Raw genomic sequence first — 57,019 nt, forward strand, 5'->3', positions numbered from 1 at the left:
GGTGCCTGGCCCGGCGCCCTACGTGGACAGCACGCCGGAGCAGTTCCAGGCCTATCGCGAGCAGGCGCTACGGCTTCTGTGCCTGGCCGGCCTATCGGGTTTTCCGCAAATCACCTTGCCCGTCGGCTCGGTCGCCGGCGCGCCGTTCGGCCTGTCGCTGCTTGGCCCTTCCGGCAGCGACATTGCCCTGATACGGCTCGGCCGGAAACTTCTCGACGCCGCACGAAAGGCCTGACCATGGACACACTGACCCGCATGCGTGCCTTCATCGATGTGGTCGAGGCCGAGGGCTTTTCGGCGGCGGCGCGCAAGATCGGCCGTTCCAAGGCATTGCTGTCGAAATATGTGCGCGAGCTGGAGGACGAGCTCGGCGCGCTGCTGCTCAACCGCACCACAAGGCAGTTCTCGATGACCGAGGCCGGCCACACCTATTACCGGCGCGCCTCCGAGATCGTCCGCGAGGTCGACAGCCTGGCCGATGCAGTGCGCGAATCCTCCGGCGACGTGCGTGGCCGGATCAAGCTGTCAGCGCCGCGCACCTTCGCCGATGCGCCGATCGGCCAGTCGCTAATTGACTTCGCCAAGCAATATCCCGACATCGTGCTCGACATCCAGCTCGACGACCGTTTCGTCGACCTTGTCGAGGAAGGCTTCGATCTCGCGGTGCGCATCTCGCGGCTGGAGAACTCGTCGCTGATCGCCAGGCGGCTGGCGCCGTTTTCGATAAGGCTGTGCGCCTCTCCCGAACTGATCGCCAAGCACGGTATGCCGACCCGGCCGCAGGATCTTGGCCGCATGCCCTGCATCGTCGACACCAATGGCCGTGGACTGAACAACTGGCCGTTCAAGGGCGAGAATGGCGATCCGGTGAGCGTCGCGGTGTCGGGTCCGATCGAGGTCAACAGCCCGATGACGGCGCGGGCCGCGGCCCTGGCGGGGCTCGGATTTTCCGTCCTGCCGGATTTCATCGCCGCGCCCGATCTCGAAAGCGGGCGGCTGGTGACGGTGCTCGATGACCGCATCCTGTCGGGCGGCGGTATTTTCGCCGTCTACCCGCACCGCCGCTACCTGCCGGCCAAGGTCCGCGTTTTCGTCGACTTTTTGGTGCAGTGGTTCAGGACGCGTGAGGCTGCCTGACCGTTCCAAGCCGCTGCCCGCCTTTGGGCGACACCCACCAGCGGTCCCAATTTCGCCCCCTTTCTGGTAACTTCTCGACATCTCTCCGAGGCCGATGGAATCGCGACCGAGAATGCACCTGAAACGGCACGCAATCATGCTGGCTTCGGCCTTGGCGGCGATCTTTGCCGCCACCGGACCGGCTTATGTGCATCCCCATGTCTTCGCCGAGGCTCGCCTTGACGTGATCCTCTCCCCGGATCACCAAAGTGTGAAGGCGCTGCGCCATCTCTGGCGCTTCGATGATCTGTTTTCCTCGACGGTGATGATGGAGTTCGACAAGAACTCCGACCTGAAGCTCGACGACAAGGAGCTGAAGGAGGTTGCCGACACCGTCCACGCCTCGCTGGCCGAGTTCAACTACTTCCAGCTCGTCACTGTCGACGGCAAGGACGTGGCGATGACGCCGCCGCCGCATCTGATGGMCAATTTCGACAATGACCAGCTGATCATCCTGTTCGAGTCCGAGCCGAAGGAGCCGATCAAGCTCAACGGCAAGATCGACATCGGCGTCTACGATCCGACCTTCTACACGGCGATCGATTTCACCGAGGACCGCAACATCACCGTTGAAGGCCTGCCGTCGAATTGCACCAGCAAGGTTATCCGTCCCGATCCGGACGAGGCGATCGCCGAAAACCAGAAGACCCTGACCGATGCCTTCTTCAACGATCCGACAGGCACCGACATGAGCAAGATCTTCGCCACCAAGCTCGAACTGAACTGTCAGCCAGAAGGATGAAGCCGGTGACGAAACCGTCCCTGCGTTTGGCATTCGGCCTGTTGGCCATCACCTTTGTCATGATGCATTTCGCCAATTCCGCCCATGCCCAGAGTTCGCTCGGCATCGGCGTCAATGACGGCATGGCGCCCACCACCGGCCCGTTCGCCCACATCCTGATGTGGATCAATCTGAGGCAGCAGGAATTTTACCGCGCGCTGGCGACGGCGATGAAGGCGATGCGCCAGGACGGCAGCAAGCTGTGGGTGCTTATCGGCCTGTCCTTCGCCTACGGCATTTTCCACGCCGCCGGCCCCGGTCACGGCAAGGCGGTGATCTCGTCCTACATGGTGGCCAATGAAGTGGCGCTGCGGCGCGGCATCCTGTTGTCCTTCGTCTCGGCACTGCTGCAGGGCCTGACCGCGGTCGCGGTGATGGCGGTCGCCTATTTCGTCCTGCGCGGCACCGCCGTCTCGATGACCGATGCGGCCTGGTTCATGGAAATCATGAGCTTTGTTTTCGTTACCCTGTTCGGTGCCTGGCTGCTGTGGCGCAAGCTCGGCCCCTCCGTCCTGCGCCTTTTTGGCAGAGGCCCCGCCTATAGCCTGTCGGCGGCTCACGCCGGTCATTCCCATGCGGGTCATTCGCACGCCGGCCATTCGCATGCCGGCCACTCGCATGGTGGTCATTCGCATGCAGTGCATTCGCATGCTGACCATGACCATTCGGCGCATGCCCATTCGCACGCGCTGCACGTGCGTGACGATCACGACCATGCGCATGGCCATTCGCACGATCATCACGAGCACGGTGCGCACGATCATGTCGCACACGACCATGCTCATCACGCGGCCGGCGAGGTCTGCGACACCTGCGGCCATTCGCATGCGCCCGATCCGGCGCTGCTGTCTGGCGACCGCTTCGACTGGCGCACGGCCTGGTCGGCAGTAGCGGCTGTCGGCATCCGCCCCTGCTCAGGCGCGCTGATCGTCCTGAGCTTTGCACTTCTCAACGGGCTCTGGCTCGGTGGCCTGCTGTCGGTGCTGGCCATGTCGCTGGGAACCGCCATCACCGTTTCGGCCCTGGCGACGCTGGCAGTGACCGCCAAGAACTGGGCGGTGTATTTCGCCGGCGACGGCCGTATGGGCAACCGCATCCACTCGATCGTCGAGATCGGTGGCGCCGCGTTCGTGTTCCTGTTCGGACTGCTGCTGCTGTCGGCGAGTCTGGCGACGGGTGGATGATGTTGCGGTTGGCGACGCTCCGGGTTTAACCCGCGATCTTGCTGCCCAGCTCATCCTCGATATGCGCGCGGATGATCTCGTCAAAGCTCTTCTCGGCGCTGAAGCCGAGCTCCCTTGACCGCCGCGCCTCGAACCGCGTCGGCCAGCCCTTGACGATCGCCCAGATCGTCTCGTCCGGCTCCTCGCGGATCAGCTTCACCGCCTTCGATCCGGCGATGCGGTCGAGTGCCTCGATCTGCTCGCCGACTGTGACCGCGACGCCGGGCATCGTCAAATTGCGGCGCGGCCCGACAGCGTTGCCGTCGATCTCCGCCGCATGGATCAGGAAATTGACCGCCGAGCGCGGGCTGGCATGGGTGTGCATGACCGAGCGCGGCACTGGCAGGATTGCCTCATGGCCGCTCAACGGCTCGCGGATGATGCCGGAGAAGAAGCTGGAGGCTGCCTTGTTCGGCTTGCCTGGCCGCACGCAGATGGTCGGCAGCCGGATGCCGATGCCGTCGAAGAAGCCACGCCTGGAATAATCGGCGAGCAGCGCTTCGCTCATCTGTTTCTGGGTGCCGTAGGAGGTCAGCGGCGTCGGATGGAATTCATCCGGGATGACATCCGGAAACGGCGCGCCGAACACCGCGATCGACGAGGTGAAGACGACGCGCGGTGCAAAGCCCGCCAGGCGGATGGCATCGAACAGCGCTCGCGTACCGTCGAGATTGACGCGGTAGCCGAGATCGAAATTCGCCTCCGCCTCGCCCGACACGATGCCGGCGAGATGGAAGACGACATCGGGGCGCGACGCGACCAGGCGCTCTGCGGCACCCGCCTCGGCGAGGTCGCCGGTGTGGATGGTGACGCTGACGCCGTCCATGGCCGGCGCCTGCGGCGGCACGATGTCGTGCAGGTCGAGTGCCGCGATCTTGCGGCCGCGCAGCGTGCCGTCCTTGGCCAGCCGGGCAATGAGCTTGCGACCGACCATGCCTGCGGCGCCAGTGATCAGAATACGCATGTCGAAATCCCTTATTTGCCCTGGTTTTTGCGCTGGTTGCGGGCCCGCAGCCAGAACACCGAGAAAAACGCCAGCACGAAGATGATGCCAAAGGCACCGGCCAGCACGGTCGAGAAACTGCCAAGCGCCAGCATCACCGTCGGCAGATAGAAGGCGGCGATACCGAACAGAAGCATGATCCACGCTGCCGCGATGGCCGCATTCCTGGTGTCGCGGTCCATTATGCTGCACCCGGGCAGCGGGTCTTCATCAAGCTAGTTTTCAAGGCTTTGGGACTCCTGGGGCAGGACCAATCGATATCAATCGATCAGGCCTGGTGATGATGGTCGTGAAGCGCGGCCGCACCATGCTCGTGATCATGATCGTGGTCGTCGCCATCGTCGGCGCACTGTCCGAATTCCGGTTCCACGGTGGCATGGCTGATGCCGTGCTTGCTGGCAAGCCGCTTCTTGATGGTGCTCACCGCCTGATAGGCATCGACGCCTTCAGTAAGGCAGGCATGCAGTGTCGCCATGTTGCTCGTTCCGTCGAGCGACCAGACATGCATGTGGTGCACTTCACGCACTCCCTGGACCGTCGCCTCGATATCCCTGGCGATCAGGTCGCGGTCGAGGCTCGGCGGCACGCCCTCGAGCAGGACATGGGCGGCGGCGCGCATCAGCGACCATGCCGTTGACAGGATCAGCAGCGAGACCAGGACCGACAGGATCGGGTCGATCGGCGTCCAGCCGGTCGCCAGGATCACCAGCGCTGCAACGATCGCCGCTGCCGAGCCGAGCAGGTCGCCGAGCACATGTAGGATGGCGCCCCGCATGTTCAGGCTCTCGCGGTCGCCGCCATGCAGCACGAGGAAGGAACCGATATTGACCAGCAGGCCGAGCACCGCCACGACCAGCATCGGTCCGCCGAGCACCGGTGTCGGCGCCAGCAGGCGGCCCCACGCCTCGTAGACGATCCACAGCGCAATGACGAAGATTGCGATGCCGTTGGTGTAGGCGACCAGAGTCTTGACCCGGCCGAAGCCATAGGTGAGACGGCCGGTTGCCGGCCGGCCGGCAAGATGAAATGCATACCAGGCAAGGCCGAGCGCGATCGCATCGGCGAGCATGTGGCCAGCATCGGCCAGCAGTGCCAGCGACCCGGTAAGAAGGCCGCCGAGCGCCTCGGCGACCATGAAGCCGCCGGTCAGGCAGGCGGCGATCAGGACGCGTTTTTTGTCGGTCGAGCCATGCACATGGCCGGCGCCGTGATCGTGTCCGCTGTGGTCGTCGGAATGGGTATGTGCCAATGGCAACTCCCGTTGCGCGCCGAATTCAGTTCACGCGCCAAACTCGGCGCGAAAATCCTCAAGCCGTCGCTTCTGCTGGCCGTCGCCATCGAAATTGGCCGGGTCGAGCCACGCTTCATAGGCTTGACGCAGGGCCGGCCACTCCTTGTCGATGATCGAATACCATGCCGTATCGCGGTTTTCACCCTTGACGATGAGATGCTGGCGGAAAATGCCCTCGAACTTGAAGCCGAACCGTTCGGCCGCCCGCTTCGATGGCTCGTTGCGGTTGTTGCACTTCCATTCGTAGCGACGATAGCCGAGCTCGTCGAAGATGTATTTCATGAACAGGAACTGCGCTTCGGTCGCTCCGGGCTTGCGCGAGATGAGCGGTCCCCAATAGATGTTGCCGATCTCGATGACGCCATAGGCAGGATCGATACGCATCAGCGTCTGGCGTCCGGCGACCTTGCCGCTGGCCTTGTCGATGACTGTGAAGAACAGCGGATCTTCGCTGGCCTCCACCTTGTCCAGCCATGGCTGGAAGGCGGCACGTGTCTCCGGCGGATAATCGGGCAGCCAGGCGAAGCGACCATCGACGTCGGACACGGAAGACGCTTCATACAGACCGTCGCCATGTTTTGCGGCGCTCAGCGGTTCGAGCCGGACGGTGCGGCCGTCGATGGCCTTGCGCTCGGGCCGCGGACGCGGTTGCCAATCTTTGAGATTTTCCGACACCTAATGCTCCAATCCGTTTGACTTTTGCCGGCCAAGGCTCACAAAAACGCACGCCAACAGTAAGAACCACACGGACGGGAAAAATGCTCCACACGATTTCGGCCTTCGACCGTCTGGGCGAGGAAAACGCCTTCGCCGTGCTCGCGCGAGCGACAGCACTTGCGAGCCAAGGCCGCGACATCGTCAACCTCGGCATCGGCCAGCCCGACTTCAAGACGCCGCAGCACATCGTCGAGGCGGCGATCAAGGCGCTGCGTGACGGCCACCACGGCTACACGCCGGCCAATGGCCTGCTGGCGACGCGCGAGGCGGTGGTGCGGCGCACGCTGACCACCACCGGCGTCGAGATATCGCCTGAAACGGTGATGATCCTGCCCGGCGGCAAGCCGACCATGTTCGCCGCGATCCTGATGTTCGGCGAGCCCGGCGCCGAGATCCTCTATCCCGATCCCGGTTTTCCCATCTACCGCTCGATGATCGAATTCACCGGCGCGGCACCGATCCCGGTGCCGATGCGCGAGGAGAACGGCTTTGCCTTCTCCGCCGACGAGACGCTGGCGCTGATCACCTCGAAGACCAGGCTCTTGATCCTCAACTCGCCGGCCAACCCGACCGGCGGTGTCACGCCGCGCGCCGAGATCGAGAAACTGGTCAAGGGGCTGGAGAAGCACCCCGACGTCGCAATCCTCTCCGACGAGATCTACGACGTCATGACCTATGACGGCGAGACGCATTGCTCGCTGCTTGGCTTTCCCGAGATCCGCGACCGGCTGATCGTCCTCAACGGCTGGTCGAAGACCTGGGCGATGACCGGCTGGCGCATGGGCTGGTCGATCTGGCCGAATGGCGACAAGGGCGCCCATCTCTACGACAAGGTGCGCAAGCTGGCGGTCAATTGCTGGTCCTGCGTCAACGCGCCGAGCCAGTTCGCCGGCATTGCCGCCATCGACGGCCCGCAGGACGATGTCGACAAGATGATGCGCGCCTTCGACCGTCGCCGGAAGATCGTGGTCGAGGGGCTGAATGGCTTGCCCAACATCTCCTGCATCACGCCCAAGGGTGCCTTCTATGCCTTCCCCAACGTGTCGAAGACCGGCTGGAAGGCAAAAAAGCTCGCCTCGGCACTGCTCGACGAGGCCGGCGTGGCGCTGATCGGCGGTCCCGATTTCGGCATACTCGGCGAGGGCTACATCAGGCTCTCCTACGCCAACTCCGAGGAGAACATCTTGCGGGCGCTGGAGCGGATCGGAACGTTCCTGGCGAAGTGAGGTTCGGCCCGCGCTGTCCATCGATATCCCCGACCGGAGAAAGTGACATCGGATGTTCTACGCAATCCTCGCCTATCACGTGGAAGATGCGATCAAGGCGTTGACGCCGCGGGAAGATGCGGCGCTGATGGCCGACCTGCTGAAGATCAACACCCGGCTTCACGAGGAAGGCACGCTAGGACCGTCCGCGCGTCTGGGAGCGACGCAGGATGCCTTCACCCTGCGCGGCCCGGGTGACGGCGTGGTCATCGACGGCCCTTTCGCTGAGACCAAGGAACAATTGCTCGGGCTATATGTCGTCGACTGCGCCACGCGGGACGAGGCCATCGCGATCGCCCGCGACCTTCGCCGTGTCAATCCGACCGCCGTCTACGAGATCAGGCCCATTCTGCTTTTCAAGCCCGGCGCGCCGCTGGCGGGCAAATGAGCCGGCGGCCGGAGGCCTGCCAGCGTCCGCTGCTCACCCACGCCCCACAAACGGCATCTTGGTGGCCATCACCGTCATGAACAGCACATTGGCGTCGAGCGGCAGGCTGGCCATGTGAACGACGGCGTCGGCGACGCGCTGGACGTCCATCACCGCTTCGGCGGCGATCGAGCCGTTGGCCTGCGGCACGCCGACCGTCATCGGCTGTGCCATGTCGGTCAGCGCGTTGCCGATGTCGATCTGGCCGCAGGCGATGTCATAGGGCCGGCCGTCGAGCGCCAGCGTCTTGGTCAGGCCGGTGATGGCATGCTTGGTCGCTGTGTAGGGCACCGAGCCCGGGCGCGGCGCGTAGGCCGACACCGAGCCGTTGTTGATGATGCGGCCACCCATCGGCCGCTGCTTGCGCATGGCGCCGAAGGCGGCGCGGGCGCACAGGAACGAACCGGTGAGATTGACGCCGACGATGTCATTCCACACCTCGACCGGGATCTCGTCGATCGGCGTTGATTTGTAGCCCATGCCGGCATTGTTGAAGAGCAGGTCGACGCGGCCGAAGGCCTCCGCCACCGTCTCGAACAGATCATCGACCTCGCCGGCCTTGCTGATGTCGCAGGCAACCGCCAATGCCTTGGCCTCGGTCGGCCCGGCCTCGGCGACGGCGGCATCCAGCACGGATTTGCGGCGTCCGCAGAACACCGTGTTCCAGCCGGCCTTGAGCAGCGCCGTGGCGACGCTCTTGCCGATGCCCGTGCCGGCACCGGTGACGATAGCGGTTCTTTGCTCGGTCATGGCTGTTGTCCTCCAGCGGCGCTGCGTGTGCACGACTGATTTTCGGGGTTTGTCCTCAGGAGAGAAGGCATCGCAAATGACGGCAGCGATGGCAAGCCGAACCACCAGGGCCGGTCTCGAAAAATGGAATCCGGTTTTCGGAGAAGATCTGCTCAAACGAACGGACAGGGCCCGACAAAAAGGGCGGTCATTGGCGACCGCCCTGATCTGAACCGGGCTTGGGAGGAGGAGAAGCCGGTCCGACTGTGTAGAATCATGCGCTTCCTGAGTTAATGGAGGGTTAACCCCGGAAAGGCGATCTGTGCCGATTTGGGCTACCAGCGCGGATTGGGCGAAGTCCCTGCCTTGGCCGGCACCTTGGCTGCCGAAACCGTCGCCTCGACGTGATCGACCAGCGCATCCGGCAGGCCAAGCCGGCCGGCAAGCAGATCGAGATACCCGCGCTCGGCGCGGGTGTCGGGATCGATGGTAAGGCGCGACGCGGTGTAGAGTTCGAGCTTCTGCGCATCGGTCTTAGCGCCGGCTACCAGCATGTCGAGGTCAAGCGGGCTCTCCAGCTCCTTCATCAGGAATTTCTCGGCATCGGAGCCTATGCCGGCTAGGCTGAGCTTGCCGGCGATCTTCTGGCGTTCGTCGCCGTCGATATGACCGTCGGCCTTGGCCGCCGAGATCATCGCCCGAACCAGGGTCAGCGTGAATTCGTCCTCGCCTTGCGGCGCCTGCGACGGGTGGAAGGCGGTGTCCTTGGGCGGCGGCAGCAATTCCGGTTCGCCGGTCGCGGGGCCTTCCGCCGGCGCGTTGCCGGCCTTGTAGTTCTGGTAGGCCTTGTAGGCGAGGCCGCCGATCGCGGCCAGTCCGCCTAGCTTCACGGCAGCGCCCGTCACCTCGCGGCCGGCACCGGTCCCGAGCAGCACGGCAGCGAGCGCGCCAGCGGCCAGCGGGTTGTCCTTGGCCATCTGCACGGCCTGGCCCGCCTTGTCACGGACGGTGCCGCTGGTGCCGGGGATTTGCGAGCCGAGCAGATCGTCAAGAAGCTTCTTGGGATCGAACATTCAATGCCTCCAGGATTTGCCCGGCCGAACGGGCAGGTTTCGAACGCCGAAGAGGTAGGCCCCGCACTTTGACATTACAATGACGGATCCTTCGGGACAGATCCTCGCGGCGGGTGGCCGAAGCCCGGATCAGGATCCGATATGCCGGCCCCTGCCCCGTACTTGCGCAAGTTCGACCTGGCGCTGACGCTCGGCGTAACGCTGGCGGTCCTCGTCGGAACGCGCATCGAAACAATGCGGACATGATACGCCGGTGGCAAACTTCGGTGACGTCAGGTCGCCCGGCGTCAGCGGATGGCGGCAGGCGCGGCAGAGTTCGGCGTCGCCCTCGGCAAGGCCGTGCGACACCGAAACGCGTTCGTCGAACACGAAGCACTCGCCTTGCCACAGGCTCTGTTCGGCCGGAACCTCCTCCAGGTATTTGAGGATGCCGCCCTTGAGGTGGAAGACATCCTCGAAGCCGAGCGACTTGACGTAGGCGGTCGCCTTTTCGCAGCGTATGCCGCCGGTGCAGAACATCGCCACCTTGCGGCCCTCGAGTTCCGTCCTGTGTGCTTCCACCCAGGCCGGGAACTCGCGAAAGCTTGCCGTTGCCGGATCGACCGCGCCCTTGAAGGTGCCGATCGACACCTCATAGGCGTTGCGCGTGTCGATGACGATTGTCTCCGGCTCGGAAATCAGCGCGTTCCAGTCACCCGGCGCGACATAGGTGCCCGCACTCGTCGCCGGGTCGATGTCGCCGACACCCATGGTGACGATCTCGCGCTTCAGCCGCACCTTCATGCGGTGAAACGGCGTTTCCGCTGCGCTGCTGTATTTGACCTCGAGGCCGGCGAGCCCTTCGATGGCTTCGAGATGATCGATCAGTTCGGCGATCGCCGCCTCGCTGCCGGCGACGGTGCCGTTGATGCCCTCATGCGCCAGAAGCAAGGTACCCTTGATGCCGCGCCCGCAACAAAAAGCGGCGAGCGGCGCGCGCAATTCGTCGAAGGCATCGAGCCGGGCAAACCGGTAGAGCGCGGCGACACGGATGGGGTCAGTCGGCGTGGACAATGTCATTGCCAAGCCAACTAGACGCTCATGGCAGCCGATTCAAGGCGCACCGGCTTCATCAGCCCGTCATCGTTTTGATGGCAATGGCCGGTATCGTCGCCCCACGGCGCGTGACATCGCGACACGCTTCGTTTCATGGACAGAAAAACACCCGTCTGCTAATCGGTTGAATTGTCCCACGATACGGAGAGACAGATGCCCAGCAAGACCGAAAAACTCCTGTCGCTCCTCAACGGCCAGCCGGTCATCCCGGTGCTGAAGATCGCCAATGTCGATGATGCCGTGCCGCTGGCCCGCGCTCTGGCGCGCGGCGGCCTGCCGGCGATCGAGATCACGCTCAGGACCGCCGACGCGCTGGAAGCGATCCGGCGGGTGGCGGCTGAGGTCGAGGACGCCATTGTCGGCGCCGGCACCATTCTCGATGCGCGTCAATTCGAAGAGGCGGCGGCAGCGGGCTCGCGCTTCATCGTCAGCCCCGGCATCACACGCGAGCTTCTGGCGGCAGCGGCCGACAGCAACGTTCCGCTGCTGCCCGGCGCAATCACCCCTGGCGAGATCATGGCCGCTCGCGAAGCCGGCCTGCGTTTCCTCAAATTCTTCCCGGCCGAGCAGTCGGGCGGTATCGCATCGCTGAAGGCCTTCGCCTCGCCGCTCGCCGATGTGAAATTCTGCCCGACCGGCGGCATCACCGGCAAGAACGCGGCCGAGTATCTCAGCCTGCCCAACGTCGTCTGCGTCGGCGGTTCCTGGGTGGCGCCTGACGACATGGTCAAGGCCGGTAAGTGGGACGAGATCGAGGCTCTCGCACGCGCGGCGAGCAAGTTGGCAAAATAGGGCTTACGGCGAGGCATCAAAAAACCGGCCGACTTGCGTCGACCGGTTCTGCCGATTGAGTTTCGTGCCGATCAGTTGCAGACCCTGATCTCTTCCACGACCTTGCGGTGGTGAGCCCAATGCGTGACCACCTTGGTCCGGCAGTGCTTCCTCATCATGTGCATATGGTCGTGGGTCTTGACGACAACGGTCGCTGCCTGCGTGGGAGCGATGGCCGCTGAAGCAGTTGCCAAAGCAATGACCGATGCCAGTAGAATGTTCTTCATGGATATCCCCGGGTTTGAACGAACAGGGGAGAAACCCTTGAAGGACTGAGCAAGTTCCACGCTCACGGCAAAGTCAGACCGGCGTGACCGCGGCCAATGGCGGCGGCGCCATTGGCCCCCGCTACGCAACAAAAAAGCCGCGCAGGTTGCCCGACGCGGCTTTGTCGATCGACTGGTCGCTTACTTGGTCTGGAAGCGGGCGACCGACAGGAACTTGACGGCGTTGCCGGTGAAGCGGTTGGCATCGGCCATCTGGTCGCCCGACTGGAAGCCAGCCGTGTAGACCTCGCTCGGCGGCGTATGCACGATGCTGTAGGCGTAGCCCGGTGCTGTCGTGGCGCTTGAAACGGTGGCGACATGTTCGCCGCTGGTCAGCGCCCAGCGGGCGGCCTGCGGCGCGGCGGCAACCACCATGGCCTTGGGACCAGGCTTCAGGTCGCGGGCGGTGGCTCTCGATTCCTTGCGGGTCGTCTTGACGCCAGCGCCGATCGCGGCGGCCGGATCGGTGCCGGCCGGGCGGGCAACGACAGCCTCACGCGGCGATGCGGCATCGGCGCCCGACGGATCGTTGAAGGCCGAACGCGCTTCGGACAAGGACAAGGAAGCGACCTGGTACGCGTCGGCCGCAGCACCGGCCCGGGCATTGGCCTCGTCGAGCACGGCCTTCACTTCGTCCGGCCTGGCTATGTCGGGCCGCGCGCTGGGCAGCGCCGAGAGGGCGTCGGTCGCGGCGCTGCCGCGCTCAGCCGTATCCGCCAGCGCCATCAGCACGTCCTTGCTGGGCGGCGGCGCCAGAGCGGCCGGCAGCGAATCGTCGGGGCGCCATGTCGGCAACGGTACGTTGTTGACGGCGACCTGTGCGGGGGCCGGGGCCGGAGCGGCCGACGGATCGGCCATGCCGAAAGGCACGTTCGCCGGCGCATGTGCTGTCGCCACGGCCTGCTCGGTGGTGGTTGCCGCATCCGCGGTCGCTGTCGCATCCGCCATGGCGAAAGGAACGTTCTCAGGCGACTGGGCACCGACATCGGCCTTCGGCCGCGGTGCAAAATCAGGCAGCGGAATGCTGCGGGCCGGCAGCGCCGCGATGATCGTCTCCGGCGTATCCTTTTCCGGCTCCGGAGCCTGCTCCTCGGCCACCTGCGGAATCTCCGCGCGCTTGGCATTCTCCGGCGCCACGATGGCGATGCCCGGGAGGTTGCTGGTCTTGGCTGTCGCGGCCGGCTGCAGGTTTCTAGCCTTGGGCGGAGGTGCCGCCGAAGCGGTCTCGACATCGGCGCTGTCGTCGGCCTCGTCGTCGCCGCCGCCGCCAAAGAAAGCCGACAGGAACCCACCTGATTTCTTGCTGCTGCCGCCGGCGCTGGCCAGTTCGATGGCCGGCGCGCCCGCACCCTTGCGCGCCTTGTAGGAGGCGAGCGCCTGCTCAAAGCCGGGCAGCGGCCTGCCGTCGCTCGGCACATGCAGCGTCTTGCCATTGGGGAACAGGCTGACCAGTTCCTGGCGGCTGATGCCGGGCCAGTGGCGCACATTGCCGACATCCATATGGACGAACGGCGAACCGGATGTCGGATAGTAGCCAACGCCGCCACCCTGCATCTTGAGGCCGATGTTGCGCAGTTTCTTCAGCGGCACGCCGGGAATGTAGAAATCCATCGCCTTGCCGAGCATGTGCTGGCTTTTCTCTGCGACGCCCCTGCTGCGGCTGCGCAGCATCGAGTTCGTCGACGGCGAGCGATAGCCGCAGACGACCTGGATGTAGTCCGTGGCACCGCTTTCCCGATAGGCTTCCCAGACCAGATCCAGCAGGCGCGGATCCATCTTGGTCGGCTCGTTGCGGCGCCAGTCGCGCAGGATGATGTTGATCTTCCTCAGACCCTCCGGAACGTAGCGGCCATTGCGCTTGTAGACGATCTCGGCCTTCTCGTGCGTATGGAGGTGATAGAGCTTCAGCGAACGTGTTTCGGCGCTGGCGCCAGTTGCAGCCGCGGCAACAAAACCAAATGCGACAATCAACGCCGCCAGCCATTTCGGCCAGACGCTCACGTGATGGTGCCGCCCGTTTGTGTGTCGTTCGATTCTGTTCAAATCAAAAGGCCCTGCAGGCTGCCGTTTGTCCCCGGATTTGTCCAAACGGATGTGTCGTTATCACATCCGAATATCGATCCTAATGGTTAATCATCGCTTATTGAAGCCAAAATGCGGTAACACCGTGGCGATATCCCGTCAAAAATTGTTCACCGGTTTTCTTGGTAAACCGCTGGTTTAGATCATGTTTCCGCCTTTGCCCGAAACACGATCTGTTACCGTCAGCCTTAATGCGTGAACAGGTCTGTCCATAGGCCTGCCACATTCCCGCCGAAACCCGATATAGGGCGGATTCTGGCATTGCAAGCTGGCTCCGGCCTTGCGTCCGAGGCATGAATCCCGAACCGAAGCTCGGCAAGGCGAAGGTGGAAACTGGTTTTCGGGAGAGATTATGCGCTCCAGGGGGTGTCGAGATTGAGGTCAGGCTGGCATCACCTGATTCTCAACACACCTAGGAAGCGAGCCGGTCGACGCGGCCGGTCTCCGGGTTGATGCCGTATTCCTTGAGCTTCCGGTAAAGCGTCGAGCGGCCGATGCCGAGGCGGCGGGCGACTTCGCTCATCTGGCCGTTATAGTGGTCGATGGCGAGCTTGATCATCTCGAGTTCGACATCAGCCAGCGCGCGCACATTGCCGCGTTCGTCGAGCGCCCGCAACGTGCCGAAGCGAGGCTGCAGCCTGGCCAGCGGATCGGGCTCAATCGCCAAGACAGCCTCGCCTGACGAGACTTCCTCCTCGCCCGGCTCCGTGTCCAGCGGCAAGGACGCAGACGGCGAAACGCCGTCGGCGTCGAGATTGACCGTGCCTTCCACCTGCGCCCGGATCTGCGGGAAGTCCTCGGTGGTCAGCACATCGCCTTCGCAAAGCACCGAGGCCCGGAAGACGGCATTTTCGAGCTGCCGGATGTTTCCAGGCCAGTCATAGGCCTGCAGCACGGCAAGGGCCGCGGCCGAAATGCCTTGCAGGCGATGACGCGGGTCGGCTGGCGCCACCTTCTCCATGAAATGCGTGACCAGATAGGGGATGTCGTCGCGGCGGTCGCGCAGCGGCGGCACGAAGATCGGGTAGACGTTCAGCCGATAGAACAAATCCTCGCGGAACTTGCCGTCCTTGACCTGCTGCAAGAGGTTGCGGTGCGTCGCCGAAATCAGCCTGATGTCGACCCTGACGGTCGAGCGTCCGCCGACCGGGTCGACCTCGCCGTCCTGCACGGCGCGCAGCAGCTTGACCTGCACGTCGAGCGGCAGGTCGCCGATCTCGTCGAGAAACAGCGTTCCCGAATGCGCCTCGACGAACTTGCCCGTGTGCTTCTCGGTGGCGCCGGTGAACGAGCCCTTCTCATGGCCGAACAGGATGGATTCGACCAGATTGTCGGGAATGGCGCCGCAATTGACGGTGACGAAGGGTTTCGAGCGGCGGTCGCCGCTGCCCTGTATAGCGCGCGCCACCAGTTCCTTGCCGACGCCGGACTCGCCCTCGATCAGGATCGGGATGTTGGATGCCGCCGCCTTCTGGCCGAGGCGGATCACCCTGTCCATGGCCGGGCTGTGCGTGACCATGTCCTTGAAGGTCAAAAGCCCGCCACGCCGGCGCGACGTGCGCTTTACCTCGCCCTCGACCGCCTCGACCTTGAGCGCATTGGCGATCGACGCCTGCAGCCTGTCGGGAGAGGCCGGCTTGACGACGAAATCGAAGGCGCCGTGACGCATTGCCGAAACCACGGTCTCGATGCCGCCCTGGGCGGTCTGCACGATGGTCGGGACATTTATGTCGCGCTCGCGCATCGCCTTCAGCACGCCGATGCCGTCCAGACCGGGCATGACCAGATCGAGGATGACCACCGAAACTTGGCGGGCGCCGGGCCCGTCGAGGACATCGAGTGCGGCCGCGCCGCCGTCGACGACGGTCGCCGCATGGCCGAACCGCGTCACGGCTGCTTCGAGCAGCCGGCGCTGCACGGGATCGTCATCGACTATGAGTATGGAACCTGTCATGACTGGTACGACTATGCCCGCCCGAGGAATTCTGCCCTGTGGACCATCTTGGCACAGGGTTCTAAATAAGGTTTCAAAAAACCCGGTGAATGAATTCCTTAGGATTTGACCGGCTTCTCGTTTCCCCTTTGAACCTCGGCCACGGAAGGTATCGGCGATGCACATGGTTTCTGGGCACATTATTTCTGCTCGGCGGCTAACCGCGCCGGCCTCCGGTCAGGGCGCCGCCGAGCTTGGCGACCTGCCGGAATGGAACCTTGCCGATCTCTATGCCGGCATGGAGGCGCCGGAACTGAAGCGCGACATCGCCAAGGCCGCGGCCGACGCGATCAGCTTCGAGACCCGCTGGAAGGGTACGCTGGCCGCCGAGGCCGAGCGTGGCAGCGCCGGCAGGCTGGGCGAGGCGCTTGTCGCCTACGAGGCCCTGGAGGAACTAATTGGCCGCATCGTCTCCTATGCCGGGCTGGTCTATGCCGGAAACACCGCCGACCCTCAGCGCGCCAAGCTCTATGGCGACATCCAGGAGAAGATGACCGACGCCAGCGCGCACCTTCTGTTCTTCGCGCTCGAACTCAACCTGATCGATGACGGCGCGATCGAAGGCGCCCTTGCTGGCGATCCCGCGTTCGGCCACTACCGGCCCTGGGTGCTTGATCTGCGCAAGGACAAGCCCTACCAGCTCGAGGACCGCGTCGAGCAGCTTTTCCACGAAAAATCGATCACCGGACGCGGTGCCTGGAACCGGTTGTTCGATGAGACGATGACCGACCTTCGCTTCGATATAGACGGCGAGGAATTGACGCTCGAGCCGGCGCTGAACCGCTTGCAGGATGCCGACAGCGACGTGCGGCGGCAGGCGTCCGAGGCGCTGGCAGCGACCTTCCGCAAGAATTTGCGCACCTTCACGCTGATCACCAACACGCTGACCAAGGACAAGGAGATTTCCGACCGCTGGCGCGGCTTCGAGGACATCGCCGATTCACGCCATCTCGCCAACCGCGTCGAGCGCGGCGTGGTCGACGCCCTGGCATCCGCCGTTCGCGACGCCTATCCGCGCCTGTCGCACCGCTATTACCAGATGAAGGCGCGCTGGCTGGGCATGGAGGTGATGAACCACTGGGACCGCAATGCACCGTTGCCGGATACGCCGCAGGCGATCATCGGCTGGGACGAGGCCAGGAACACCGTGCTCTCCGCCTATCAGCGCTTTTCGCCCGACATGGCGGAAATCGCGCGAACCTTCTTCGACCGCAACTGGATCGACGCGCCGGTGCGTCCGGGCAAGTCGCCCGGCGCCTTCGCGCATCCGACCGTGCCGTCGGCGCATCCCTATGTCCTGCTCAACTACATGGGCAAGCCGCGCGATGTGATGACGCTTGCGCATGAGCTTGGCCACGGCGTGCATCAGGTGCTGGCCAGCGGCCAGGGTGCGCTGATGGCCTCGACGCCGCTGACGCTGGCCGAGACGGCATCCGTCTTCGGCGAGATGCTGACCTTCCGCTCGCTGCTCGACCAGACCACCGACAGGCGCGAGCGCAAGGCCATGCTCGCCCAGAAGGTCGAGGACATGATCAACACGGTCGTGCGCCAGATCGCCTTCTACGAATTCGAGCGCAAGGTGCATGCCGAGCGCAGGAATGGCGAACTGACCTCCGACAGGCTCGGCCAGTTCTGGCTGGAAGTGCAGGCCGAAAGCCTCGGGCCGGCGATCAAGTTGCGCGAAGGCTACGAGGTGTTCTGGACCTACATCCCGCACTTCATCCATTCGCCCTTCTACGTCTATGCCTATGCTTTCGGTGACTGCCTGGTGAACTCGCTCTACGCGGTCTACCAGAATGCCGAGCGCGGCTTCCAGGACAAGTATTTCGAAATGCTGCGCGCCGGCGGCACCAAGCATCATTCCGAACTCCTGGCGCCCTTCGGCCTTGATGCCACCGATCCCGCCTTCTGGCAGATCGGGCTTGGCGTCATCAGTGGCCTGATCGACGAGCTGGAAACACTCGACGCTTGAACGCGCCCGTAGGTCTCATCTGCTCGCAAAACAGTCTAGCCAGGACGCATACTGGGACGGCCTATTCTTGGCCCAAATATCCGTTCTTGAAGTACTCTCCATGGAAGTTTTCCGATAGCTTTCCACAAGCCCTATGATAGCCTTCCTTCCAAGCTCAGCCGGAGCGCATGCCGATCGGCGAGGGAAAGTCTCAGCCGGCCGCGGCGCCTTGGCGAACGCGACAACGGCCGTTGGCCATGGCAGGCAAAGCCGATCGCCGACAGCTCCAACCGAAGCCGGCTGTTCTGCGAACCGCGGAACCACCATCGACTAGTCCTTTCGCCGAAGGTCATGAACCCATGCCACGGCAGACGGACCTGATTGGAGAGAGACAATGGGCACTTTTTTCTACATGCTCCTGGCGTTCCTGGTAGGCGTGTTGGTGGGCTGGTTCCTCTGGGGACGCCTGCGCGGTGAACTCGACAGCTTGCGCGGCGACCTCGACCGCACGCGTAGCGAGCGCGACAGGTTGCGCGCCGACAACGACCGCCTGACCGGTGAACTCGATGCATGCGGCAAGACCCGCACCGACCTTGAGCGCCGGCTGCGCGAAGCGCCGGCGACGCCAGCCGCAGGAACCGGCGCGGCAAAGGCCGTGAGCCAGGCGCCGGCTGCCCTGATGTCGACGCCAGCCGCGGCCAAATCGGTACCGACAGCGGCCAAACCGGCGCCAAAGAAGCCGGCGGCGGCCAAGGCAGCGCCCGGCGCCGCCAAGTCCAGCGCACCGAAGTCCAGCGCCCCCAAGGCCAGCGCTTCAAAGGCGAGCGCCGCGCCAAAAGCGGCAGCACCGGCGAAAGCCACGGCGGCCCAGCCAGCAGCCAAGCCAGCAGCGGGCAAGCCCGACAATCTGCGCCGGCTGATCGGCATCGGCCCGGTCAACGAGAAGCTACTCAAGGCACAAGGTGTCACCAGCTTCGCCCAGATCGCCGCCTGGACAGCCGCCGATATCAAGCGGATCGAGGATGTCATGAACTTCGACGGCCGCATCGCGCGCGAACGCTGGATCGAGCAGGCCAAGCTGCTTGCCGCCGGTAACGAGACGGAATTTGCCAAGCAGTTTCCGACTGCGGGAACCGCCAGCAACACCTGATTGGCGGAAGCAGGATTATGACAAACGGCGGTGCCCAAGGCGCCGCCGTTTGTTTTTGGCCGCAATATCGACCCGGAGGTTGGCCCCGGAGGTCGGCCCAGAAGGTCGGCTTTTAGTGGCGGCGTGCCGTTCCCTCGATTGCGCGCGAGCGGCCCCCCATATAGAGCGGTCGACGGCTTCATCGAGCGCAGCATCCGAGTCCCATGTCCCAGCCCGCCGCAATTTTCCGCAACGACGAAAGCGCGCGCCAGCTCGTCTTCGACCGGCCGGCCGACATTATCGTGGCGGATGAGGCAAAGGACTTCCTCCCGGCGCTGGCGGCGGCGCAGGCGGCGCACGACGCCGGCAAATGGTTGGCCGGCTATTTTTCCTATGAAGCGGGTTATCTGCTCGAACCGAAGCTGGTTCCCTTGCTGCCGAAAGGGCGCCGCGCACCACTCGTTTGCCTTGGGGTTTTCGATGCGCCGGTCGAAGAGGCGGTGCCGCTCCGCAACGCAGCGGCGACCAATGGCCCGATCTTCGACGCGCGGGCGACATGGTCGCTCGAGGATTACGAGCAGCGGTTCTCGCGGCTGCACCAGCACATCAGGCAAGGCGACTGCTACCAGGGCAACCTGACCTTTCCCATTCATGCGCAATGGTCGGGCGACCCGCTGGCCGCCTTCGACGCGCTGACCGAACGCCAGCCGGTGAAATATGGCGCGCTGGTCTCGCTCGGTGATCCCATCGTGCTGTCGCGTTCGCCCGAACTGTTCTTCGAGATCGACGCCTCGGGCACGATCGAGACGCATCCCATGAAGGGCACCGCACCGCGCGGTGCCACCAAGGCCGAGGACGAGCGGCAGAAGATTTTCCTGCGCAACGACGAGAAGAACCAGGCCGAAAACCGGATGATCGTCGATCTCCTGCGCAACGATATCTCGCTGATCAGCGAGGTCGGCACGCTGGACGTGCCGGCGTTGTTCCGCATCGAGACCTATCCGACAGTTCACCAGATGGTGAGCGACGTCAGGGCAAAGCTGCTGCCGGGTCTCAGCATCCGCCAGGTGTTCGCGGCGCTGTTTCCGTGCGGCTCGATCACCGGCGCGCCAAAAATCCGTGCCATGGAAATCCTGCACGATCTGGAAGGCACGCCGCGCGACGCCTATTGCGGCGCCATCGGCTGGATCGCGCCCGGCGGCACGATGCGCTTTTCCGTGGCGATCCGCACCATCTCGCTCTTTTCCGGCGGCGAGGCCGTCTACAGTGTCGGCGGCGGCGTCGTCTTCGATTCGACGGCTGAGGAGGAGTATCAGGAGTGTCTGCTGAAAGCGCGCTTCGCGACGGGAACACCGCCGACTTCCAGCTGATCGAGACCATGCGCTGGGAACCCGGCTCGGGCTTCCTGCGCTTCGATCGCCACCTTTTCCGCCTCTACGGCTCGGCAGCGGAACTCGGCTTTGCCTGCGACCCGCAAAGGGTCGGCGACGTGCTGGGCAATGCGGTCAGCGGATCCGGCATCGCGTTGCGCACACGCCTGGCTTTGTCGCGCGACGGCGAAGCGACCGCCTCGGCACAGCCCTATGAACCGCTCGCCGCCGATAAGGCGTGGACGCTGCGGCTGGCGCGCACAAGGCTCGATTCGCACGACACGCTGCTGCGCCACAAGACCAGCCGGCGGCAGCTCTACACGCATGCCCGCTCGGAATATCTCATTACCCAGGCCGACGAGGCGCTGCTGGCCAATGAGCGGGGCGAGATCTGCGAAGGCACCATCACCAACCTATTCGCCGATCTAGGCGATGGCATGCTGGCGACGCCGCGGCTCGACTGCGGCTTGCTGCCTGGCGTACTGCGCGCCGAGCTTCTGGACGAAGGCCGAGCCCGCGAAGCGATCTACAGCTACGGCGATCTGCAGTCGGCCAAGGCGATCTTTGTCGGCAATTCGCTGCGCGGCTTGATTCCCGCAAAGCTAGCATGACCAGGAGAATGCTATGTTCGTCGTTTCGCTGAACTACAAGGTGCCGCTGACCGAGATCGACCGCTTGCAGGCGGCCCATATCGAATGGCTGAAGACCTGCTATGCGGACGGCATCTTCGTCGCCTCCGGCCCGAAGAAACCGAGAACCGGCGGCATCATCATCGCGCAATGCCCGCGCGAAGTGCTCGACGCCAGGCTGGCAGCGGATCCCTTCGCCATGGCAAACGCAGCCGACTATGATGTCACCGAATTCCTGGCGAGGCTGACCACCGCCGGCCTGGACGATTTCAGGGAAGCATGAGCTTTGGCCGAGGCGCTGCCCACCCATACGCCCTATGACGGCTCGTCGAAACTCTTCAGCATCGGCCTGAAGCCGCTCGATCCGGCAGACTGGATCGAGGTCGACGACCTTCTGCTGCCGTATCTCGCCGAGAAGCGCCGGCTCTATGCGGAGATCCACGAGCGGGTTTTCGTCGAGGAGGACGGCACGCGGGACGCCCAGCAGGAAGTGCTCGAATTGCTCGGCACGCATCTGCCGGACAGATTTCCCGACACCTATCGGCGCACCGACACAGGCGTCGAGGTCGTGGGCGCGGCGAGCCATTTCACCATCCCTTCCGGTCTCGACGGCGCACCGCTCGTTGCCGCCTCGCTGTTGGTCCAGGAAGACCTGATCCTGATGCGCCGTAGCGACAACGGCTGGCGGCTCGTCGCCGGTTCGTTGTGCTTTCCCTCATCCTGGCTGCTGGTCGAGAAGTTCGGCCGGCCGCTGCAGAACATCCACGCGCCGGTGCCGGGCTTCGGTCCGGGTACCCGCCCAGCCGAGCTGATCAACCGCATGTTCGACGGCCTCCAGGGCCAGGCAGTCGAGCGCTTCAACTGGTCGATCCAGGCCGACAATGCGCTCTATCATCCGCTGTCCAATGTCGAGCGCATCGACCGCGCCACCAACCGGCCGACACGCTTCCCCGATGGTGACGTCAGGGCGCACGCCTTCATCCGCGTGGAGCGTCAGACGTTGCGCAAGCTGCCGTCCTCGCGCGACATCCTGTTCACCATCCGCATCCACCTCGACCCGCTCGCCGTGCTGGATCGGCACCCGGACCGGGCGACGCTCGCACTGTCCTTTGCCGCCCAGCTCGAAGCGCTCGATCTCGACCAGCTCGACTACAAGGGCCTGACATCGGACCGCGACCGGCTGATCGAACGATTGAAGACAATAGCCGGCTGAAGCCGGCTACAGGCTGCACGCCAGGAAATCAACGAATGTCCTTGCCCTGACACTGGCCTTGCGTCCGGCCGGAAACAGCGCCCACAATTCAACAGGCGGCAGCGCCCAGTCGACCAGGATCGGCCGAACCGCACCGCTGCGTAGTTCCGCGTCGAACATCCATTCGGAGCCGACCGTGAAGCCGATGCCGGCAAGTACTGCCTCACGTATCCCTTCGGCGGAAGTCACGCGCAGCCGACCTTGGCCGGCAAGCGAAACCTCTTCGGCGCCTCGCCTGAATGTCCAGCGATTGGAAGTGCCTGCTCGGACGAAAAGGATCGCCTCGTGCCGCGACAGCTCATCGGGCGCGATGGGTTCGCCCTCGCGTGCCAGGTAGGAGGGTGCCGCCACCACGAGACGACGACAGGTGGCGATCTTGCGCCCGATATGAGCGGGGGCGAAGCTTTCACCCAGACGCAGCATGACATCCACCCCTTCCTCGACGAGGTCGACGTTCCTGTCGTCCATCGCCACCTCGACGTCGAGCCTCGGGTGAGCGTCCAGGAAGGCTTTCAGCCTCGGAACGACATGCAGGCGGCCGAAGGTTACCGACGTACCGATGCGCAGCAACCCGGTGAGCGCCGCCGCAGTGCCACGCGCCGCGTTCTCTGCTTCATCGGCCTCGTCGACCGCGCGCTTGGCGCCTTCATAGAAGCTGAGGCCGGCATCGGTCGGCGAGAGACCTCGGGTGGTGCGCGACAGCAGGCGAACGCCGAGCCGTTCCTCGAGCTGCGCGATGGCCTTCGAGACGGCAGGCTGCCCGACGCGCAAATGCCGCGCGGCCGCCGAGAACGAGCCGGTTTCGATGACCCTTATGAAGGTGCTCATCACCATGAGCCTGTCCATCTATTCCACCTTGGAATTAGTTATATGGCATTACTCACTCTACCTGACCCATCCAGGAATGGCCAATTGGGCGAGTGTCAAAACCATCCATCCATTCGGAGAACCAAAATGGGCAAGCTCAACAACAAGGTCGCCATCGTCACCGGTGCCGCGCGAGGCATCGGTGCGGGCATCGCCAAACGGCTGGCGGCGGAAGGCGCCGCCGTCGTCGTTAACTACGCCTCCAGCCGTGAGGCTGCAGAACGCACGGTCAAGGAGATCGTCGCCGCCGGTGGCAAGGCGGCTGCGGTTCGGGGTGACGTGGCCGAGGCTGCCGAAGTCGAGAAGATGTTCGAGGCCGCCGAGATCGCATTTGGCAAGCCAAGCATTCTGATCAACAACGCCGCGACCGCCAGCTTCGGCACTTTCGAGGAAGCCAGTGAGGCGGATTATCGGCGGCTCTTCGACACCAACGTCCTGGGTACGATCCTGACCACAAAGGCTGCCATGCGCCACTTCCCCGAGACCGGCGGCAGCATCGTCAACATCGGCACGATCTCGAGCTGGAACCCGGTGCCAAACACCAGCCTCTATTCGGCCAGCAAAGCGGCGATCGATACGCTGACGCTTAGCCTGTCGAGAGAACTCGGAGCCCGCAACATCCGTGTCAACATCGTGGCGCCTGGCTATACCCATACCGAAATGACCGAAGGTATGGTTGGCACCGATTTCGGCAATATGCTGATCGCTGGCGTGCCCCTTGGCCAGCGCTTCGGTAAGCCGGACGACATCGCCCCGACCGTGGCCTTCCTCGCCTCGGACGAGGCGGCGTGGCTGACCGGCGAACGCATCAACGCGTCCGGCGGCGCTCGCTGATACGACGCCGGCTTAACATCCGCCATCGGGCGGCCATGGCCTCCCGGTGGCATCGCCGAGCACTTCCACAGCTGCGTTCCCGGGCGTTTCGCTGCTTTTCCCTTTATTGTGACAATGATCTATGGTTTGTCGCGCCGCGGCCAAGCGGCTGTTCCGGAGTGTTTTTTGAGGAGTGCTCGATAAAATGGCGAATGAAAACTGGCCCGTTTATGGTGAGATCACCGGCCCCGTGGTGATGATCGGCTTCGGCTCGATCGGACGGGGGACGCTGCCGCTCATCGAACGCCATTTCACGTTCGACAAGTCGCGCATGACGGTCCTCGACCCACGCGACACCGACCGCAAGCTGCTCGACGAGCGCGGCATCGCTTTCGTCCAGGACGCGGTGACCGAGAAGAACTACAAGAAGCTTTTGACGCCGCTCCTGACCAATGGCGGTGGCCAGGGCTTTTGCATCAACCTGTCGGTCGATACCGGCTCGGTGGACCTGATGCGGCTCTGCCGCAAGCTCGGCGTGCTCTACATCGACACCGTCGTCGAGCCATGGCTCGGCTTCTATTTCGATGCCCAGGCCGACAATGCCAGCCGCACCAACTATGCGCTGCGCGAAGCGATGATCAAGGAAAAGCACGACGAGCCCGGCGGCGCGACGGCGGTCTCCACCTGCGGCGCCAATCCCGGCATGGTCTCGTGGTTCGTCAAGCAGGCGCTGGTCAACCTCGCCACCGATCTTGGCCTGGAGTTTTCAGAGCCCACGCAGGATGACCGCGAGGGCTGGGCCAAGCTGATGAAGAAGGCCGGCGTCAAGGGCATCCACATCGCCGAGCGCGACACCCAGCGCGCCAAGAAGCCGAAGCCGATGGCTGTGTTCTGGAACACATGGTCGGTCGAGGGCTTCATTTCCGAGGGCCTGCAGCCTGCCGAGCTCGGCTGGGGCACGCATGAGACGTGGATGCCGAAGAACGCCAAGAAGCACAAGCACGGTTCGAAGGCTGCCATCTACCTGGAGCAGCCCGGCGCCAACACGCGCGTGCGTTCATGGTGCCCGACACCAGGGCCGCAATACGGCCTCCTTGTCACGCACAACGAGGCGATCTCGATCGCCGATTTCTTCACTGTGCGCTCCAGGAAGGGCAAGGTTCAATACCGCCCGACCTGCCACTATGCCTATCATCCCTGCAATGACGCGATGCTGTCGCTGGACGAGATGTTCGGCGCCGCCGGCAAGCCTCAGCCGGTGCACCACGTGCTCGACGAGAACGAATTGGTCGATGGTGTCGACGAACTCGGCGTGCTGCTCTACGGCCACGACAAGAATGCCTACTGGTACGGCTCACATCTTTCGCTGGCCGACGCGCGCAAGCTGGCGCCCTATCAGAACGCCACCGGTATGCAGGTCACCTCGGCGGTTCTCGCCGGCATGGTCTGGGCTCTGGAAAACCCCGAAGCCGGCATCGTCGAGGCCGACGAGATGGACTACAAGCGCTGCCTGGAAGTGCAGTCGCAATATCTGGGACCGGTCGAAGGCCACTACACAGACTGGACGCCGCTCGATAACCGACCCGGCCTGTTCCCGGAAGACCTCGACCGCAGCGACCCGTGGCAATTCCRCAACATCCTCGTCCGATAGCAGCCCCGTCAGCATGCCTCGTTGCCTTGCAATCGCCCGGAAATCAGGCGATTGAAGGGATGCGGACTGAGGAGAGGATTTTTTAAGATGAACATTGCGCGCAAGATTGTTTGGATGAGCGTTGCGGCAGCCACTGTAGTGGGGCTTGCTGGCTGTGCGACCAGCGGCCCGGATGGACCGCCGATGGCGGCTTCGCCGAAAGGCGTCGAAGGCTCCTGGATCGACGCCAAGGGTACCGGCCTTTCGACCTTCGCCAGCGGCACCTTCACGACCGTCGCCACCGACACCGGCCAGAAGCTTGCCGATGGCAGCTACACCATGACCGGCGCCACGTCGGTGCAGATCAATGGCACGTCGCTGATCCGCCAGACCGCGGTCAGCTTCAACTGCCTGATGGTGTCGACAAGCCAGCTCAACTGCACCAGCTCCAGCGGCCAGAACTTCGTGCTGACACGGCGCACCTGAGCCAGCGAGTATTCGCTTCCCCAAGGGGACGGCGGCCATCGGCCGCCGTCCCTTTTTTATGCCGGCAAAAGTCCCCGGATTTCCGCTTGCGTCATCTGGAACGCGATGGGAACATGGTTCCAAACGCCGACTGTTATGTTCCAGTCAAGCAAGAGCGTTAAACGCCTTTGATCAGCCTTCCGGGAGACGAAGATGAAGAAATTTGCTGCCATTGCCGCCCTCTCCGCCTCGACGCTCGCCCTGTCGTCCGGCGCATCCTTTGCCGACTACACGTTGAACATCCTGCACATCAACGACTGGCACAGCCGCATCGAAGGCAACAACAAATATGAATCGACCTGCTCGGCCGATGAGGAGACCAAGGGCGAGTGCATTGGCGGCGCGGGCCGGCTGATCACCGCGATCGCCCAGGAACGCAAGAAGCTGGAAGGCCAGAACGTGCTGCTGCTCAGCGCCGGCGACAATTTCCAGGGATCGCTGTTCTACACGACCTACAAAGGCAAGGTCGAAGGCGAATTCCTCAACGAGATGAAGTTCGACGCCATGGCGCTCGGCAACCATGAATTCGACGATGGCGAGACGGCGTTGGCGCCGTTCCTCGACATGATCAAGTTCCCGGTGCTCGGCGCCAATGTGAAGGCCAACGCGCAATCCAAGCTCGGCGACCGCGTCAAGCCGTCGATTGTCGTCGAGGTCGGTGGCCAGAAGATCGGCATCATCGGCGCGGTGACCAATGACACCCCGGAACTCGCTTCCCCCGGCCCCAACATCACCATCGAGGACGACGTCAAGTCGATTACCGCCGAGGTCGAGAAGCTGAAGGGCGAAGGCGTCAACAAGATCATCGCCGTGACCCATATCGGCTACAAGCGCGAGCGCGACGTCATCGCCAAGATCCCGGGCATCGACGTGGTCGTCGGCGGCCACAGCCACTCGCTGCTGTCGAACACCGACCCGAAGGCGGAGGGCCCCTACCCGACGATGGTCGACAATCCCGACGGCTACAAGGTGCCGGTCGTGCAGGCGGCGTCCTATTCCAAATATCTCGGCGAATTCAAGGTGGTGTTCGACGACAACGGCGTCGTCAAATCGGCCAGCGGCGACCCGATCTTTCTCGACAAGTCGGTCACTCCCGACCCGGCTGTGCTCGCCCGCATCAAGGAGCTTGGCGCGCCGATCGAGGCGTTGAAAAACAAGGAAGTGGCCGAGACCACCGACGTCATCGACGGCAGCCGCGAAAACTGCCGTACCCGTGAATGCGCGATGGGCAACCTCGTCTCCGACGCCATCCTCGACCGCGTCAAGGGACAGGGCGTCGAGATCGTCATCTCCAATGGCGGCGGCCTGCGTGCCTCGATCGACAAAGGCACCGTCACCATGGGCGAGGTGCTGACCGTGCTGCCGTTCCAGAACACGCTGGCAACCTTCCAGATTTCCGGCAAGGACCTGGTGGCCGGCCTCGAGAACGGCCTCAGCCAGATCGAGGACGGCGCCGGCCGCTTCCCGCAGGTCGCCGGCCTGAAATATTCCTTTGACAAGTCGGTTGCGCCCAATGCCGGTCGCGTCAAATCGGTCGAAGTCATGGAAGGCGGCGCCTGGACGCCGATCAATCCGGACAAGGACTATCTGGTCGCCACCAACAACTATGTCCGCCAGGGTGGCGACGGCTACAAGATCTTCGCCGACAAGGCCAAGAACGCCTATGACTACGGTCCGGGCCTCGAACAGGTGGTTGCCGACTATCTCGGCGCGCACCGGCCCTACACGCCAAAGCTCGATGGCCGCATCACGGAGATCGCCGCGACCGTCGCGGCGGCGCCGGCGGCCGAGCCGGCCAAGCCTGCCGAAGCAGCAAAGCCCGCTGAGGCCGCACCGGCCGCGGAACCGGCCAAGCCTGCGGAAGCGGCACCGGCGCCCGCCCCCGCCGAACCGGCAAAGCCGGCAGAGGCCGCGCCGGCCGAAAGCAGCCATGTCATCGTTGCCGGCGACACCTATTGGGATCTGGCAAAGAAGGCCTACGGCGACGCGACCAAATGGAACCTGATCTATGAGGCCAACAAGGGCCAAAGGCCTCATCGGCTTGCGCTTGGCGCAACCCTGACCATCCCGCCAAAGTAAGGTCGCTGCGCCTCTTTCAACGACGCGCCCGCCCGGGAAGCCGGGCGGGCTTTTTCGTTGCCTGCTAAGGTGCGGCCAGACGCTGCATTGAAAACTGGCGTGGCATCGCTAGTTTCGCGCCGTATCCGGAGACCATGTATGACCCTATCCAACCCTGCCGATCCCAAAGCCGCGAAGGCCGGCGGCCCGTTGCCCGCCGGGCATCCGTCGGTCAAGGCTGGCAAGATCGGTGTCATGCTGGTAAATCTCGGCACGCCGGACGGCACCGATTTCAAGCCGATGTGGCGCTATCTGCGGGAATTCCTGTCCGATCCACGCGTCATCGAGCTCAACAAGGCGATCTGGTACCCGATCCTCTACGGGCTGGTGCTCACCAGGCGGCCGAAGGCGTCGGGCGCCAACTACGCCCGTATCTGGAACCGGGAGAGGAACGAGTCGCCCTTGCGCACCTACACCCGTGCCCAGGGCGAAAAGCTGGCCGAGGCGTTGCGCGACCTGCCTGATGTCGTCGTCGACTGGGCGATGCGCTACGGCAACCCTTCGACCGCGAGCGTCGCCCAGGGGCTGGTCGAAAAGGGCTGCGACCGCATTCTTTCATTCCCGCTCTATCCGCAGTATTCGGCGACCACCACCGCCACCGCCAACGACCAGCTGTTTCGTGCCCTGATGAAGATGCGCCGCGCACCGGCCATCCGCAGCGTGCCGCCGTACTACGATGAACCGGTCTATATCGAAGCGCTGGCGCGTTCGATCGAGCGGCATCTGGCCACGGTGGATTTCGAACCGGAGGTTGTCATTGCCTCCTTTCACGGCATCCCAAAACCCTATTTCGAGAAAGGCGACCCTTATCATTGCCACTGCCAGAAGACGACGCGGCTGTTGCGCGAACGGCTCGGCTGGGATGACAACAAACTGATCATCACCTTCCAGTCGCGCTTCGGCGCGCAGGAATGGCTGCAGCCCTATACCGACAAGACCGTGAAGAAACTGGCCAGGGACGGGGTGAAGTCAATCGCCATCGTCAATCCGGGCTTTTCGGTCGACTGCATCGAGACGCTGGACGAGATCGGCCGCGAGGCGGCCGAGACCTTCCATCACGCCGGCGGCAAGAACTTCGCCCACATTCCTTGCCTCAACGACAGCGCCGAGGGGATGGCGGTGATCGAGGCGATGGTGCGGCGCGAATTGTCCGGCTGGGTCTGACACCGGAACAACACAAGCTCCGGGGCGTTGAGCAGAACCTCCGGAGAATTTGATGCCTCGCAAACTTGACCTCAGAAGCGGCCGGCCCGTCTGGTCCGCCTACCGGGCGCCTGCTATCCCGACGGCCGCGCTGACCCGTGACGCCAAGGCTGACGTGCTGATCGTCGGCATGGGCATCAGCGGCGCCATGACGGCCGAGGCGCTGACGGCGCACGGCCATGCGGTAATCTGCATCGACCGGCGCGGCCCGCTGAAAGGCTCGACGTCCGCGACCACGGCTCTCGTACAGTTCGAAATCGACCAGCCGCTTTCGATGCTGTCGAAGATGATCGGCAAGACCTCGGCGGAGCAGGCCTGGCGGCGCTCGCGGCTCGCCGTTTCCAACCTCGCTGCCCGCATTGCCGAACTCGACATCAACTGCAGCCCGGGCCGCAACCCGTCGCTCTATCTGGCGGGCACTCTACTCGGCCCGTCGGAACTCCGGGACGAGGCGGAGGCACGAAGACAGGCAGGCATCGCCGCGACCTATCTCACGGCGGCACCGCTGGAGGAGAAATTCGGCATCGACCGCGAAGCCGCCATCCTCAGCCACGGCAACATCGCGCTTGATCCGCGCAAGCTGACAGCCGGGCTGCTGCTGAAGGCCTCGCAGCGCAAGGCGCGCTTCTATGCTCCCGTCGAAGCGACGGCGATCGAGGACAGTGCCGACGAGGTGGTCGTGGCAACCAGGGATGGGCCCACCATCACGGCACGGCATGTTGTTCTGGCCACCGGCTACGAACTCGTCGACATCGTGCCGGCGGCGGCCCACCGGATCATCTCGACATGGGCGATCGCGACACGCCCGCAACCGCGAAAGATCTGGCCGCGCGCAGCGTTCATCTGGGAGGCGTCGGACCCGTACCTTTACATGCGCGCGACGGCCGATGGCAGGGTCGTCTGCGGCGGCGAGGACGAGGATTTCGTCGATGAGACGCGGCGCGACGAGTTGATCGCCGACAAGAGTGCAAGCATCGCCGAAAAACTTGGCCGCCTGTTCCCGCATCTCGACGTCAGGCCGGAATTCGCTTGGACCGGTTCGTTCGGCACCACGACCACCGGCCTGCCCTATATCGGCGCCATTCCCAGGCACCCTCGCATCCACGCCGTCATGGGTTACGGCGGCAACGGCATCACCTTCTCGCAGATCGCTTCCGAGATAGTCTCGGCTTCGATCAACGGGCAGAGCGACACGGATGCAGAGTTGTTTGCCTTCAACCGTCGATAGCAGACCCACAAACAATCCATCATCACCTGATTGTAACGCTCCTGAAACACACTTAAGTCTTTGGTGAAGCCGGCTGCGCGAGAATGGCTTTCGCGGCCTGCCTCTGAGGGAGAGCCAAATGGATTTCAGTGGTTTCGATATTGCGGTCATTGTTCTGGTCGCGCTTGTCGTGCTGGTGCTGTTCAAAGGCATCAAGACAATTCCGCAAGGCTATAACTATACGGTCGAACGTTTTGGCCGTTACACCAAGACACTGAGTCCAGGCCTCAATCTCATTACGCCTTTCGTCGACCGCATCGGCGCCAAGATGAACATGATGGAGCAGGTGCTCGACGTTCCGAGCCAGGAAATCATCACCCGCGACAACGCCATCGTCGGGGTCGACGGCATCGCCTTCTACCAAATCCTCAATGCGGCGCAGGCCGCCTACCAGGTTGCCGGACTGCAGAACGCCATCCTCAACCTGACAATGACCAACATCCGTACCGTGATGGGTTCGATGGACCTTGACGAGCTGCTGTCGAACCGCGACGCCATCAACGAGCGCTTGCTGCGCGTCGTCGACGAAGCCGCGCATCCGTGGGGCATCAAGATCACCCGCGTCGAGATCAAGGACATCAACCCGCCGGCCAATCTTATCGAATCGATGGGCCGCCAGATGACGGCCGAGCGCAACAAGCGCGCGCAGATCCTCGCCGCCGAAGGCCTCAAGCAGTCGCAGATACTCGAGGCCGAGGGCCGCAAGGAAGCCGCCTTCCGCGACGCCGAGGCGCGCGAGCGCTCAGCCGAAGCCGAAGCGCGCGCCACGCAAGTGGTGTCGGAAGCAATCTCGAAGGGCGACGTGCAGGCGCTGAACTACTTCGTGGCGCTGAAATACACCGAAGCGCTTGGCAAGATCGGCACGGCCACCAACAGCAAGATCGTGCTGATGCCGATGGAAGCCTCGTCGCTGATCGGCACGCTTGGCGGTATCGGCGAGATCGCCAAGGAAGTCTTCCGCAGCGATGGCACGGCCGGCGCGCAAAGGCAGGCCGCACGCCCGCCGGTGGTTCGCCCAAGCGAGAACTGAGGGGCATACTCCCATGTTGGACCGCATCATTTCCGAACTCGGCCCGTGGAACTGGATGGTTCTGGGCTTCGTCCTGCTGGTGATGGAAATCATCGCGCCAGGCATCTTCATGCTGTGGATCGGCATCGCCGCCCTGATCATCGGCGCGGTATCGCTGTTGATCTGGGATGCCGGTTTCTGGACCTGGCAAGTCCAGGTCCTCGCCTTCCTGGCGCTGTCGCTGGTCTCGGCCTATGTCGGCAAGAAGCTGGTCGGTGGTCACGATGATCCGACCGACCAGCCGCTGCTCAACCGGCGCGGCGCGCAGATGGTCGGCAAGATGGCAACGCTTGCCGAACCGATCCGGGACGGGCGTGGCCGCATCAAGCTGGGCGATACGCTGTGGCGTGTCTCCGGCCCGGACCTGCCGGCAGGCACGCAGGTGCGGGTGACGGCTGCGGCCGACACGGATCTGGAACTGACCGTCGAGCGGGTCTGAACGCTTAGGCTGCGCCGATACGCAGGAGATCGTGCAAGTGGATGAGGCCCACCGGCCGTCTGCCTTCCACTACCATCAGACTGGTGATGGAAGAATTGTTGATCGTCTGCAGCGCAGTTGCCACCAACGTGTCCGGCGACGCCGTCTTCGGTCCTTTTGTCATCACCTCATCCACCGTCATCGCCAGCAGATTGCTGCCGATGTGACGCCTTATGTCACCGTCGGTGATGATGCCGGCCAGCGCGCCGTCGGCGTCGGTGATCGCCACGCAGCCAAATCCCTTGCGCGACAGTTCCAGGATCGCGTCCTGCATGCCGGTGCCCGTGACCACCAGCGGCAGCCTGTCGCCGACATGCATGATCTCGCGGATCTGCGTCAGGTTGGCGCCGAGCTGGCCACCAGGATGGAAAGTACGGAAATGGTCCGGCGTGAAGCCGCGTGCTTCGAGCAGGGCGATCGCCAGCGCATCGCCCATCACCAGTTGCAGCAGCGTCGAGGTCGTCGGTGCCAGGCCGTGTGGACAGGCCTCAGGCGCGCGGGGCAGCAGCAGCACGACGTCCGCGGCCCGCGCGAGCGCCGATGTCTCTCCGGCGGTGATGGCGATAAGCGGAATGGAGAAGCGCCTGGAATAGGCGACAATGCCCATCAGTTCCCTGCTTTCACCCGACCACGACATGGCGATGATGGCATCGTCCCTGGCAATCATACCGAGATCGCCGTGATTGGCTTCGGCGGGATGGACGAAAAAGGCCGGTGTGCCGGTCGAGGCCAGCGTCGCCGCGATCTTCGAACCGATATGGCCGCTTTTGCCGACGCCGGTGACGATCAGCCGACCCTCGATCTTCGAGATCATCTCGACGGCCTGGGCGAAAGGCCCAGCCAGTCCGTTCTCGAGTGCCTCGGCAAGGGCCGCGACACCAGCCTGCTCCGTTGCCACCGTTCTCAGTGCCGAAGCGATCGAGGCTTGCCTGTCCAAAGGCTTCTTATTCAGGGATCCCGCATGCATGGCTGATGCGATTAGCGCGTTGCCGCCTGCCTGTCCAACAGAAATGACCCCACGATGGCTAGGGACAGTGACAAGCACGCAAGCAAAAGGCTTAACGCACGCCGCGTGAAACCCTTTGGAAATCGGTACTTGAGGCCGCTGACGACCTCCAGCCTCAACCCTCCGTTAACCATCCCCATTTACGGTTCGGTAAGTATGGCGCGCGTGCGCCGCGCAAGCAGTGGTGACGATGTCCGGGGGCCAGCCAGAAAAATCAGGAGGACGAAAGGGCAAGGCTGCCTGCGCCTTGCTGCTGGCGACCAGCATGCTTGCCTTGCCGCGCCCGACGGCGCTCCATGCCCAGGAAACGGAGCTGCGCGGCGAGGTTTCCGAAACGGCGATCCTGTCCGACCAGCAGCGCAAGGCGAGACAGCTGGCTCTGGCAGCCCAAGGCCAGCAGGCGCCGGTCAACGCGGCGCAGGACAATGCGCCGGCACGAACCTACCTGCCGGCCAGCGCCGGCGCGGTGCCTGATGACACGGACGCCGGCGCCGCGACCGCGACCGGCAGCGTGTTCGATCCGCCTTCGGCCACCGACGATACCTCCGCCGATGCCGCGGCACCGCCAAAGCCTCGCCGCCGACCATCAACCGCCAGCCAAAATGCAGCGGATCCGGCCAAGGACAAGGCGACCGGCAAGTCGAGGAAGAAAAAGTCGACGACCGCGGCCACGGACGCCACGACCACGGGCGCCACCACCTCTACGACGGACGACGACACCACCGAAACGGATCAGGAGGCGGCCAACCGCCGCGCCGTCACCATCGACAGCGTCGACAGGCAAGAGCTTGACCGCGGCGCCGAACGCACCGCCTCCATCGAAGGCCAGGACAAGAAGGCCGAGGACGATCCGTTTGCCGCCACCGGCGTCAAATGGGGCTCTTTCGTCATTCGGCCGACGATCGAACAGGGCCTGACCGCCACCTCGAACGGCGATGCGAGCAGTGCCGGCACGTCGGCGCTGCTGTCCGAGACGGCGCTGCGCTTTTCCGCCGCCTCCGACTGGCGCGAGAACTCGGCGACGATCGACGGCTACGGCCTTTTCCGCGAGACCGTGTCGGGCTATTCGGTTCATGATGAGCAGGGCCGCATAGAAGGCCAGCTCAACGTCGACCTCGACAACGAGCTGCGCGCCATCGCCAAGCTCGGCTACGAGGCTGTGCCAGAATCGGCCTCCTCGCCGGACGCCATTGCTGGCGTCAACACGCAGCCGCTGCGGCAGACCGTGGACGGCAGCCTCGGCATCGAGAAGGACGTTGGCAAGATGCGCTATGCGTTGACCGGTGCGGTGACGCACGATTTCTATGGCGACGCCGAGCTTTCGGACGGCACCTCGTTGTCGCAGAAGGACCGCGACTCCACGCTCTATACGGCAACCCTGCGCACCGGCTACGAGATTTCTCCGGCACTCACCCCCTTCACCGAAATCGAGGTCGGTCGCCGGACCTATGATCAACGCATCGACACCGATGGCTTCGAGCGCTCCTCGACGGGCCTCGGAGGCCGCGCCGGCCTTGAGCTCGACATGGGCGAGAAGCTGTCGGGCGAATTCTCGGCCGGCTGGCTGCGGGAGGCGATCGACGACGATCGGCTCGAAGCGATTTCGGGGGCGACCGTCAACGCCGACCTCAAATGGTCGCCGGAACGCGGCACCACGATCGGCCTGACCGGCGTGACCACCGTCGAGCCCACGACCATCGCCGGGCAAAGCGGCGATATCCTTTATTCAGGCCGCTTGACGGGCGAGCGGCAGATCCGCGCCAACCTCACCGGAAATGCGGCTCTGGGCCTTGATTGGCGCGATTATATCGGCGTCGACGGCCATGACAGGACCCTGAGCGCCGAGGCCGGCCTGACATGGTGGCTGAACCGCTATGCCGGCCTCACCACCCGGGTGAGGACCGAAAAGCTGACCAGCAACATGCCGGGCCGCGACTACACCGCAAACAGCATATTCCTCGGCGTGAAAGTGCAGCGCTGAGCACCGCGCCAAGAAGGGTATGTCGAGATTCAGGTCAGGCCGAGTCGAGAGCGATAGACTCCGAGAACCGGAGCGGAGCGTACGTTGGGTACGTCAGCACCGGAAGCGCAGGAAACCGTCGCTCGCAGGCCGGCCTCACCTGAATATCGACATAACCTTAGAAGGCGGCGCCGCGACGCTCTGATGGCTTCAGCTCGTCGAGAAGCGTGCGGATGACGCCGGCCATGTTCTCGTTCATGTCGCTGCGCCACAGCGCGAAGGCGACGTTGGCCTCGACGAAGCCTTCCGGCGATCCGCAATCAAAGGTACGGCCCTGATAGTGGTAGCCATAGAAGGGCTGCTGCTTTTCCAGCTTCAGCATCGCGTCGGTGAGTTGGATCTCGTTGCCGGCGCCCTTTTCCTGGCCTTCGAGAATCGTGAAGATCTCGGGTTGCAGGATATAGCGGCCGTTGATGTAGAGATTGGACGGCGCCGTGCCGGTCTTCGGCTTTTCCACCATCTCGGTGATGCGGAAGCCGTGATGCGTGTCCTCGCCACGGCCGACGATGCCGTATTTGTGGGCTTGGGCCGGGTCGCATTCCTGCACCGCGATGATGTTGTTGCCGGTTTCCTGGTAGAGCTCGACCATGTCCTTCATGCAGCTCTGTTCTGACTGCATGATCATGTCGGGCAACAAAAGGGCGAACGGTTCGTCGCCGACCAGCTCGCGCGCGCACCAGACGGCATGGCCAAGGCCGAGCGGCACCTGCTGGCGGGTGAAGCTGGTCTGCCCTGGCGCCGGCTGCAGGCGCTGCAGACGGGCGAGCTGGTCGTCCTTGCCGCGCTGGGCCAGCGTGTCATAGAGCTCGAACTGGACGTCGAAATGGTCCTCGATGACGGCCTTGTTTCGGCCGGTGACGAAGATGAAATGCTCGATACCGGCCTCGCGCGCCTCATCCACCACATATTGGATCACTGGCCGGTCGACGACCGTCAGCATTTCCTTGGGGATGGCCTTGGTGGCCGGGAGAAACCGTGTGCCGAGACCGGCGACCGGGAAGACTGCCTTGCGAACTCTCTTCATACTGTCAATTATCCATTTGATGGCCTGCTCCGCAATCCCCGTTTCAAGACATTTTCACGCCGGAATTGAGGACTACCGAGCAACTGAGGGGAACATTCCCCGGTAAAGCTTTGAGGCGTCTTTTCGTTCCCGGCAGTACCTATGGTAAACTAATTCCTAACCTGGTTCGGCGATGAATGGTCTTTCCTGAGACAGAGAAAGGGGAAAAGATGTCCGTTCGCAGTGCCGCAAAGCGTTTTACCAGCGTCATCGCGGCAGCCAGCCTCTCGCTCGCCCTGCTGATGCCCGGCCCAGCTTTCGCCGATGCCGGTTTCCGGCAGTGGGTCGCCGGCTTCCGCGCCACAGCCGTGCAGAGCGGCGTTTCCGGTGCCCTCTACGACCAGGCCTTCAGGGACATCAGGGATATCGACCCGGTGGTGCTGGAAAAGGCGCGTACGCAACCTGAATTCACCGCGCCTGCCTGGGACTATTTCGACAACCGCGTCCATGACCAGTCTGTCGCCGTCGGCCAGCAAATGGCCAAGAAGTGGAAGCCATGGCTGGACAGGATCGAGGCCAGGTTCGGCGTCGACCGCTACATCCTGCTCGCCATCTGGTCGATGGAATCGAACTATGGCGAAATCCTCAAGCGCGACGACATCATGCGCAACGTCGTGCGCTCGCTGGCGACCCTGGCCTATGCCGATCCGAAGCGGGCAAAATTCGCCCGCACCCAGTTGATCGCCGCGCTGAAGATCCTGCAGACCGGCGATATCGACGAAAGCCATCTGAGCGGATCCTGGGCCGGCGCCATGGGCCACACCCAGTTCATCCCGACCAGCTATCTGCACTATGCCGTCGACATGGACGGCAACGGCAAGCGCGACATCTGGAATTCGATCCCCGATGCGCTGGCGACGGCGGCCAACCTGTTGAAGAAGAATGGCTGGCAGGCCGGCAAGACCTGGGGCTATGAGGTCACCTTGCCGGCCGGCAAGCTTCCTGGCGGTTCTAAGACGCTGTCGCAATGGCAGGCGCTCGGCGTTGCCAGGGCCAACGGCAAGCCGTTCAAGAACGGCTCCGACAAGGCGACGCTGAAAGTGCCGGACGGCCGCGGCGGGCCAGCCTTCCTGATGGTCAAGAATTTCTCGGTCATCAAGGCCTACAACAATGCCGACAAATATGCGCTTGCCGTCGGTCTTCTCGCCGACGAAATCGCCGGCTCCAGCGGTCTCGTGCAGGACTGGAAGCGGCCTTTCACCAAGCTCACTTTCGAGGAAAGGCAGGAGCTGCAGAAGCGGCTTTCCCAGCACGGGCTCTACGACGGCAAATTCGATGGCAAGATCGGCGACGGCTCGAAAACCGCCATCATGGCCTTCCAGGCCAAGGCCGGATTGGCCCAGGACGGCTATCCGAGCATGGAAGTGCTGAAGTGGCTCAGGCAGAAATAGGGCCACCTGCGGTGCCGCGCGGCCTTTCGGACGCGCAAAGGACACTGTAGCAATCTGTTTGGTGCAATGACCTTCGAAAGTTGACGCGACTTTTCAAGGCAGTGCACCACGGGATGGAGGAAACGATTGGCTTCGGCTGCGCGCATCGCAGGGCTTGTTCGTCGCATGCCGGTGCTGATTCTGGCCGTCGTCGTTATCGCCGTCGGCGTGGCTGGCGCCTTCCATGCACCGGCCATGGCGCAGGAGCAACAATACCGCGGCTGGTCGTTGCGCGATTCGTTGCGCGACCTTTTGTTCCCACGCCGCAGCGAGCGGATCGAGCCGCCGCTGAACATCCAGAAGGCGAAGCCAAAGCCGCGCAAACCCCGCGTCCCGCGTGCGCCGACCGAGCCGCAAATGCCGATCGCCGAGAAAGTCCCGGATGCCCGTACCGTCCTGGTGGTCGGCGATTTCATGGCGTCCGGGCTTGCCGAAGGCCTCGACACCGCCTTCGCCGAGAACACTGGCATCAGGATCGTGGCTCGCAGCAATGGCTCGTCCGGCTTCGTGCGCGATGATTTCTACAACTGGCCCGAACAGATCAAGGCGCTGATCGAGACCGAAAAACCGGCCGCCGTCGTCGTCATGCTGGGTTCCAACGACCGTCAGCAGATGAAGGTGGGGGATGTGCGCGAGCAGCCCCGGTCCGAGAACTGGACCAAGGAATACGAGCGCCGCACCGATGCGCTCGGCAAGGCCATCGCCGACGCCAAGGTGCCCTTCCTTTGGGTTGGCATGCCGGCTTTCGGGGTGCCGAAGATGACCTCCGACATGCTGGCGTTCAACGACATCTACCATCAGGCCACCGAAAGCCATGGCGGCGAATTCGTCGACGTCTGGGACGGCTTCGTCGACGAGAACGGCGCCTTCGTCACCAGCGGGCCAGACATGAACGGCCAGCCGGTGCGGCTGCGTGCCGATGACGGCATCAACGTCTCGAAGGCCGGCAAGCGCAAGCTCGCCTTCTATACCGAAAAGCCGCTGATGAAGATCCTCGGCCTCGCCGCCCCCGGAAGCGTAACCCCGGCGACCGCACCGGCGGGCGCGCCCGTCGAGGCGCCTGGGCCGGCCGCCGCGCCCATCGTCATCGACCGCACCGCGCCGATGCTGCTCAGCGATCCGGCACTCGACGGCGGCTCCGAACTTCTGGGCGCGGCGCCGCAGCCAAAGCCCAATCAGGATCTGCCCGGTGAAAAACTGGTGGTCGAAGGCAAGGCCCCGGAAGCCTCGCCCGGCCGCGCCGACGATTTCTCCTGGCCACCCCGGCCGCAGCCTGCGGCGGCGGTGGCCGCACCCGGCACGACGACGGCGATAAACCCTTAGAAGCTCCCTGAGCCCGTTTCGAAATTCGCTCCCGCGAGCACCGGAAGCGCAGAAAACGCCTTCAGATGGCCGCAGGAGTAGAATTTCCAACGGGCTCAGCTCGGTAGTACGGTCGACCCCATCAAGGCCTCGTCGATCGAACGCGCCGCCTGGCGGCCCTCGCGGATCGCCCAGACGACCAGCGACTGGCCGCGACGCACGTCGCCCGCCGCATAGAGCCTGTCGACGCTGGTCCTATAATCGCGATCATTGGCTTCGACGTTCCTGGAACGGCGGCTGTCGGTGACGATCTTCATCTGGCCGTCCAATTCCGACACCAGGCCGGCGATGGCCGGGCCGGCAAAGCCGATGGCGATGAAGGCGAGATCTGCTCGGATGACGAATTCGGTGCCGGCGATCGGCTTGCGCTTCTCGTCGACCTCGCAGCACTTGACGCCGGTCAGTTGACCCTCCTCGCCGATGAACTCGAGCGTCGCCACCTGGAATTCGCGCTCCGCCCCTTCGGCCTGCGAGGACGAGGTGCGCATCTTGGTCGCCCAGTAGGGCCAGACCGACAGCTTGTCTTCCTTCTCAGGCGGCTGCGGGCGGATGTCGAGTTGGGTGACGCGCACGGCGCCTTGGCGGAAGGCGGTGCCGACGCAGTCGGACGCGGTATCGCCGCCGCCGACGACGACGACATGCTGGCCGCCGGCGATGATCGGATGCGACGGCCAGGCCACCGACTGGATCGGCTCGCCGCCGACCCGCCTGTTCTGCTGTACCAGATAGGGCATCGCATCATGCACGCCGCCGAGATCGTCGCCCGGGATGCCGGCCGCGCGCGGCGTTTCGGAACCGCCGCAATAGAGCACGGCGTCATGTTCGGCGAGCAGCTCGGCAACCGGCTTGTCGACACCGACATTGACGCCGCAATGGAAGGTCACGCCCTCGCCCTGCATCTGCTCGATGCGCCGGTCGATATAGTGCTTCTCGATCTTGAAGTCGGGAATGCCGTAGCGCATCAGCCCGCCCGGCCGGCTTTCGCGCTCATAGACATGGACATCGTGGCCGGCGCGGCCAAGCTGCTGGGCAGCCGCCATGCCGGCCGGGCCGGAACCGATGACGGCGACGCGCTTTCCCGTCTTCTTCTCCGGCGGATAGGGCCTGATATGACCGGTCTCATAGGCCTTGTCGGCGATCGCCTGCTCGACCGTCTTGATGGCGACGGGAATGTCCTCGAGGTTCAGCGTGCACGCTTCCTCGCAGGGCGCGGGGCAGATGCGACCGGTGAACTCCGGGAAGTTGTTGGTCGAATGCAGGTTGCGGATCGCGTTGTCCCAGTCGCCATTGTAGACGAGGTCGTTCCAGTCCGGGATCTGGTTATGGATCGGGCAGCCCGTCGGTCCGTGGCAGAACGGAATGCCGCAATCCATGCAGCGCGCGGCCTGTTTCTCAACCTCCTTGTCCGACATCGGCAGCGTGAATTCGCGGAAATGCCGGATGCGGTCGGAGGCCGGCTGGTACTTGTGCACCTGCCGGTCGATTTCGAGAAAGCCTGTTACCTTGCCCATAGTCCAGTTCCTGCTGTCCAGATGGTGCGGTTTTCGCCGCACCCGTTAACCTCTTGAGGCAGCCATGGCAACCTTGCCTTCGAGGTCAAATTGTCGATGAAAGTGGGCCGGGAAACCTGGGCCTCCCGGCAACTGCAAAGTCTATTCCGCCGCAACGCCCATGCGCATGCGTTCCATCTCGATCAGTGCGCGGCGGTATTCGACCGGCATGATCTTGCGGAATTTCGGCCGGAAGGTCGTCCAGTCGTCGAGGATTTCGCGGCCGCGCACCGAACCGGTGTAGTGCACATGGTTCGAGATCAGCTGGTAGAGCCGCTCCTCGTCATGGCTGGTCATGTCGCCGGAGACGTCGACACGACCCTTGTGGTCGAGATCGCCGCCATGGTGCAGCAGCCTTTCCATCAGGTCGTCTTCTTCCGGAACCGGTTCCAGCTCGACCATCGCCATGTTGCAGCGCTCGGCGAAATCGCCCGCCTCGTCCAGCACATAGGCGACGCCGCCCGACATGCCGGCGGCGAAGTTGCGGCCGGTCTTGCCGATGACGACGACAATGCCGCCGGTCATGTACTCGCAGCCATGGTCGCCGACGCCTTCGACGACGGCGGCCACGCCCGAATTGCGCACGGCGAAACGCTCGCCGGCGACGCCGGCGAAATAGGCCTCGCCCTCGGTCGCGCCATAGAGCACCGTGTTGCCGACGATGATGGACTCCGCCGCGACGATCTTGGCCTCTTCCGGAGGCCGGATGACGATACGGCCGCCCGACAGGCCCTTGCCGACATAGTCGTTGCCGGCGCCGACGAGATCGAACGAGATGCCGCGCGCCAGGAAGGCGCCGAAGGACTGGCCGGCGGTGCCGGTCAGCTTCACCGAGATCGTGTCCTCACGCAGGCCCTTATGCTTGAAGCGCTTGGCCACTTCGCCCGACAGCATGGCGCCGGTCGAGCGGTCGACATTGCGGATGTCGACCTCGATTTTGACCGGCTGCTTGCTTTCGAGCGCGGGCTTCGCCAGTTCGATCAGCTTGCGGTCGAGCACGTCATCGATCGGGTGCTTCTGCCGCTCGGTCCAATGCACCGCTTCATGCGGCACGTCCGGCTTGAAGAACATCTTCGAGAAATCGAGCCCGCGCGCTTTCCAGTGGACGATCAGGTCGCGCTTCTCCAGCAGGTCGGCGTCGCCGATGATCTGGTCGATATGGGTGTAACCCATCTCGGCCAGCAGCGCCCTCACCTCTTCCGCCACGTAGAAGAAGAAGTTGATGACATGCTCGGGCGTGCCCTTGAAGCGCTTGCGCAACACCGGGTCCTGCGTCGCCACGCCGACCGGACAGGTGTTGAGATGGCACTTGCGCATCATGATGCAGCCGGCCGCGATCAGCGGCGCGGTCGAGAAGCCGAACTCGTCGGCACCGAGCAGCGCGCCGACGATGACGTCGCGGCCGGTGCGCAAGCCACCATCGACCTGCAGCGCCACGCGCGAACGCAAGCCGTTCAGCACCAGCGTCTGGTGCGTCTCGGCAAGGCCCATTTCCCACGGGCTGCCGGCATGCTTCAGCGACGTCAGCGGCGAGGCACCAGTGCCGCCATCATAACCCGAGATGGTGATGTGGTCGGCGCGCGCCTTGGCAACGCCTGCCGCAACCGTGCCGACGCCGACTTCCGAGACCAGCTTGACCGACACGTCGGCCGCCGGGTTGACGTTCTTCAGATCGTAAATCAGCTGCGCCAGGTCCTCGATCGAATAGATGTCGTGATGCGGCGGCGGCGAGATCAGGCCGACGCCCGGCGTCGAGTGCCGGACCTTGGCGATGGTCGCGTCGACCTTGTGGCCGGGCAGCTGGCCGCCCTCGCCGGGCTTGGCGCCCTGCGCCACCTTGATCTGCATCATGTCGGAATTGACGAGATATTCGGCCGTCACGCCGAAACGGCCCGAGGCGATCTGCTTGATCGCCGAGCGTTCCGGGTTCTTGCCGCCGCCGGGCAACGGCAGATAGCGGTCCGCCTCTTCGCCGCCCTCGCCGGTGTTAGACTTGCCGCCAATGGCGTTCATGGCGCGCGCCAGCGTGGTGTGCGCTTCGCGCGAGATCGAGCCGAAGGACATCGCCCCGGTCGAGAACCGCTTGACTATGTCGGCCGCCGACATGACGTCGTCGAGCGCGACCTTCTTGCGGCCGGTTTCTTCGGCCAGCTTGATCCTGAACAGGCCACGAATGGTCTGGGCTCGGGCCGTCTCGCTGTCGATCTGCGCGGAATAGTCCTTAAACGTCTCCCACGAGCCCTGGCGCACGGCGTGCTGCAGGGTAGCGACCGCGTCGGGCGACCACATATGCGCCTCGCCGCGCATGCGGAACATGTATTCGCCGCCGACTTCCAGGCTGTTGCGCAGCACCGGATCGTTGCCGAAGCCGTCATTGTGGCGGCTGAGCGTCTCGGTCGCGATCTCGTCCAGCCCGACGCCTTCGATCAGCGTCGCGGTGCCGGTGAAATACTGCTGCACGAAATCGGTCTTTAGCCCGATGGCGTCGAAAATCTGCGCGCCGCAATAGGACTGGTAGGTCGAGATGCCCATCTTGGACATCACCTTGAGAATGCCCTTGCCGATCGACTTGATGTAGCGCGTGACGACCTCGTAGGCGTCGACCTCCTTCGGCAGTTCGCCGCGCTTATGCATGTCGAGCAGCGTGTCGAAGGCAAGGTAAGGGTTGATCGCTTCGGCGCCATAGCCGGCAAGGCAGCAAAAATGATGCACTTCGCGCGGCTCGCCGGATTCGACGACGAGGCCGACCGAGGTGCGCAGCCCCTTGCGGATCAGGTGGTGATGCACCGCGGCCGTCGCCAGCAGCGCCGGGATGGCGATGCGATCCGGCCCGACCTGGCGGTCGGACAGGATGATAATGTTGTAGCCGCCGGCGACCGCCGCCTCAGCCCGCTCGCACAGGCGGTCGATGGCGCCCTGCATGCCCGCGGCCCCTTCATTCGAGCCGTAGGTGATGTCGATCGTCTTGGTGTCGAAGCGGTCCTCGGTGTGACCGATGGAGCGGATCTTTTCGAGATCGCCATTGGTCAGGATCGGCTGGCGCACCTCGAGCCGCTTGCGGCGCGAATTGCCGACCAGGTCGAAGATGTTTGGCCGCGGCCCGATGAAGGACACCAGGCTCATCACCAGTTCCTCGCGGATCGGGTCGATCGGTGGGTTGGTGACCTGGGCGAAGTTCTGCTTGAAATAGGTGTAGAGCAGCTTCGACTTGTCCGACATCGCCGAGATCGGCGTATCGGTGCCCATCGAACCAACGGCTTCCTGGCCCGTCGTCGCCATCGGCGACATCAACAGCTTGGTGTCTTCCTGGGAGTAGCCGAACGCCTGCTGGCGATCGAGCAGGCTGACATCCTTGCGCAGCGCGCGCGGTTCGACCGGCTTCAGGTCTTCGAGGATCAGCTGCGTGTTGGCGAGCCAGGTCTTGTAGGGATGCTTGGTCGCGATCTCCGACTTGAGCTCCTCGTCGGAGACGATGCGCCCCTTCTCCAGGTCGATCAGCAGCATGCGGCCGGGCTGCAGCCGCCACTTCTTGACGATCTTCTCTTCCGGCACCGGCAGCACGCCGGCTTCCGAAGCCATGATGACGCGGTCATCGTCGGTGACGATGTAGCGCGCCGGGCGCAATCCGTTGCGGTCGAGCGTGGCGCCGATCTGGCGGCCATCGGTGAAGACCACCGCCGCCGGTCCGTCCCACGGCTCCATCAGCGCGGCATGGTATTCGTAGAACGCCTTGCGATCGGCATCCATGAGCTTGTTGCCGGCCCAGGCTTCCGGGATCAGCATCATCATGGCGTGGCTGAGGCTGTACCCGCCCTGGAACAGGAACTCGAGCGCATTGTCGAAACAGGCGGTGTCGGACTGGCCTTCATAGGAAATCGGCCACAGCTTCGAGATGTTGTTGCCGAACAGTTCGGAATCGACCGACGCCTGTCGCGCCGCCATCCAGTTGTTGTTGCCGCGTACCGTATTGATCTCGCCATTGTGGGCGACCATGCGGTAGGGGTGCGCCAGCTTCCACGACGGGAACGTGTTGGTCGAGAAGCGCTGGTGGACAAGAATCAGCGCGGTTTCGAAGCGCGGATCGGTCAGGTCCTTGTAATAGGCACCGACCTGATAGGCCAGGAACATGCCCTTGTAGACGATGGTGCGCGCCGACAGCGACACACAGTAGGAGCCAATGTCCTTGTTGTCGTTCTCGGCGTAGATGCGGCCCGATATGACCTTGCGCAGCAGATAGAGTCTGGCCTCGTACTCCTCGTCATCGGGGATGTCTGATGTGCGGCCGATGAAGACCTGCCGATGGAACGGCTCAGACGCGACGATGTCCGGCGCCTTCGACAGCGACGAATTGTCTACGGGCACGTCGCGGAAACCGATGAGCGGAAGCCCCTCGGACTGCGCCGATTCGGCGATGATGTCCTCGATATGGGCGCGAAGTGCCGCGTCCTGCGGCATGAACCAGTGTCCGACGCCGTACTGACCTACCGGCGGCAGTTCGATGCCCTGGGCTGCCATCTCCTCGCGGAAGAAACGGTCGGGAAGCTGCACCAGCACGCCGGCGCCATCGCCGACCAACGGATCGGCGCCGACAGCGCCGCGATGCGTCAGGTTTTCTAGCACGGCAAGGCCGTCCTCGACGATCTGATGCGACTTCACGCCCTTCATGTTGACGATGAAGCCGACGCCGCAGGCATCATGCTCGTTGCGCGGATCGTATAGGCCCTGGGCGGAAAAGCCGTTGTCGGTTCGGCTTATGTTGGTTCGGGACGCGGTTTTGACGGTAGCCGCTTTCGTCTGCGCGGCCTGGCCGTTCGTCGCAGAGTGCGTCATGTCCGTCATCTCTCGGTCCTCCATTCCCAGCCCTTCGGGCGCTGGTCTGCCCCGGCAAGCGCCTGGCTCACCCTGATCCTTGCGGCACGTCTTGCGAAATCCTTGCCGAACCAGGCGGCTTTCCGCATGGTTCGTATTCGTACAGGCCAGCGTCTGGCTGTCCAACCTGTCGCCCGCAGCAACAGCCGGAGAGGCCCAAATGATACGCCAATCCAGCTCGTTTTGTGCGACAAAATAAGACAGCACTACTGTCCTAAATTTTTATGACAGAAATCCTGGACGCACACAAGACCGATTCACAAAAAACTTGAGCCGCCAGCGACATAAAATTACGTGAAGTTGAGGAAAAACGTAAGCTTCGATCACAGCCGCTTTTCGGATCCGGCTGGCTTTACCGCTTTTCCGACACGTGGCCCTTGCGCGTGAAACCCCAAAGCAGCCAAGGTCGCGCCGTTTTCAACCGAAGCAGGATTCCTGATGTTTTTTGCATCCGACAACTGGGCGGGCGTCCATCCCGACATCTCGGCCAATTTATCCCGGCATGCCGCGGGCATCGCCACCGCTTATGGCGACGGCGAGCTCGACCGCGCCGTCTACCGGCGCTTCAGCGAGATTTTCGAACGGGATGTCGCGGTGTTCTTCGTCGCGACCGGCACGGCGGCCAACGCGCTGTCCATGGCGGCGTGCAATCGCATCGGCGGCGTCGCCTTCTGCCATTCCGAAGCGCACATGAATGTCGATGAATTCGGCGCCGCGGGCTTCTACACCGGTGGAGCGCGCATGTCGCCGGTTCCGGGGCCACTGGGGCGCATCAATCCGCAGGCCCTCGACCGGGCCATCACGCGCTACTCGCAAGACCTCGCCCCCGCCGGCCAGCCGATGGCGGTGACGATCACCCAGGCGACCGAGGTCGGCACCGTCTACACCGTCGACGATGTCAAGGCGATCGCCGAAGTCAGCCGCCGTCACGGCCTGCCTCTGCACATGGACGGAGCGCGGTTCGCCAACGCGATTGCGGCGACGGACATCAGTCCCGCAGAAATGACCTGGAAGAGCGGCGTCGATATCATCTCCTTCGGAGGCACCAAGAACGGCTGCTGGATGGCCGATGCTGTGGTGGTCCTGAACCCCGACGTGGCGCGCGACCTGCGCCTGCTTCGCCAGCGCGCCGGGCAGACCTTTTCCAAGGCGCGCTTCATCTCGGCTCAGTTCGAAGCCTATTTCACCGACGATCTCTGGCTGAGGATGGCGCACCACGCCAATGCCATGGCCGCGCGGCTGGCCGCGACGATCGAGGATGCACCGGCAGGCCGGCTGGCCTGGCTGCCGCAGGCCAATGAAGTGTTCGCGATCCTCGACCGCGCCAAAGCCGAAAAGCTGCAAGCGGCCGGGGCAAAATTCTACGAATGGGGTCTGCCGCAGGGCTTCGACAGCCACCTCGGCGACAATGAAGTGATCTACCGTTTCGTCGCCAGCTTCGCGACCACGACCGAAGAGATCGACCACCTTGGCCACCTGATCGCTTGAGCTTTTCCTATGACCATGTCACCGCTCGGCTCGACTATGCGGCTGATCCGCCCCGCTCCAAACGTGCTCGGCTTTTATGACGGCCGGATAGAGGGCGTTCGCGGCTGGTCGGATCAGCCCAATTGGCTCGATGACGGCGCCTATGCCCTTGGCATTTGCACCTATGCAATTGTCGATGGCTCGGAAGCGCTTGTCTATGACACGCATATTTCGCTTCAGCACGCCCGGATCATCCGGCAAACGCTAGAGGGTATGGGCGTCACCTCGATGCGGGTGGTCCTCAGTCATTGGCATGATGATCATGTCGCCGGCAACGAGGTGTTCCGGGATTGCGAAATCATCGCCAACAACCTCACAGCCTCTGCTCTCGCAGAGAACCGGACCAAACTGGAAAATGAGAACCCGCCGATCAGACCCCTTATCCTTCCGAATCGGACATTCGACGGCAATCTCGACCTCATGGTCGGGTCGATAGCGGTCGACCTTCGGCACGTCGAAATCCACAGTCACGACGGTACCGTGTTGGTCATGCCCAGCGCCGGTCTGCTCTTTGCGGGCGATACGCTTGAAGATCCGATCACTTATGTCGGCGAACCGGAACGGCTGACTAAACATCTGGACGATCTCGAACGCATGGCCGGCTGGACCTTTGACCGCATCCTACCCAATCACGGTTCGTTGCAGATGATCCAATCCGGTGGGTACGGTCGCGAGTTCATTGCCGCTACCCGATCCTATGTCGAAAAGCTGCTTCGCTGCCGACACGAGCCCGATCTGGTGAGGCAAGATTTGAGAGCCTTCGCTGCCGAAGTGTTCGCCTCCGGTGCCGTCGGTTATTTCGCGCCATACGAGGCCGTTCACCGACAAAACGTTGAGGCCGTGGTGGCTTCGGGGACTACCAGCTAAACATAGAAAGGCGGCGCCCTTCGGCGCCGCCTTTGCCTTGGGAGGCTATCGGTTTAGTTGGCGGTCTTTAGTTGGCGGTCTTGGCCTCGATCTGCTTGGCCTTGGCCGGAGCCGAGGTGATCGCGATCTTGCGCGGCTTCAACTCCTCGGGAATGTTGCGCTTGAGGTCGACGAAGAGCAGGCCGTTCTTCAGCGCGGCGCCGACGACTTCAACATGGTCGGCAAGCTGGAAGCGGCGCTCGAAAGCCCTCGAGGCGATGCCGCGATAGAGCAGTTCGGAACCTTCGCCGGTTCCCTCGTCCTTGCGCTCACCTTTTACCGTCAGCACGTTGCGATGGGCTTCGATCGAGATTTCCTCGTCCGAGAAGCCGGCAACGGCCATCGAGATCCGGTAGGAATCCTCGCCGGTGCGCTCGATGTTGTAGGGCGGATAAGTCTGCGCGCCATCGGGCTGCGCAAGCGAATCGAGCATGGTGAAGAGACGGTCGAAGCCGACGGTCGAGCGATAAAGCGGGGAAAAGTCAACGTGACGCATGAGGTGTTCTCCTGTTGAGCAACATGGTTTGCGTATGGCCGGTGCGAAACCCTTGAGCGGCGTTTCGGCTGGACCAGCGGCCCCGATATTGGCGACCGCATCCGACATTTGGGGAGCGCTCGAAGGCATTTCAAGATTTCTCCTGCCGGCAAAAACCGTGCGGCTGTTCGTTGATGAACGGCAGATGAACCAAAGCTTCGGCGCGCGTTCAGACAGCCGGCGCTAGAGTGGGCCCAAGATCAAGGATTGGCGGCGCGCCGGACGATGAACCGTTCTTGAGACGCCGCAACGAGGCCGACCGGGGTGTAACGTCCCTTCCTCCCGGATCGACAGAGGCCGGAAGCACGCTTTCAAGCGGCTTCCGGCCTTCCCCATTGTGGGTCTCGCGTCACCGGGAATTCCTTTGCTTTTGGCGCATGGGCGTCTATCACCTTAGCGGAGCCAGCCAGCACGGGCGGGCACGAGCACGAAGCGCCGAATGACGGATCTTGTCCAAGACATCCCCCTTTTTCACGAAATCGAGGGCAATCCACGACCGGAAAACGCCAGCGGCGGCTTCTTCACCACCCGCGACCGCAAGAAGATCCGCTACGGCCTGTTCGGCGCAGTCACTCGCCCGTTGAAGGGCACCGTGGTCGTGCTCACCGGCCGCAACGAGTGCATCGAGAAATATTTCGAAACCATCCGCAATCTTGCCGACCGTGGCTTTGGCGTCGCCACCCTCGACTGGCGCGGCCAGGGTGATTCTTCCCGTCTGATCCGCGATCGCCAGCGCGGCTATGTCCGTAGCTTCCGCGACTACACCGCCGACCTTGAGCAGTTCTTCGAGGAGATCGTGCTGCCCGACTGCCGCGGCCCCTACTACATCCTCGCCCATTCAGCCGGTGCGGTGATCACGCTGCTTGCCACGCCGTCGATGGTGAACCGCGTGCGGCGCATGGTGCTGATCGCACCATTCCTGACCGTGCCCGACCTGCCGGTCTCGATATCGACGGTTCGGCGCGTCTGTTCGTTCTTCTGCGCGCTCGGCCTTGGCCGGCTCTATGCCGCCTGGGGTCCACGGCCGAAGATGCCGGCCCCTTTCGAGACCAACAAGCTGACGTCCGACCCGGTGCGCTACCGGCGCAACACGCGGATCTACGAAGAGTACCCGCAGCTGGCGCTCGGCGGCCCGACCATCCGCTGGCTGCAGGCCGCCGCCAAAGCATCCGAGGCTGTCAGCGACCCCGACTTCATGGCTCGCATTCAGGTCCCCATGCTGATAATCGCCGCCGGCGCCGACCAGGTCGTCTCGACCAAGGCAGTGGAAGCCTATGCCAGGCGTCTGCGGCTCGGGTCACTGCTGATGATCGACGGCTCCCGCCACGAAATCCTGCAGGAGGCCGACATGTACCGCGAGCAACTCCTCGCCGCCTTCGATGCCTTCATTCCCGGCAGCGACGACCCTACGGCCTGACAGACGCCGATCCCCGGCTCACGGCTGGCGGGCGAACTCCATGACCCAGTTGGTCTCCCAGCTCGTGCCGCCATCAAGCGAAAAGGCCTGTTCCCAGCGCGCCGAATTCTCCATCATCCGTGACCAGAGGAAACGAACCTGGATCGGCCGTCCGTCGAAGACATCCTCGCACAGGAACGTGCCGACACCGTCGATGAACGCGCCGCGCACCGGCACGTCGATGGTCAGCGGGTTGCGGCCATCGATCCACCAGATCGACCATTGCCGTGTCGCCGGATCGAAGGTCCGCACCGTTGCGGCGCGATAGGCGCCGCCCGGCAGCTCGATCACATTGTCGTCGACATTGCCAAGACCGCCGAGCAGCGGGCGTACCTCGCATGTGCCGCCGAATTCGTCCCAGTTGGTGTCGCCCGCAAGGCGCTTTTGCAGCCTTCGATGGCTGACATTCCAGCAGCCGAAGAAGAAGTCGAAATCGCTACGCCCCTCCGTCTGACCGTCATTGGCGTGGCTGGCTGTTGATTGCATCGGCATGTCTGGTCCTCCTCTGGAATAGCCCTTCCATAGTCGGTGCCAACTGACACCCTGTTGTCAGTAGGGATGGGCCGGCGCTGCCGGCGGCAGACAAAGTGCTAAAGATTCTGACAGCCCGCGCCGTCCCGCAGTGCTCATCTGTCCGCGTTGAACTGAACGCCATGGAGATGAGATCATGACCGAGAAAACCTGCGCCGCCTGTGATTGCCAGCTGGACGCCAACCCGATCCGCGTCAAGGTCGGCGGCAAGACCGTCGAAGTCTGCTGCGAGGAATGCGCGCAAGCGCTGAACGAAGCCGGCGCCTCGGCAGCTGGCACCAGGGAGGACTGAGCGATGCGCCCTGATCATACGGCGACGCAATGCCTGGCCGGCACGGTGCCGACGCAGGCGCCGACAATCCGCACCGTGACCATTCGCCAGACTTTGTACGCACAATTCATTGCGAGGCTGGCTGGATCAGCAGTCAGATGGAGAGGCGCCGAAGCCGCCGCGCTTTGCTCGAGATGACCGACGACCAACTCAAGGACATCGGTCTGTCGCGCGGCGAAGCCTACTCAGAATTCACGCGCCGGCTGTGGGATTGATGCATACCGCCGAAAAGTGGTCCCCGTTTTGGGGCGACGACATGCGTGAAACAAAACTCAAAGCGCGTCGCGTGAATCCATTTTGATGCGACGCGCTTTGAGAAGCAGCCTGCCTGGAAGTCTCCTGACAGGAATGGGCGGGCCGATTGCGTAGAGTGCCGATGCAGGACCCATGGCCAGGCACAGGAAAACAACGCAATGGCCATATCGCAATTCACGGTCCAGCCGCTTCTCGACACCGGCACTGTCAGGGTGCGCGACGTCGTCTGCAGCGGGCAATGCCGGCACAGGAGCGAGGAAGAGTGCACGTCGGCGACGCATCTGGTGTTTCCCTATCGCGGCGTCTTCGTGCGCCATGTCGGCCGCAATGACGCCGTCGCCGAAGCCAATCAGCTGCTGTTCTTCAACGAGGCGGAAGCCTATCGGATCAGCCACCCCGTCGACGGTGGCGACGCCTGCCTCGATCTCGTCGTCGAGGAGGCTCAGCTGCTGGAGCTGGTGCCGAAGGAGCAATTGCGCAGCGGCGCGACCCCGGCGTTTCGTCGCCAACGCCGGCGCATCGACCCACGGGCGCAGGCTTTGGTGGCTTTGCTGCGCCACAGCTTGAGCCGCAACATAGCCGAAACGCTCGAGGCCGAAACCCTGGCGCTGACGCTGGTGCGGCGCTCTCTCGGCGAGCGGACCTCGCATGTCGCCGGCGCCAGCCCGGGCCGACAGAAACTGGTCGACCGTGCCAAGCTCGTTTTGTCCTCGGATCTGTCGCGACGCTGGACGCTGGCCGAAATTGCCGCCGAGGTCGGCGTCTCACCGGTCTACCTGACGCAGATGTTCCAGCAGGTCGAGGCCATGCCGCTCTACCGTTATCATTTGCGCCTGCGGCTGGCACGCGCGCTCGACCTGCTTGGCCGCTACGACAATCTGACGACGCTGGGCATGGACCTTGGCTTCTCCAGCCACAGCCATTTCAGCTCCGCGTTCAGGCAGGTTTACGGCCGCACCCCAGCGGAGTTCCAGCGCTCGATCAAGCCGCGTTGAAGCAGTTCAGGAAAAGTCAGCCTCGGAGCGCAGCCATCGCCGCCGCATGCAGCTCCGGCGTCGCCGCTGCCACGACATCGCCGCCCTTCTCCGCCGGCCCGCCATCGAATGTGGTGACCACGCCGCCGGCCTTTTCGATGATCGGGATCAGCGCCACGATGTCGTACGGCTTCAATCCGGGATCGGCGACGATATCGACGCTTCCCGATGCGATCATGGCGAAGGCATAGCAATCGGTGCCGTAGCGGGCGAGTTGCACCTGCTTTTCGAACTGGTCGTAGCGCTCGCGCGCCTCGCCCTTGAACAGTGCCGGCGTGGTGGTGAACAGCGTCGCGTCGGCGAGCTTCGTCGTCTTGCGGGTTGTCAGCTTGCGCGGGCCACCCGGCCCCTCATAGTGAGAGCCCGAGGCGTTGGCGTAGTAGAGCTCGCCGGTGAAAGGTTGCGACATCATGCCGGCGACCGCATCGCCGTCGACCGTCAGTCCGACCAGCGTCCCCCACACAGGCAGGCCGGAGATGAAGGCGCGCGTGCCGTCGATGGGGTCGATCACCCAGACATGTTTGCTCGAAATGTTTTCGCTGCCGTGCTCCTCGCCAAGGATGCCATGGTCGGGATACTCAGCCGATATCAGCGCCCGGATGGCGCGCTCGGCCTCGCGATCGGCTTCGGTAACCGGGTCGAAACTGCCTTTTTCCTTATTGGCGACGGCGCCCTGACTGCGGAAGCGCGGCAAGGTTTCCGCCGCGGCCGCCCGCGCGATGCGGCGCATGAAATCGATGCTGATATCCAACTGATTCTCCCGCATTGCAGCATGCCCGAGCCGTGCTCTGCCGCCAATTTCCTGCCTAAACAAGGGTGTTCGACGATTTTTCCGCGACGGCACCTGTTGCCCGGATGTCACACAAGCGTCACCGAAAAGCAATTTCCACATCAGAGTGAATTAAAAAAGCCTGAAGGTCGCTTGACATTTGTGCAGCGCACAATACCCTCAGCCTCGGACAGGTTTTCCTGTCCATGCCCTCCTTGGGCGTTTCCTCCCTAGACTTCGACCGTATCGTGCAAACGATGCGGTCTTTTTTTACGCCGGAGCACCCCGGACCAAGGTTTCACTCCGCCGCCAGCGGCAGGTCGATGAAATGATGGTCCGGCATTGCCATCAGATCCGCCGAAAATCGCGACAGATCGTCGGCCAGCGCGTCGAAGCCGGCGGCCTTCTCGAATGTCCGCTCGTTCATGTAGAGCCCGCGATTGACCTCGATCTGGAGGGCGTGGAGATGGCGCGCCGGCCGGCCATAGTGCTCGGTGATGAAGCCGCCCGCATAGGGCTTGTTGTGGGCGACGGTGTAGCCCATTGCGGTGAGCAGGCCGATCGCGGTCTCGGTCAACGCCGCGGTGGCCGAGATGCCGAAACGGTCGCCGATGATGAAGTCGGGCCTCAAGCCATTGTCGCCGACGCGGATGCTCGCCGGCATCGAATGACAGTCGATCAGAACGGCAAAGCCGAAGCGCGCATGGGTCCTGGTCAAAAGCCGTTTCAGCGTCTCGTGATAGGGCTTGTAGACGGCCTCGATGCGGGCGACCGCTTCGGACAGCGGCAAGCGGCCGGAATAGATATCGAGCCCCTCGCCGACCAGCTTGGGCACCGTGCCAAGCCCGCCGGCCACCCGCGCCGAGCGGATGTTGCAGAACGACGGCACCGGCTCGGCGAACATGCGCGGATCGAGCTCCCACGGCTCGCGGTTGACGTCGAGATAGGCGCGCGGGAAGTTCGCCGCCAGCATCGGCGCCCCCAGCGCCACGGCGCCGCCGAACAGTTCGTCGACGTAGCAGTCTTCCGACCGGCGGATGGCGTTGCGGTCCAGCCTTGCCATGGCAAGGAAGCGCTCCGGATAGTAGCGGCCGCTATGCGGTGAGTTGAAAAGGAAGGGGACGCGCTGCTCGGCGCCCGAACGGATTTCGAAGGGTGGAAAGACCGAAAAATCCTCGGCTGCCGTCTTCAATTTGTGCGAACCCGCAAACACCAGTGCATCATCATGTGAAGGTGCCACCTTGCTGGCCGCGTGTCCAGCATTTCAGCGGCAGCACAGTCCGGGCAAATATGGTCCATCCCGGTTCTCGTTCACTTGATGTTTACCCTCACCTCCTCATATACAGGATGGTTAACGGGCTTGCCCAACGGCAATCTCGAGCGGGTGATTCGGACGGGATATCATGGCACGCATTCTTCTGGCGGAAGACGACGACGATATGCGTCGGTTCCTCGTCAAAGCGCTGGAGCGCGCTGGCTACCAGGTCAGCGATTTCGACAATGGCGCCAGCGCCTATGAGCGGCTGCGCGAGGAACCGTTCTCGCTGCTTCTGACCGACATCGTCATGCCGGAGATGGACGGCATCGAACTGGCGCGCCGCGCCACCGAGATCGATCCCGACCTCAAGGTCATGTTCATCACCGGTTTTGCCGCCGTTGCGCTGAACCCGGATTCCAAGGCGCCTAAGGACGCCAAGGTGCTGTCGAAGCCGTTCCACCTGCGCGACCTCGTCAACGAGGTCGAAAAGATGCTGCAGGCGGCCTGAGCCGCTTTCCGAGCCAATGCATGTCGCCCAAAAGTGGCCCCGGTTTTGGGAGAACGACATGCATAAAAACAAAGACCTGAAGCGCGGCGCTTGATTCCGTTCAAACGCGACGCGCTTTAGGCGTAAGCACCCTTGTCACCGCTGCGGCGAGACGACGCCTTCTTTCCTTTTTCCTGCTATTGACGCGCTGGATCAAAAATGGTGTATGCGCGGCTTCGGATGGGCGTGTAGCTCAGCGGGAGAGCACTGCATTGACATTGCAGGGGTCACAGGTTCAATCCCTGTCACGCCCACCATCCAATCCCAGACGATCAATACGTTGCGCCGAGTATCCGCTGGCCAGGCATCCAAGGGCCGGCTAGCCCTGCTTTTCCTTGTAGAGCAGCAATTCGGGCCGATATTCGAAATGCATGGTGTCGTAGTGATACCAGCGCCCGCCCCAGATAAAACCCTGCCTTTCAAACAGCGTGACGATTGATAAGGGAATGCGATTCTTGAACGGGATACGGCCCTTGTCATCGGGCTTGTTCCAGAACCAATAGTCGGAATAACCGACATTGATATCGAATGCAGCGCCGAAGGAATGGACGCTGAGCTGATCCGTGCCGGCGATGACCCGCCAGTTGAAACCGCCGCCTGGCTTGAGGCCGTAGCGGCTCATGTCGGCGGGCAACTCCTGCAAGGCATTCGAGATTTTGGAGAGGCGCGCGTCGACACCGAAGAGCGACGTTATCCGAACCGGATACTTGCCCAGTTTGGGCAGCCATTTGACGGTCGTCAAATGATGGCCGACCGCCGCGGCACTGGCCCCATAGAGTTTTTTGAAAAAAGCCTCGTTGCGAATCCGCCCGGGATCGAAATCCACGTCGGGGATAAGGTCTCCGGCACTGGCTGTCGGATAAACGTAGTGGAACATGTCCTCGATATCGGGGGACTTGATCAACTCCTCGGGCGTGCGTGCCTTGCCATCATCCCACACCATCGTGGCACCATCCGACCACGTCACTGTATTGCCCGAGATGGTAAAAAGGCCAGGGTAGGCTTCGAGCAGCGCAGCCTTGGCGTCAGCCTGATCGACGCCATCACCGCCTTGCGCGGCTGACAAGGGGATGGCCGCCAGCAAGACCACGAAAACGATGGAAATCCTTAGCTTCATCGCCAGCACGGCCCCCGAAATCGCACGCCTACCATTTCGATCATAAACGAAAAGGGAATGTGATCAGGGCACGAGCCCACATTTATCCTGAGATGCCCGCGACGGCACACAAACTTCTCATCCTGGCCACCGCCAGTTCCGGATCGGCAAGCAACCCGGCCTGGTCGGCAAGGCGGAAGACATCGGCATAGTGGCGGATACCACGCGCCGACTGCATGCCGCCGACCATCTCGAAATGATCCTGATGGCCGTTCAGCCAGGCCATGAAGACGATGCCGGCCTTGTAGTATTCGGTCGGCGCCTCGAAGATTTTTCGCGATAGCGGCACGGTCGGCGCCATCAGCGCGTCATAGCCGGCGCGGTCGCCATCCGCCAGCTTCGCCAGCGCCGCGTTGGCGACCGGCGCAATCGCATCGAAAATGCCAAGCAGCGCGTGCGAATGTCGTCCGCCGTCGCCGGCAATCAGTTCGGGATAATTGAAGTCGTCGCCGGTGAACATGACGACGCCGTCCGGCAGCCGATTCCTGAGCGCGACTTCCTTGCCGGCATCGAGCAGCGAGATTTTTATCCCCTCCACCTTGCCGGCGTGGCGTTCGATGATGGCGACGACGGTGTCGAGCGCGGACTCGAAATCGCCGCTGCCCCAGTAACCTTTCAGCGCCGGATCGAACATGTCGCCCAGCCAGTGCAGGATGACCTTGCCGGACGCTTGGGACAGGATGCGGTCGTAGACACGGGCATAGTCGTCCGGGCCCTTGGCAACCGCCGCCAATGCGCGGCTGGCCATCATGATCGCCTTGCCGCCCAGCCCTTCGATGAAAGCGAACTGCTCTTCATAGGCGGCGATGACATCGTCGAGCGTCCGGGCGGCGCTTGGCGCCAGGTGGTCGGTGCCGGCACCAGAGGCGAGATCGGCGCCTTCGACGGTGCGCGCTTCCGCGATCGAGCGGCGGATCAACTCCTGCGCATTAGTCCAGTCGAAACCCATGCCGCGCTGCGAGGTATCCATCGCCTCGGCGATGCGGAAGCCGAGCCGCCACAGATGATGACGGAATGCCATCGTTCTGTCCCAGTCGACCACCGGCTGCGACCACGGATCGGTCATCGCCAGCGGATCGGCAACGACATGGGCCGCGGCATAAGCGATGCGCGAAAACCGTGCGCCGACCGCCGGCTGCACCGGCTGGCCGACCAGAGCGT

52 protein-coding genes and 1 tRNA gene (2 of these 53 only partly in view) are annotated in these 57,019 nt (G+C 63.5%); 32 read left to right on the forward strand and 21 right to left on the reverse strand.

Annotation, left to right across the window (positions count from 1 at the left end; all coding sequences use genetic code 11):
- From AC1D2G_RS12405 to AC1D2G_RS12420, 4 genes are all read left to right on the forward strand, one after another.
- Positions 1-235, forward strand: the final stretch of a protein-coding gene (locus AC1D2G_RS12405; RefSeq protein WP_477414241.1) for an amidase. It extends 962 nt beyond the left edge of the window; only the last 235 of its 1,197 coding nucleotides appear in the window; its start codon lies beyond the left edge, outside the window; it ends in the stop codon at positions 233-235.
- Positions 236-237: 2 nt separating this feature from the next.
- A complete protein-coding gene (locus AC1D2G_RS12410) occupies positions 238-1,137 on the forward strand; it encodes a LysR family transcriptional regulator (RefSeq protein WP_457154707.1) in 900 nt (299 codons plus the stop codon).
- Between the two features lie 112 nt (positions 1,138-1,249).
- A complete protein-coding gene (locus tag AC1D2G_RS12415; protein WP_477414243.1) occupies positions 1,250-1,918 on the forward strand; it encodes a DUF1007 family protein in 669 nt (222 codons plus the stop codon).
- A complete protein-coding gene (locus AC1D2G_RS12420; RefSeq protein ID WP_477414245.1) occupies positions 1,915-3,141 on the forward strand; it encodes a nickel/cobalt transporter in 1,227 nt (408 codons plus the stop codon). Before AC1D2G_RS12415 ends, AC1D2G_RS12420 begins: the two co-directional genes overlap by 4 nt.
- Positions 3,142-3,166: 25 nt before the next feature.
- Here AC1D2G_RS12420 and denD read toward each other — a convergent pair whose 3' ends face one another.
- The 4 genes from denD to AC1D2G_RS12440 form a co-directional block, all read right to left on the reverse strand.
- Positions 3,167-4,144 (reverse strand): D-erythronate dehydrogenase, encoded by a 978-nt coding sequence (denD, locus tag AC1D2G_RS12425; protein ID WP_477414247.1) that lies wholly within the window; start codon positions 4,142-4,144, stop codon positions 3,167-3,169.
- 11 nt (positions 4,145-4,155) lie between these two features.
- Positions 4,156-4,368, reverse strand: a complete 213-nt coding sequence (locus AC1D2G_RS12430) for a hypothetical protein (RefSeq protein WP_457151440.1) — start codon at positions 4,366-4,368, stop codon at positions 4,156-4,158.
- An 83-nt stretch (positions 4,369-4,451) separates the two neighbouring features.
- A complete protein-coding gene (locus AC1D2G_RS12435) occupies positions 4,452-5,432 on the reverse strand; it encodes a cation diffusion facilitator family transporter (protein ID WP_477228028.1) in 981 nt (326 codons plus the stop codon).
- A 30-nt stretch (positions 5,433-5,462) separates the two neighbouring features.
- Positions 5,463-6,149 (reverse strand): GNAT family N-acetyltransferase, encoded by a 687-nt coding sequence (locus AC1D2G_RS12440; RefSeq protein WP_095084980.1) that lies wholly within the window; start codon positions 6,147-6,149, stop codon positions 5,463-5,465.
- 83 nt (positions 6,150-6,232) lie between these two features.
- Here AC1D2G_RS12440 and AC1D2G_RS12445 point away from each other — a divergent pair, with 83 nt between their 5' ends.
- Positions 6,233-7,417 carry a pyridoxal phosphate-dependent aminotransferase gene (locus AC1D2G_RS12445; protein ID WP_477414249.1) on the forward strand — a complete coding sequence of 395 codons (1,185 nt, stop codon included), beginning with the start codon at positions 6,233-6,235 and terminating at the stop codon, positions 7,415-7,417.
- Positions 7,418-7,469: 52 nt separating this feature from the next.
- Entirely contained in the window at positions 7,470-7,844 is a 375-nt protein-coding gene (locus AC1D2G_RS12450; RefSeq protein WP_457151430.1) for a YciI family protein, read from the forward strand.
- A gap of 33 nt (positions 7,845-7,877) precedes the next feature.
- Here the strand turns inward: AC1D2G_RS12450 and AC1D2G_RS12455 are convergent, their stop codons facing one another.
- The 3 genes from AC1D2G_RS12455 to trhO all read right to left on the reverse strand — a co-directional run bounded on the left by AC1D2G_RS12455 (position 7,878) and on the right by trhO (position 10,744).
- Positions 7,878-8,633 (reverse strand): SDR family oxidoreductase, encoded by a 756-nt coding sequence (locus tag AC1D2G_RS12455; RefSeq protein ID WP_095084551.1) that lies wholly within the window; start codon positions 8,631-8,633, stop codon positions 7,878-7,880.
- Positions 8,634-8,947: 314 nt separating this feature from the next.
- Positions 8,948-9,685, reverse strand: coding sequence for a tellurite resistance TerB family protein (locus tag AC1D2G_RS12460; RefSeq protein WP_477414251.1), 738 nt, complete (start codon positions 9,683-9,685; stop codon positions 8,948-8,950).
- 129 nt (positions 9,686-9,814) lie between these two features.
- Positions 9,815-10,744, reverse strand: a complete 930-nt coding sequence (gene trhO / locus AC1D2G_RS12465) for an oxygen-dependent tRNA uridine(34) hydroxylase TrhO (protein ID WP_477414253.1) — start codon at positions 10,742-10,744, stop codon at positions 9,815-9,817.
- 189 nt (positions 10,745-10,933) lie between these two features.
- On the opposite strand from trhO, the gene AC1D2G_RS12470 reads away from it, so the two are divergent.
- On the forward strand, positions 10,934-11,572 hold the full coding sequence (locus AC1D2G_RS12470; RefSeq protein ID WP_477414255.1) for a 2-dehydro-3-deoxy-phosphogluconate aldolase: 639 nt from the start codon (positions 10,934-10,936) through the stop codon (positions 11,570-11,572).
- Between the two features lie 71 nt (positions 11,573-11,643).
- On the opposite strand, the gene AC1D2G_RS12475 is transcribed toward AC1D2G_RS12470, so the two are convergent.
- From AC1D2G_RS12475 to AC1D2G_RS12485, 3 genes are all read right to left on the reverse strand, one after another.
- Positions 11,644-11,838: a hypothetical protein gene (locus AC1D2G_RS12475; RefSeq protein WP_477414257.1), complete on the reverse strand. Its 195-nt coding sequence runs from the start codon at positions 11,836-11,838 to the stop codon at positions 11,644-11,646.
- 180 nt (positions 11,839-12,018) lie between these two features.
- Positions 12,019-13,878 carry a peptidoglycan L,D-endopeptidase MepK gene (locus AC1D2G_RS12480; protein ID WP_477414259.1) on the reverse strand — a complete coding sequence of 620 codons (1,860 nt, stop codon included), beginning with the start codon at positions 13,876-13,878 and terminating at the stop codon, positions 12,019-12,021.
- 493 nt (positions 13,879-14,371) lie between these two features.
- Positions 14,372-15,913, reverse strand: a complete 1,542-nt coding sequence (locus AC1D2G_RS12485; protein ID WP_477414261.1) for a sigma-54-dependent transcriptional regulator — start codon at positions 15,911-15,913, stop codon at positions 14,372-14,374.
- A 163-nt stretch (positions 15,914-16,076) separates the two neighbouring features.
- Here AC1D2G_RS12485 and AC1D2G_RS12490 point away from each other — a divergent pair, with 163 nt between their 5' ends.
- The 6 genes from AC1D2G_RS12490 (at position 16,077) to AC1D2G_RS12515 (ending at position 22,244) form a co-directional block, all read left to right on the forward strand.
- Entirely contained in the window at positions 16,077-17,924 is a 1,848-nt protein-coding gene (locus AC1D2G_RS12490; RefSeq protein ID WP_477414262.1) for a M3 family oligoendopeptidase, read from the forward strand.
- Positions 17,925-18,297: 373 nt separating this feature from the next.
- On the forward strand, positions 18,298-19,053 hold the full coding sequence (locus AC1D2G_RS12495; RefSeq protein ID WP_477414264.1) for a proton-conducting membrane transporter: 756 nt from the start codon (positions 18,298-18,300) through the stop codon (positions 19,051-19,053).
- A gap of 203 nt (positions 19,054-19,256) precedes the next feature.
- A complete protein-coding gene (locus tag AC1D2G_RS12500; protein WP_477228017.1) occupies positions 19,257-20,402 on the forward strand; it encodes an aminodeoxychorismate synthase component I in 1,146 nt (381 codons plus the stop codon).
- On the forward strand, positions 20,351-21,013 hold the full coding sequence (locus AC1D2G_RS12505; RefSeq protein WP_477414266.1) for an aminotransferase class IV family protein: 663 nt from the start codon (positions 20,351-20,353) through the stop codon (positions 21,011-21,013). The genes AC1D2G_RS12500 and AC1D2G_RS12505 overlap by 52 nt, the downstream gene beginning before the upstream one ends.
- A 13-nt stretch (positions 21,014-21,026) precedes the next feature.
- On the forward strand, positions 21,027-21,314 hold the full coding sequence (locus tag AC1D2G_RS12510) for a YciI family protein (protein ID WP_477414268.1): 288 nt from the start codon (positions 21,027-21,029) through the stop codon (positions 21,312-21,314).
- Between the two features lie 3 nt (positions 21,315-21,317).
- On the forward strand, positions 21,318-22,244 hold the full coding sequence (locus AC1D2G_RS12515) for a heme-dependent oxidative N-demethylase family protein (protein WP_477414270.1): 927 nt from the start codon (positions 21,318-21,320) through the stop codon (positions 22,242-22,244).
- 6 nt (positions 22,245-22,250) lie between these two features.
- On the opposite strand, the gene AC1D2G_RS12520 is transcribed toward AC1D2G_RS12515, so the two are convergent.
- Entirely contained in the window at positions 22,251-23,129 is an 879-nt protein-coding gene (locus AC1D2G_RS12520; RefSeq protein ID WP_477414272.1) for a LysR family transcriptional regulator, read from the reverse strand.
- A 108-nt stretch (positions 23,130-23,237) separates the two neighbouring features.
- Between AC1D2G_RS12520 and AC1D2G_RS12525 the strand changes: the two genes are divergently transcribed.
- The 8 genes from AC1D2G_RS12525 (at position 23,238) to AC1D2G_RS12560 (ending at position 32,214) form a co-directional block, all read left to right on the forward strand.
- Positions 23,238-23,984 (forward strand): SDR family NAD(P)-dependent oxidoreductase, encoded by a 747-nt coding sequence (locus tag AC1D2G_RS12525; RefSeq protein WP_477414274.1) that lies wholly within the window; start codon positions 23,238-23,240, stop codon positions 23,982-23,984.
- A 184-nt stretch (positions 23,985-24,168) separates the two neighbouring features.
- The gene (locus AC1D2G_RS12530; protein ID WP_477414276.1) at positions 24,169-25,614 is read left to right on the forward strand and encodes a homospermidine synthase; all 1,446 of its coding nucleotides are present in this window, start codon (positions 24,169-24,171) and stop codon (positions 25,612-25,614) included.
- Between the two features lie 87 nt (positions 25,615-25,701).
- Complete coding sequence (omp10, locus tag AC1D2G_RS12535) at positions 25,702-26,079, forward strand: outer membrane lipoprotein Omp10 (RefSeq protein ID WP_095084566.1); 378 nt, start codon at positions 25,702-25,704, stop codon at positions 26,077-26,079.
- A 192-nt stretch (positions 26,080-26,271) separates the two neighbouring features.
- Positions 26,272-28,197, forward strand: coding sequence for a 5'-nucleotidase C-terminal domain-containing protein (locus AC1D2G_RS12540; protein WP_477414278.1), 1,926 nt, complete (start codon positions 26,272-26,274; stop codon positions 28,195-28,197).
- Positions 28,198-28,335: 138 nt separating this feature from the next.
- The gene (gene hemH, locus AC1D2G_RS12545) at positions 28,336-29,400 is read left to right on the forward strand and encodes a ferrochelatase (protein WP_477414280.1); all 1,065 of its coding nucleotides are present in this window, start codon (positions 28,336-28,338) and stop codon (positions 29,398-29,400) included.
- Between the two features lie 52 nt (positions 29,401-29,452).
- On the forward strand, positions 29,453-30,667 hold the full coding sequence (locus AC1D2G_RS12550) for an NAD(P)/FAD-dependent oxidoreductase (protein WP_477414282.1): 1,215 nt from the start codon (positions 29,453-29,455) through the stop codon (positions 30,665-30,667).
- A 118-nt stretch (positions 30,668-30,785) separates the two neighbouring features.
- The gene (locus AC1D2G_RS12555) at positions 30,786-31,736 is read left to right on the forward strand and encodes an SPFH domain-containing protein (RefSeq protein WP_477306579.1); all 951 of its coding nucleotides are present in this window, start codon (positions 30,786-30,788) and stop codon (positions 31,734-31,736) included.
- 13 nt (positions 31,737-31,749) lie between these two features.
- Positions 31,750-32,214: an NfeD family protein gene (locus AC1D2G_RS12560; protein ID WP_457150797.1), complete on the forward strand. Its 465-nt coding sequence runs from the start codon at positions 31,750-31,752 to the stop codon at positions 32,212-32,214.
- Positions 32,215-32,218: 4 nt separating this feature from the next.
- Here AC1D2G_RS12560 and AC1D2G_RS12565 read toward each other — a convergent pair whose 3' ends face one another.
- On the reverse strand, positions 32,219-33,220 hold the full coding sequence (locus AC1D2G_RS12565; protein ID WP_477414284.1) for a KpsF/GutQ family sugar-phosphate isomerase: 1,002 nt from the start codon (positions 33,218-33,220) through the stop codon (positions 32,219-32,221).
- Between the two features lie 229 nt (positions 33,221-33,449).
- On the opposite strand from AC1D2G_RS12565, the gene AC1D2G_RS12570 reads away from it, so the two are divergent.
- On the forward strand, positions 33,450-35,240 hold the full coding sequence (locus AC1D2G_RS12570) for an outer membrane beta-barrel protein (protein ID WP_477414286.1): 1,791 nt from the start codon (positions 33,450-33,452) through the stop codon (positions 35,238-35,240).
- A 157-nt stretch (positions 35,241-35,397) separates the two neighbouring features.
- Here the strand turns inward: AC1D2G_RS12570 and galU are convergent, their stop codons facing one another.
- Positions 35,398-36,303: a UTP--glucose-1-phosphate uridylyltransferase GalU gene (gene galU / locus AC1D2G_RS12575; protein WP_477414288.1), complete on the reverse strand. Its 906-nt coding sequence runs from the start codon at positions 36,301-36,303 to the stop codon at positions 35,398-35,400.
- Between the two features lie 209 nt (positions 36,304-36,512).
- Here galU and AC1D2G_RS12580 point away from each other — a divergent pair, with 209 nt between their 5' ends.
- Together AC1D2G_RS12580 and AC1D2G_RS12585 are read left to right on the forward strand one after the other, a co-directional pair.
- Positions 36,513-37,733: a lytic murein transglycosylase gene (locus AC1D2G_RS12580; RefSeq protein WP_477228003.1), complete on the forward strand. Its 1,221-nt coding sequence runs from the start codon at positions 36,513-36,515 to the stop codon at positions 37,731-37,733.
- 126 nt (positions 37,734-37,859) lie between these two features.
- The gene (locus AC1D2G_RS12585) at positions 37,860-39,095 is read left to right on the forward strand and encodes an SGNH/GDSL hydrolase family protein (RefSeq protein WP_477414290.1); all 1,236 of its coding nucleotides are present in this window, start codon (positions 37,860-37,862) and stop codon (positions 39,093-39,095) included.
- Between the two features lie 95 nt (positions 39,096-39,190).
- Here the strand turns inward: AC1D2G_RS12585 and AC1D2G_RS12590 are convergent, their stop codons facing one another.
- Positions 39,191-40,645, reverse strand: coding sequence for a glutamate synthase subunit beta (locus tag AC1D2G_RS12590; RefSeq protein WP_477414292.1), 1,455 nt, complete (start codon positions 40,643-40,645; stop codon positions 39,191-39,193).
- Positions 40,646-40,786: 141 nt separating this feature from the next.
- Positions 40,787-45,523 (reverse strand): glutamate synthase large subunit, encoded by a 4,737-nt coding sequence (gene gltB / locus AC1D2G_RS12595; RefSeq protein WP_477414294.1) that lies wholly within the window; start codon positions 45,521-45,523, stop codon positions 40,787-40,789.
- 468 nt (positions 45,524-45,991) lie between these two features.
- On the opposite strand from gltB, the gene AC1D2G_RS12600 reads away from it, so the two are divergent.
- Together AC1D2G_RS12600 and AC1D2G_RS12605 are read left to right on the forward strand one after the other, a co-directional pair.
- Positions 45,992-47,041, forward strand: coding sequence for a threonine aldolase family protein (locus AC1D2G_RS12600; protein WP_095084577.1), 1,050 nt, complete (start codon positions 45,992-45,994; stop codon positions 47,039-47,041).
- Positions 47,042-47,077: 36 nt separating this feature from the next.
- Entirely contained in the window at positions 47,078-47,947 is an 870-nt protein-coding gene (locus AC1D2G_RS12605) for an MBL fold metallo-hydrolase (protein WP_477414296.1), read from the forward strand.
- 67 nt (positions 47,948-48,014) lie between these two features.
- Here AC1D2G_RS12605 and AC1D2G_RS12610 read toward each other — a convergent pair whose 3' ends face one another.
- Positions 48,015-48,482, reverse strand: a complete 468-nt coding sequence (locus tag AC1D2G_RS12610) for an Hsp20 family protein (protein ID WP_023759726.1) — start codon at positions 48,480-48,482, stop codon at positions 48,015-48,017.
- A 478-nt stretch (positions 48,483-48,960) separates the two neighbouring features.
- On the opposite strand from AC1D2G_RS12610, the gene AC1D2G_RS12615 reads away from it, so the two are divergent.
- Positions 48,961-49,938, forward strand: coding sequence for an alpha/beta fold hydrolase (locus AC1D2G_RS12615; protein ID WP_477414298.1), 978 nt, complete (start codon positions 48,961-48,963; stop codon positions 49,936-49,938).
- An 18-nt stretch (positions 49,939-49,956) separates the two neighbouring features.
- Here AC1D2G_RS12615 and AC1D2G_RS12620 read toward each other — a convergent pair whose 3' ends face one another.
- A complete protein-coding gene (locus AC1D2G_RS12620; protein WP_477414300.1) occupies positions 49,957-50,469 on the reverse strand; it encodes a DUF1579 domain-containing protein in 513 nt (170 codons plus the stop codon).
- 175 nt (positions 50,470-50,644) lie between these two features.
- On the opposite strand from AC1D2G_RS12620, the gene AC1D2G_RS12625 reads away from it, so the two are divergent.
- The 3 genes from AC1D2G_RS12625 (at position 50,645) to AC1D2G_RS12635 (ending at position 52,089) form a co-directional block, all read left to right on the forward strand.
- Positions 50,645-50,800, forward strand: coding sequence for a hypothetical protein (locus tag AC1D2G_RS12625; RefSeq protein ID WP_167392101.1), 156 nt, complete (start codon positions 50,645-50,647; stop codon positions 50,798-50,800).
- A gap of 137 nt (positions 50,801-50,937) precedes the next feature.
- A complete protein-coding gene (locus AC1D2G_RS12630; protein ID WP_477414302.1) occupies positions 50,938-51,054 on the forward strand; it encodes a DUF1127 domain-containing protein in 117 nt (38 codons plus the stop codon).
- 204 nt (positions 51,055-51,258) lie between these two features.
- Positions 51,259-52,089, forward strand: coding sequence for a helix-turn-helix domain-containing protein (locus AC1D2G_RS12635; protein WP_477414579.1), 831 nt, complete (start codon positions 51,259-51,261; stop codon positions 52,087-52,089).
- Between the two features lie 16 nt (positions 52,090-52,105).
- Here AC1D2G_RS12635 and hisN read toward each other — a convergent pair whose 3' ends face one another.
- Positions 52,106-52,879 carry a histidinol-phosphatase gene (gene hisN, locus AC1D2G_RS12640; protein ID WP_095084986.1) on the reverse strand — a complete coding sequence of 258 codons (774 nt, stop codon included), beginning with the start codon at positions 52,877-52,879 and terminating at the stop codon, positions 52,106-52,108.
- A 316-nt stretch (positions 52,880-53,195) separates the two neighbouring features.
- Positions 53,196-54,137 (reverse strand): N-formylglutamate amidohydrolase, encoded by a 942-nt coding sequence (locus AC1D2G_RS12645; RefSeq protein WP_477414304.1) that lies wholly within the window; start codon positions 54,135-54,137, stop codon positions 53,196-53,198.
- Positions 54,138-54,300: 163 nt separating this feature from the next.
- On the opposite strand from AC1D2G_RS12645, the gene cpdR reads away from it, so the two are divergent.
- Together cpdR and AC1D2G_RS12655 are read left to right on the forward strand one after the other, a co-directional pair.
- On the forward strand, positions 54,301-54,663 hold the full coding sequence (cpdR, locus tag AC1D2G_RS12650) for a cell cycle two-component system response regulator CpdR (protein WP_006199474.1): 363 nt from the start codon (positions 54,301-54,303) through the stop codon (positions 54,661-54,663).
- A gap of 221 nt (positions 54,664-54,884) precedes the next feature.
- Positions 54,885-54,959 (forward strand) — tRNA-Val (locus AC1D2G_RS12655).
- 62 nt (positions 54,960-55,021) lie between these two features.
- On the opposite strand, the gene AC1D2G_RS12660 is transcribed toward AC1D2G_RS12655, so the two are convergent.
- Together AC1D2G_RS12660 and AC1D2G_RS12665 are read right to left on the reverse strand one after the other, a co-directional pair.
- Complete coding sequence (locus AC1D2G_RS12660; RefSeq protein ID WP_477414305.1) at positions 55,022-55,819, reverse strand: M15 family metallopeptidase; 798 nt, start codon at positions 55,817-55,819, stop codon at positions 55,022-55,024.
- A gap of 82 nt (positions 55,820-55,901) precedes the next feature.
- A protein-coding gene (locus AC1D2G_RS12665) for a dihydrodipicolinate synthase family protein (protein WP_477414307.1) crosses the window boundary here: on the reverse strand, positions 55,902-57,019 show its 3' portion. Its footprint extends 43 nt past the window's final position; only the last 1,118 of its 1,161 coding nucleotides appear in the window; the start codon falls outside the window, past its right edge; its stop codon occupies positions 55,902-55,904.

The organism is Mesorhizobium sp. P2_C7 (genome assembly GCF_056404515.1).

Excerpts from the sequence above, each read along its gene's own strand:
- AC1D2G_RS12410 (WP_457154707.1), top strand. The coding sequence starts at position 238 with ATGGACACACTGACCCGCATGCGTGCCTTCATCGATGTGGTCGAGGCC.
- AC1D2G_RS12420 (WP_477414245.1), top strand. The coding sequence starts at position 1,915 with ATGAAGCCGGTGACGAAACCGTCCCTGCGTTTGGCATTCGGCCTGTTG.
- denD (WP_477414247.1), bottom strand. The coding sequence starts at position 4,144 with ATGCGTATTCTGATCACTGGCGCCGCAGGCATGGTCGGTCGCAAGCTC.
- AC1D2G_RS12445 (WP_477414249.1), top strand. The coding sequence starts at position 6,233 with ATGCTCCACACGATTTCGGCCTTCGACCGTCTGGGCGAGGAAAACGCC.
- AC1D2G_RS12450 (WP_457151430.1), top strand. The coding sequence starts at position 7,470 with ATGTTCTACGCAATCCTCGCCTATCACGTGGAAGATGCGATCAAGGCG.
- AC1D2G_RS12455 (WP_095084551.1), bottom strand. The coding sequence starts at position 8,633 with ATGACCGAGCAAAGAACCGCTATCGTCACCGGTGCCGGCACGGGCATC.
- AC1D2G_RS12460 (WP_477414251.1), bottom strand. The coding sequence starts at position 9,685 with ATGTTCGATCCCAAGAAGCTTCTTGACGATCTGCTCGGCTCGCAAATC.
- trhO (WP_477414253.1), bottom strand. The coding sequence starts at position 10,744 with ATGACATTGTCCACGCCGACTGACCCCATCCGTGTCGCCGCGCTCTAC.
- AC1D2G_RS12470 (WP_477414255.1), top strand. The coding sequence starts at position 10,934 with ATGCCCAGCAAGACCGAAAAACTCCTGTCGCTCCTCAACGGCCAGCCG.
- AC1D2G_RS12475 (WP_477414257.1), bottom strand. The coding sequence starts at position 11,838 with ATGAAGAACATTCTACTGGCATCGGTCATTGCTTTGGCAACTGCTTCA.
- AC1D2G_RS12485 (WP_477414261.1), bottom strand. The coding sequence starts at position 15,913 with ATGACAGGTTCCATACTCATAGTCGATGACGATCCCGTGCAGCGCCGG.
- AC1D2G_RS12490 (WP_477414262.1), top strand. The coding sequence starts at position 16,077 with ATGGTTTCTGGGCACATTATTTCTGCTCGGCGGCTAACCGCGCCGGCC.
- AC1D2G_RS12495 (WP_477414264.1), top strand. The coding sequence starts at position 18,298 with ATGGGCACTTTTTTCTACATGCTCCTGGCGTTCCTGGTAGGCGTGTTG.
- AC1D2G_RS12500 (WP_477228017.1), top strand. The coding sequence starts at position 19,257 with ATGTCCCAGCCCGCCGCAATTTTCCGCAACGACGAAAGCGCGCGCCAG.
- AC1D2G_RS12510 (WP_477414268.1), top strand. The coding sequence starts at position 21,027 with ATGTTCGTCGTTTCGCTGAACTACAAGGTGCCGCTGACCGAGATCGAC.
- AC1D2G_RS12520 (WP_477414272.1), bottom strand. The coding sequence starts at position 23,129 with ATGGACAGGCTCATGGTGATGAGCACCTTCATAAGGGTCATCGAAACC.
- AC1D2G_RS12525 (WP_477414274.1), top strand. The coding sequence starts at position 23,238 with ATGGGCAAGCTCAACAACAAGGTCGCCATCGTCACCGGTGCCGCGCGA.
- omp10 (WP_095084566.1), top strand. The coding sequence starts at position 25,702 with ATGAACATTGCGCGCAAGATTGTTTGGATGAGCGTTGCGGCAGCCACT.
- AC1D2G_RS12540 (WP_477414278.1), top strand. The coding sequence starts at position 26,272 with ATGAAGAAATTTGCTGCCATTGCCGCCCTCTCCGCCTCGACGCTCGCC.
- hemH (WP_477414280.1), top strand. The coding sequence starts at position 28,336 with ATGACCCTATCCAACCCTGCCGATCCCAAAGCCGCGAAGGCCGGCGGC.
- AC1D2G_RS12550 (WP_477414282.1), top strand. The coding sequence starts at position 29,453 with ATGCCTCGCAAACTTGACCTCAGAAGCGGCCGGCCCGTCTGGTCCGCC.
- AC1D2G_RS12555 (WP_477306579.1), top strand. The coding sequence starts at position 30,786 with ATGGATTTCAGTGGTTTCGATATTGCGGTCATTGTTCTGGTCGCGCTT.
- AC1D2G_RS12560 (WP_457150797.1), top strand. The coding sequence starts at position 31,750 with ATGTTGGACCGCATCATTTCCGAACTCGGCCCGTGGAACTGGATGGTT.
- AC1D2G_RS12565 (WP_477414284.1), bottom strand. The coding sequence starts at position 33,220 with ATGCATGCGGGATCCCTGAATAAGAAGCCTTTGGACAGGCAAGCCTCG.
- AC1D2G_RS12570 (WP_477414286.1), top strand. The coding sequence starts at position 33,450 with ATGTCCGGGGGCCAGCCAGAAAAATCAGGAGGACGAAAGGGCAAGGCT.
- galU (WP_477414288.1), bottom strand. The coding sequence starts at position 36,303 with ATGAAGAGAGTTCGCAAGGCAGTCTTCCCGGTCGCCGGTCTCGGCACA.
- AC1D2G_RS12580 (WP_477228003.1), top strand. The coding sequence starts at position 36,513 with ATGTCCGTTCGCAGTGCCGCAAAGCGTTTTACCAGCGTCATCGCGGCA.
- AC1D2G_RS12590 (WP_477414292.1), bottom strand. The coding sequence starts at position 40,645 with ATGGGCAAGGTAACAGGCTTTCTCGAAATCGACCGGCAGGTGCACAAG.
- gltB (WP_477414294.1), bottom strand. The coding sequence starts at position 45,523 with ATGACGGACATGACGCACTCTGCGACGAACGGCCAGGCCGCGCAGACG.
- AC1D2G_RS12600 (WP_095084577.1), top strand. The coding sequence starts at position 45,992 with ATGTTTTTTGCATCCGACAACTGGGCGGGCGTCCATCCCGACATCTCG.
- AC1D2G_RS12605 (WP_477414296.1), top strand. The coding sequence starts at position 47,078 with ATGCGGCTGATCCGCCCCGCTCCAAACGTGCTCGGCTTTTATGACGGC.
- AC1D2G_RS12610 (WP_023759726.1), bottom strand. The coding sequence starts at position 48,482 with ATGCGTCACGTTGACTTTTCCCCGCTTTATCGCTCGACCGTCGGCTTC.
- AC1D2G_RS12615 (WP_477414298.1), top strand. The coding sequence starts at position 48,961 with ATGACGGATCTTGTCCAAGACATCCCCCTTTTTCACGAAATCGAGGGC.
- AC1D2G_RS12620 (WP_477414300.1), bottom strand. The coding sequence starts at position 50,469 with ATGCCGATGCAATCAACAGCCAGCCACGCCAATGACGGTCAGACGGAG.
- AC1D2G_RS12625 (WP_167392101.1), top strand. The coding sequence starts at position 50,645 with ATGACCGAGAAAACCTGCGCCGCCTGTGATTGCCAGCTGGACGCCAAC.
- AC1D2G_RS12630 (WP_477414302.1), top strand. The coding sequence starts at position 50,938 with ATGGAGAGGCGCCGAAGCCGCCGCGCTTTGCTCGAGATGACCGACGAC.
- cpdR (WP_006199474.1), top strand. The coding sequence starts at position 54,301 with ATGGCACGCATTCTTCTGGCGGAAGACGACGACGATATGCGTCGGTTC.
- AC1D2G_RS12660 (WP_477414305.1), bottom strand. The coding sequence starts at position 55,819 with ATGAAGCTAAGGATTTCCATCGTTTTCGTGGTCTTGCTGGCGGCCATC.